Below are 57671 nucleotides of genomic sequence, written 5' to 3' on the forward strand. Positions count from 1 at the left end.
ACGCTTGGCACAACCGTTGCAAGACCGTGATGGCTAGCTGTCGCTTCCACTTGTGGATAAGCCCGATCACGCGCATCGATGTAGTAATCGGTCACACTTGGATTAACTCCTGGTAAAACCTCACCGTTGACACGAATGGTCACCTGGCTCTTTTCTTCTGCCGCAACCTTATTGGCAAATACCTGAATCTCTGAAATAGAGCTTCCACGTTTGCCTTCTGGTGTCTTCATGCGAATCCGAACGGCATAGGTGTCGACTTTATCAAAACTGAAATGATTCATCTTGCCAGCTGCTACCGGTTCTTCAACGGTTAGGTTGCTGACTTCTTTCCAGTTGGCTGGATTGTTAAATGGATGGTCTGTTTCGTCTTTGACGCGATTTGGATTGCTTGGAACAGTTGGGATTTGCTCCCCTACATAGTACTCAATCACGTATTCACTTGGAGCTCCAACGCCGTGGTCTTCATGGAAACCAACATGGAGGTTGTCCACTGCTCGCTTGGTCAAGATACCAGAATCTCCAAACAAGATACCAACCGAATCTTCCGCATTGTCACGGCCCCAGTTGGTCCAACGGTTGGCTGGAGCATCGGTAAAGGAGATGACCTTGTCATTGACCTTAACAACTGGATCCGCATCGTTAGAGTCACTTGCAAAGGCGAGTGGCAAGACAGATCCTGTCCATTGCTCTGCTACATTGGCTCCTTTGACTGTGGTGCTAGAAACACGAATATGAAGACGGGTTGGAAGGTTGGTTCCTTCTACACGGCCGGAGAGGACAACTTCTCCTTCTTGGGCCAAGAGTTGCGGATCGACCGCATCCCAGGCCACCTTGGCAGTATAGGTCTTGCCATTGGAGTGATAGGTCCGTACGCTTTCTGGAAGGGCTGGTTTTTCACCTACTGGAGTGGTAGTGCTGACTTCTTCTACAGCGATAATGCCTTCAACTGTGACTTGGGCTTGGGCTTCTTTTTCCACACCTTCTACATGACCTGTGATTGTAAAGCTATGGTAATCCTTGACTTGATCTGCTGTCACGGCATCCCAGGTCACACGTTTTTCTTTCGGGAATCCCTTGTCATACTCGACCAAGACTGTCTCTGGAAGAGCTGGCAAAACATTTCGATCCGTACTAATCCGTACAGGACGCACCTTGACAACCGTCTTTTCTTCAGGATTTGGCGTGATGGTAAAGGTGACTTCTCCCGTTTGTCCTTGGAAGCTAGCTTCTAAATGAACCAATCCTGCTTCCCGTAGTTCCAAACCTTTCTTGCTTGCGACCGCTTTTCCTTGGCTACCAGCTCTTGTCTTCACATCGATTTGATCTGCTTTGAGACTTGCCTGGCTACCATCTTGGTAATGGGCAATGACTTCAAGTGGTACCGTTTGGTCTTCCTTGAGTTCCTGTCCTTCTGGCAGACGCAATTCTAGGCGCTGGATCTGTGGACTTTCTTCTTGGAATTGGATAGCATAGGTCTGGACAGCTCCCGTATCCTGAGCAATCACAAAGATTTGAGCTTTCAAACCATTTTCACGGCTAGCTTGTAGGACCGTCACTTGGGCATTTTCTGCACTTGCTGTGACTTGACCATGCTCTTGCCCATAAGTCAATGGGCGGAAAATAGTATGGTTGCCACTACCAAATTTTGGAAGGGCTACTCCATCTAGTTGCACGGTTGGTTTCTTAGCCTTGCTGACTGTTCCACCTGCAACCACTAGAGTCGCTTGGACGGTTTCCCCATTGCCTAGGTGTCCTGTCGCTTTCAAACGAGCACCTGGTGTGGACAACTGATCTTCTTGACCAGCTTCCAAGGTCCATTGATCAACTTCATAGCCAACTGTCCGGCCATCTGTGAAGACCAATTGCACAGTCTTATCCACTGTCGCTAGATCTGCTCCCTGTGGGATTTGTTTGATAACTGGAAGGACTTGCTCCACACCGATCACATCGACCAGAGCTTCGACCGTCCGTCCTTGAACATGACCTGTCACACGGACTTGGCCAGCACGACTATAGTCTGCTGCATCCCATTCAACGGCTTCTTCTTGGGCCTTGCCATCACTATAGACTACATTGACCTTACTTGGCAAGGTTGGCTTTTCTCCTAGATAAGCACTTTGTCGAACAGGTTCCACACCTAATACAGTGCGTTCTGCTTGGTCCTTCTTACCTGTAAAGAGGCTGACTTGGTCTGACTGCAAGCGGTCTGAGTCTGCGTGCAGGGTAAAGGCACCTGCTTGCTCAGTCGATTTGACAATGACAACCCCTTTGCCGTTAAAGGCCCGACGTTGCCATGAGCCATCTTCCTGCGCTTTGTAGCGTTCCCGGCTAGCTTGTTCCCCGTTGTCGACACCGACAATTTGGCCTTGGCCATGCAAATGGAAATGCACCAAGTTATTGGCAGTTGGTACGACACGGCCTGCTTCATCGACAATCTCATAGGTAATATAAGTCAAATCCTTGCCGTCTGCCGCAATGGCGTGTTCTTCTTTCAATAGACGAACACCGGCTGGCTTTCCAGCTGTTTCGATCTGATCGCGGGCAATCACTTCTCCTGCTTCGTTGCGGGCAATAGCTTCCACCTTACCTGGCACATAAGGAACCAACCATTCTAGATAGAGTTCATCCGGATTTGCCCCTTCTTGGTAGGTCCGGTCATCTGCTGTGGTCTTCTTGGTAAAGGTCTTGACTCCTTGTGATTCCCCATTGACAATCAATTCCACACTGTGGGCATTGGAGAAGGCACGAACAGGAATCCGACCTTCTTCATCCATGACACGATTGGCTAATTCTGGATTGTCCCAGTTCCAATGTGGTAAGAGATGGACCATTGGATGTTTCTCAGCCGATACCCATTGACTTTGGTAAAGGTAAAAATCATTCTTTGGAAGTCCGGCAGTATCGACAATACCGAAATAAGAACTTTTCACAGGTGTGTCATTTTGGTTGTGCCATGGGGTTGGCTCGCCGATATAGTCCGTACCTGTCCAGATAAATTGTCCTGCATAGCCGGCATGATCGCGGTCAAAGGTCCAAGAGGCTGTCGCTGTCCGACCCCAACCAACCCGGTCATTTCCATAGTCTGATTGTTCATAATGGCGGTCTTCTTGGTTGCTTCCGACCCACTCTCTTTCAGGATGGTAGTAAGAGCCCCGAGTCCGCGTTGCAGAAGAGGTTTCAGAACCATAAATGAGCCAGTTTGGATGTTTAGCGCGTAGGCTTTCATAGTTGGCCTCTGAGTAGTTAAATCCAACCGCATCGAGCTCTGCCGCTACCTTTTCATGCCCTCCTGATCCATCACCAAAGCGGAATTTATCAGCTCCCATGGTGACATAGCGAGTTGCATCCACTTCCTTGATGGTCTTGACCAGACGACGAACGGTTGCGACAGACTTATCAGATCCATCTGCTTCACCGACTTCGTTACCGATTGACCACATCACAATAGAAGGATTGTTCTTGCCTCGCTCTACCATGGTCCGAAGGTCATAGTCAGACCACTTATCCCCTTTTCGAGCTTCTGGATGCGTTGCATCCTTTTCAAAGAATCGACCGTAATCGTATTGTTTCTTGCCACCATACCAGGTATCAAAGGCTTCTTCTTGGACCATCAAGCCCAACTCGGCCGCAATTTGCAGGGTTTGTTCACTCGCTGGGTTGTGGGTCGTCCGGATGGCATTGACCCCCATGTCCTTCATCTGTTTGAGACGGCGGTATTCAGCCTTGTAATTTTCCTCAGCTCCGAGGGCCCCATGGTCATGGTGAAGGGAAACACCGTGGAATTTCGTAGCCGCTCCGTTAAGGAAGAAGCCCCCTTCTGGTGTCCAGTTGAGATAGCGATAACCAAAACGTTCCTTTTGCACATCGACCAATTGCGAATCCCGATAAACCCGTGTATACAGAGTATAAAGAGCTGGGTTATTGGTTTTGACATCCCAGAGGGTTGGTTTTTCAACACGAAGGGTATGAGACAGGTTGATCTCTTGACCAGCCAAAACGGATTGCACTTCACTGCGCACCTTTTCACTGACCACTTGACCATTTTGATCGACGATTTCGTATTCCGCATACACACTGTGGGCTTGATCATCTTGGTTGACAATACGACTCTTCACAAGAGTATCGACTGCCCCATTCTGTTGTTCTTCTAACTTTGGACTAGTGATGGTGGTCCCATACTTAGCTACATGGACCTTATCCGTCACACTGAGTTTGACATCACGATAAATCCCACTTCCAGAATACCAACGACTACTTGGCTGTTGGTTGACCACATGAACCGCGATGGTGTTTTCACTTCCATCCGAATTCAAATAAGGGGTAATATCATAAGAAAAGGCATTGTAGCCATTTGGATAATGACCCACGAATTGTCCGTTTACATAGACTTTGGAATCCATGTAAACTCCACCAAATTCCAAGCGAACTTTCTTATCTAGATCTTTATCATCCAAACGGAAGGTCTTGCGATACCAAGCATCCCCACCGTTTAATTGTCCCCCTTCATTTTGAGCCGGAGAATTGTGATCGAAGTCAAAGAAGATTGACCAATCATGTGGCAAATCTAATTTTTTCCAGTTTTTGACATCCACCTGGCGACCTTCTGCACCAGGAGCTGCATTTAACTTGAAATACCAGTCCTTGTTAAAATCTCGTTCGCGATCTTGCACCATGTCCTCCGCTACTTGTTTTTGATCCTTCGCAGCCTCTTCAATAGCCCCAGCAGAACGTTCACTTGTTTGAGGTTCCACCTGTGGCTTTTCGATTTCGCTCTCATTTCTTTCAGGAGTAATCACAGCAGGTGCCTCTACGGTTGTTGAAGCTTTATCACTTGTCCCAACTTCTCCATTCGTCACCTCTGACGCTTCCCTTGTGGCTGTCATCTCCTCTTCTGTTACAGCTCTTCCTTCTTCTTCAGCTAAGACAGATGGAGCTCCAAAAAAAGATACACCGATTAATACAGAACAAGCTCCAACCGCGAGCTTGCGAATACTAAATACACTGCACTTTTCAAAAAAAGACTTTCCCATATTTAACCTCCATTTAAACAATTAATATAGTAAGCGCTTTCAATACTTTTGAAAATTGTACCGAATCTCACATTATAACTATACCAAATAATAAAGGTTAAACAAGGGATGTAATGGACAGTCTTTAGTTTGATCAAAAAGAACTATAATTTGTAGAGAATAGATAATATTCTTCGTTTTTTAATTCTGAAATACTAGATTTTTAACTTGAATAGTTGTGAATTTATATAAGATAAGGTAGAATGGAAAGGATGAATTGAAAGGATAACACATGAACTACATTATTACTTTTTTAATCGCCATGATTCCTCTGGTAGAACTTCGTGGAGCCGTTCCCTACGCCATATCTAGTGGAATTCCTCTTTGGCAAGCTCTCCTGATTGGGGTCATTGGCAACATGCTTCCTGTCCCTATTATCTTCTTTTTCGCTCTCCATATCCTGGAATGGGGGAAAGATAAGCCTGTTATCGGGAATTTCTTTACCTGGTGTCTCAACAAAGGCCATCGTGGAGGACAAAAACTAGAAGAAGCTGCAGGGGATAAGGGAATCTTTTGGGCCCTACTCCTATTCGTCGGTATTCCCTTACCAGGAACTGGAGCCTGGACTGGAACCCTCGCCGCCTCTATTCTAGACTGGGACTTCAAACGGAGCGTCCTTGCTGTTATGCTGGGAGTTGTCCTAGCAGGTCTCATCATGGGCTCTCTCTCGCTCCTCTTTGGACTAGATACCTTTGCGCATTAATCACAAAAAGGACTGAAACAGCTGTTTCAGTCCTTTTAGAATATAGACAAACTATTTTTTATAAAAAATAGCTAGATGACTTTATCTTGCAAAAAAGAGGTTTCCATCGAAACCTCTTATTTTTTATTCTTAGTTGTTAAGAGCTGCTGCCATTGTAGCTGCAACTTCTGCTTCAAAGTCATTTGAAGCTTTCTCAATACCTTCACCAACTTCAAAGCGAACGAATTCAGCAACTGAAGCATTTACTGATTCAAGGTAAGCTTCCACTGTCTTGCTGTCATCCATGATGTAAACTTGTGCAAGAAGAGTGTAGGCTTGGTCAACTTTCGTGTTGTCCAAGAAGAAGCGATCCATTTTACCTGGAATGATTTTATCCCAGATTTTTTCTGGTTTGCCTTCTGCTGCCAATTCTGCTTTGATATCTTCTTCAGCTTGAGCAACCACTTCGTCAGTCAATTGAGCTTTAGAACCATACTTCAAGTGTGGAAGAGCTGGTTTACCAACCATTGCACGGCTTTCGTTGTCTTGGTCGATCACGTGGTTCAATTGTGCCAACTCATCTTTCACGAATTGCTCATCCAATTCTTTGTATGAAAGAACAGTTGGTTTCATTGCAGCGATGTGCATTGAGACTTGTTTAGCAAGTGCTTCGTCTCCACCTTCGACAACAGAGATAACACCGATACGTCCACCGTTGTGTTGGTATGCACCGAAGTGTTGTGCGTCTGTTTTTTCAAGCAAAGCAAAACGACGGAATGAGATTTTTTCTCCGATTGTAGCAGTTGCAGATACGTATGCTGCTTCAAGAGTTTCACCTGAAGGCATTGTCAAAGCAAGAGCTTCTTCGTTGTTAGCTGGTTTACCTTCAGCGATGACTTTCGCTGTTGCGTTTACCAACTCAACGAATTGAGCGTTTTTCGCAACGAAGTCAGTTTCAGCATTTACTTCAACTACTGCTGCAACGTTACCGTTCACATAAACACCAGTCAAACCTTCAGCGGCAACACGGTCAGCTTTCTTAGCTGCCTTAGCCATACCTTTTTCGCGAAGCAATTCGATTGCTTTTTCGATGTCACCTTCAACCTCAACCAAGGCTTTCTTAGCGTCCATGACACCAGCACCAGATTTTTCACGCAACTCTTTAACAAGTTTAGCTGTAATTTCTGCCATTTTGATTCTCCTATATTTTTTTAAAAATAGGAGAGCCGGGCTAAGCCCCGCCCTCCTAGGTAATTACGATTATGAATTAAGCGTTGTCGCCTTCTACAACTTCAACGATTTCTTCGATTGAATCTGCTTGAGTTTCAGTTGCTGCCAATTCAGCTTCAACTGATGCAACTGCATCTTCACCTTGACGTCCTTCGATAACAGCATCAGCCATTTTCGCAGTGATCAATTTAACAGCGCGGATAGCATCATCGTTAGCTGGGATGATTACATCGATATCGTCTGGGTCAGTGTTTGTGTCGACCATCGCTACAACTGGGATACCCAATTTCTTAGCTTCTTTAACAGCGATTTGCTCTTTGTGTGGATCCACAACATACATTACGTCTGGGATACGAGGCATATCTTCGATACCACCCAAGAATTTTTCAAGACGAGCGCGTTGTTTGTTAAGAAGTGCAACTTCTTTCTTAGGAAGAACGTCGAAGATTCCTTCTTCTTCCATGCGTTTGATTTCTTTCAAACGAGCGATACGTTTTTGGATTGTTCCCCAGTTAGTAAGGGTTCCACCCAACCAACGGTGGTTGATGTAGTATTGACCTGAACGAACAGCTTCTTCAGCAACAGCTTCAGCAGCTTGTTTCTTAGTACCAACAAACAATACAACTGCGTCGTTTGCAGCAGCATCACGCATAAAGTCATATGCTTGGTCAGCGTATTTTACAGTTTGTTGCAAGTCGATAACGTGGATTCCGTTACGCTCAGTGAAGATGTACTTAGCCATCTTAGGGTTCCAGCGACGAGTTTGGTGACCAAAGTGTACACCAGCCTCAAGAAGTTGTTTCATTGAAATTACTGCCATGAGTAAATTCTCCTTTTTGTTTTTTCTCCTCTCCCAGACGTCAGCTTGCAACACGACCACAAGGGCAACGGTGCCACAATGGTTCCGGGATGAGTATTTATTGCTTTACGCAACTTTATCAGTATAGCAGATTTAGAAGCTTTTTGCAAGTCATTTGAGAGAAATTCCTAGACTTTCCTGCTTTTCTTCAGGTCTTTTTTCTCCTTTCTTTATGTTTTTCTACACGATTCTCATTCTTTCCCTTTCATAAGCCTTTTGTCCGAAATTTTTTCTTGACCTTATCTGATTTTTAAGATAAAATAGAATATGTTGTGGCGGTATAGCCAAGTGGTAAGGCACGGCTCTGCAAAAGCTTGATCGTCGGTTCAAATCCGTCTACCGCCTTCACAAACAAATATCAATGAGCCCAACAATGGGCTTTTTTTAATACCATCACTTGATTGGACTGCACCATCGCTCCTTTGCGAGCGATTCTGTTATCCACTCATGAAAGGAAAAGATGATTATGAAAAAAGTTACCCTATATGCTCTCAGCATCCTCTCTTTGGCCATGCTGGCTGCTTGCCAACCTGCTGCACCAGAGACTCACCAAAGAAAGCCCCTTGTTAGCAGTTCTAAAAAAACCTCTAAAAGTTCTAAGAGTTCTAGAAGTTCATATTCTAAAAAGTCAACCATCAAAAAGGATTTTTCATCAGGCTTCGATAAGGATGATTCTTATAGCTCTTCAGATTCTAACACGCGCGAGGATCCTAACTATACAATGAGCTTGATGGACCAAGGAGAGTCACTGGAAGCCATCGGTGATATCCCTGAAATGCCAAAATGGGCTGCCTTCAAAGAAATTAAAGTGGAAATCCTCGTTGGTAATGAAGCCCTTGCCCCTACTACAAAAGATGAAGCGATCAGCAAGTTAGGTCCTACTGATTCCTCTTCTGGTAATGATGGTTACTGGCATGGAGATGGCTCTGCTATCTTAATTGATTTTAATGAAAAAGGTCAAGCCACTAACAAAATTGCCACCTTGCCTAACTCTAAAAAGGTTACGAATCTCAAGGATATTCAACCTGGAATGACAGCTAAAGAAGTCATTGAAAAACACGGCCGTCCAGAAACTGTTTTCGTCTTTGGCTACGCGACTATCTTTACTTGGAAAGGTGAAGACGGGAAAGACTACTCTGTCGGTTTTGACAAAGAAACAGTCTTCCAAGTCTCTGAACCTGCATAAAAATCTCTTTTCAACAAACACAAATCCTCCAAGACCAGTGTCTTGGAGGATTTCTTTCTATCAAGGGGAAGGCCCCTTTTTTCCTCTATTACAATTCTGCGATTTGATTGAGGTTGACTTCTGCCACAGTGTCATTTCCAAACATGGTGATGATCATTTTCACCTTGTTGTTATCGATTTCTGTGATCTTACCAGTGTAATCTGCAAAGGCCCCATCGATAATGCGTACAGTATCTCCAACCTTCACATCAATGTTGAAATCTTGAACTGTTTGTCCCATCGAAATCAAGATGTTGCGGATTTCGTCTTCCAAAAGTGGAGTTGGTTTTGAACGGTTCCCGTGTGATCCAACAAATCCAGTTACGTTTGGTGTGTTCCGAACGACAAACCAAGCTTCATCGGTCATGACCATTTCGACCAAGACATAACCCGGGAAGCGATTTTCTTCGATTTCTTTTGTCTTCCCGTTCTTCTCGATTTGCACAGTTTGAGTAGGAATTTCTACACGCAAGATGTTTTCCAACATGTTATATGTTTGTGCGCGTTGAAGAAGGTTTTCCTTCACTTTGTTTTCATATCCTGAGTAGGTCTGTAGGACAAACCAGCCTTTGTCAAAACTATCCATTTTTATTTCCTTTCTTATATACCAAAAGGTGATCGTTTCATCACGATACTAAAAAAAGCCTTCTGGCTCTTGTTTTCCTAGCTCCATTATAACATAAAACCAGAGAAAGCAAAGAAGTTTCTCTTGTTTTTCTTCACCAAGGCAAGAAAAAAGCATCCACATGGGACGCAGATTTGTTTCTTTTTTAGAACATATCGATTAGCTTTAAAATACCTTTAGCCACTACTTGGTCAAACAAATAAATCAAAGCTACAAAAAAAGCGGTGTACTCTATCACTGAGATAAAATTTTTCCATCTTTCCTTGCGATTTGGCCAAGTCGTGTTTTTAAGCAAGACAAAAATATCTTTAAAAAATTTCACAACATTCTCCTATCTGGTTTCTTTATGAATTGTATATTTACTACAATGTTTACAAAACTTATTAACTTCTAGACGTTTTGGTTTTGGCGTCGCACTCAACTTGATTGAGTAGTTGCGTGACCCACAAACCGTACACGCTAGACTTGCTTTTTTTAATGCCATAACGCCTCCATTCACACTATTATAGCAAGTTTTCTACTATTTGACAAGCTCTTCCACTCTAAGGGAGCGCATTTATTTGGCTTTTCTCTATGATTTGGTACAATATAGAGGATAAATGAGAAATTATGAAAAGCGATCATCTGAAAGAAAGTAAAAACATTGAAGACCGTCGCGGACAAAGTGGCGGGAGCTACTCATCTGGCCGGTCTGGTGGGAATTTAGGGGGTGGTATTTTACAGATCCTCCTCTCGCCTGGAAGCTTTAAGAGCAAATTGATCTTGATCCTCGTTCTCATCTTTTTGAGCGGGGGCGCTGGATTGAGCGGGCTCTTTGACCAGGGGCAGACCACGCAGAACTACAACTCAGGACAAGTCACGCGCCAAAGCAATACCCAGGTGAGTGACGGAGATAGCAAATTCGTCAGTCAAGTCCTTGGAACCACTGAGGATTTCTGGGGGCAAACCTTCCAAAAAGACGGGCGGACCTATCACAAGCCCACCCTGGTTTTTTATACCGGCCAAACTCGTACTGGCTGTGGTGTAGGTCAAGCATCTGCCGGTCCCTTCTACTGTCCGACAGACCAAAAGATCTATTTGGATATCAGCTTCTACAAAGAGTTGACCACCAAATATAAGGCTAGCGGAGATTTTGCCATGGCTTATGTCATAGCTCACGAAGTCGGTCACCACATTCAAAACGAACTGGGGACTCTTCAAAGCTACCAGCAAGCCATCCGAGGAAAAAGCGAGACAGAAAAAAATGCCCTCAATGTCCGTTTGGAACTTCAAGCTGACTATTATGCGGGTATGTGGGCGCGCTATATTGAAGAGCAAGGGCTCATGGAGACGGGAGATATCGAAGAAGCGCTTAATGCTGCACACGCCGTGGGAGATGATACCCTTCAAGAACAAGCCTATGGTTATTCCGTCCCTGATAGCTTCACCCACGGGACGTCTGAACAACGCATGCGCTGGTTCAAACGGGGCTACCAATACGGCGACTTTGAACACGGAGATACCTTCAGCGTCTCCGATGAAGACTTGTAATGAAACTAAAAACAAAAGCCTTTCAGATTATCATCTGAAAGGCTTTTTTGTTACCCTATCGACAGCTGTCTGAGCATCGAAAAGTATTGAAAAAATTCTTTTCATTCAACATCTTCTCAGAAACTTTCCTTCGGTGAGTACGGACGTCAGCGAACTTCGAAGAAGTTCCATGACTTATTAAGATACAAAGGGCGTCTGCGGATAAAGTCAAAATAGGAAGTTTGACGCAGAATCTATCGATTCTAGGAGAACTTATCTTTTTGACACAATCCGCAGCCCGTGTTCAATTTGTTTTGAACCTAAAGTTTCAAAACTCCCGAGTGCTTGAAACGTAGTGTTTCAAGCACTTTTCTCACGGCGGAAAGTTTCGAGATAAAGTTGAATAATTTCATAAAATAGAAATTAACTTTTTTATTGAAGGATCTCCACGTTGTTTTATGTAAATATAGTTTGTCTACAATCTAAAAGATGGCAAGGAACCTTCCCATCTTTTAAGCATCTATTTTTTAGAATCCGAACCAACCTTTGAAAGTATCCCAGGCATTTTGTGCTTTTCCAGGAATATCTGCTTCATCGATGGCTTTTTTGGCATCGTCTACGATACCTGCAGCGCGTTCTTTGACAGTATCAAAGAAGCCCTTGTCCTCTTCTGGACTCTCTGTTTCTGTTTCTTGACCGACAGGGGCAATGCCATTTTCCTGGTAAGAATTTTCCTCATTGTCAAAGCTAGTTCCTTCTGTATAAGGAAGGACGCTATTGGCTACATTTCGGAAGATCACTGAGGCTGTCTCTGCACTAGTCCCTGTCAAATAGTGGGTTTCATCCGTCTTAGGGAAACCTAGCCACTGACTAATGACCACATCTGGCGTGTAGCCAATGACCCACTGGTCACCAGAGAGATCCGGGTTGAAGTCTGTTTCAGTCGTTCCTGTTTTACCAGCCATGGTATAACCATACGGTGCTGCGTTGACACCCGTTCCGTTGGTAAAGGTTCCCAACATCATATTGGTCATCTTCTTATTAGCTGAGCTGCTAAGCACCCGTTTTGATTTCTGACTGTGACTTTTCACCACTTGACCGCTGGCATTTTCAATCTTCGTAATGAGATGGGCATCGTTCATCACTCCGTCGTTGGCAAATGTTCCATAGGCCTGAGCCATCTGAAGAGGGTTGGTCGTCACACCAGATCCCAGAGCTACTCCGAGAGATTTGTCCACCTTGTCCATATTGAGACCAAATTTTTTCCCATAATCAAAGACAGTATTGAGCCCTAACTCATTGGCTGTCGCTACAGCTGGCAGGTTGAGAGATTCTGCCAAGGCTTGGTACATTGGAACGGTCGGACTACCTTGGATGCCACCATAGTTATCAACTGTATAACCGCCGTAGACCTTGGTCGCATTGTCCAATTCTTTATTGGTTGACCAGCCGTTGGCTACAGCTGGACTATAAACGACCAGGGGTTTAATGGTAGAACCAGGACTTCTAGCAGATTGAGTCGCATAGTTGTAGCTTCGGAAGCCAGCATCTTGGTCACTAGCCACGCGCCCGACGATCGCCCGCACTCCTCCTGTCTTAGGATCCAAGGCCACGCTACCAGATTCTGCCCGTGTACCATCTTCAGCAACAGGGAAGAGATCCACATTGTCATAGATGACCTGCATGCTGGCTTGGTAATTTTGGTCCATCTCTGTATAGATCCGGTAACCATTCTTGATGATATCTTCTTCTGTTAGACCATATTCATTGACAGCCTCGTTGATAACCGCATCGAAATAGGACGGGTAGCGATAATCTTCTGACTTGCCTTCATAGGCATCCACCAGTTGTCCATGAATGTCGACTGCGGCGGATTGATCTGCTGTAGCTTGGTCGATATAACCAGCTGCGACCATATTTTGTAGGACCGTATTGCGACGATTGGTTGCGTTCTCGACTGAATAAAGGGGGTTATAGATTTCTGGTCCCTTGAGCATGCCGGCAAGGACAGCCGACTGATCCAGAGTCAACTCACTAGCGGAGACACCGAAATACTTCTTTGAAGCATCTTCAATCCCCCAAACCCCATTTCCAAAATAGGCATTGTTGAGGTACATGGTCAAGATTTCTTTCTTACTATACTTTTTGTTAATCTCGAGGGCTAGGAAAAACTCCTTAGCCTTCCGCTCAACCGTCTGGTCCTGAGAAAGATAGGCATTTTTTGCCAACTGTTGGGTGATCGTCGATCCCCCACCTGAGCGACCGGCAGTCAAAATCGCCAGGAAGAAACGACCGTAGTTAATCCCACTATTTTTGTAGAAACTCCGGTCTTCTGTCGCAACAACTGCATTTTGCAAGTTTTCACTAATGGCATCTAACTCAACGTAGGTTCCTTTTTGCCCCGTTAGGCTTCCTGCTTGGTTCCCATCTTTATCATAGATGATCGTGGTCGCTTTGAGGGCATTTTGCAGATCTGCTACATTGGTCGTCTTGGCTATGTAGAAAAGATAACCTCCGACGACGAGACTAAAGGACAAGCCAATCAGTAGGAAGATCTTAGTCAAGTGATACTTGCGCCAAAAACGTCTGATCGGATGTTGGGAGTGAGATTTTCTCCGTGACTTGTCCGAGCGGCTATAGGTTGGAGCTTGCTCCTCCCCGTCCGTTGATAACTCAACCTCTTCCGCAATCTTCGTTGGTTTTTTTTCTCGTTGGAAATGACGAATCATTCCCTCCATTAATTCTTTTAATTTGTTCATAGTCCCTATTTTATCACCTTCCTAACGTCTAGACAAGAAAGACCCTCGCAAGAAAGGATGCTTTTAGCTTTCTTTAAGGTTCCCGTCAAGTCCACTCTATATAGGGCTTCAGCGTCTTGTTCCTCCCTTCCTCTTCCTCCTTCTCGCCTTTTCTTTCCTCTTGCTTTCTGATACAATAACACTATGCATTATACGATAACGATACCAAGCGCCTTGCCCGCTATGACGGTCAAAGAGGCCCTAGAAGATTATTTTCTCATCCCACGAAAGATTCGTCATTTTTTGCGAACCAAAAAACATGTCCAAGTCAATGGGGAGACTGTTCATTGGCAATCGATGCTTGAGGCTGGAGACAAACTGACCCTCACCTTTGATCCGGAAGATTATGAAGAAAAGGAGATCCTAGCAGGAGATGCTAGCCTGGTCCAAGTCCTCTATGAAGATGAGCATCTCATCATCGTAAACAAATCCGAAGGCATGAAAACGCACGCCAATCAACCAGATGAAATCGCCCTTCTCAACCATGTCTCTACTTATGTCGGGAAGACCTGTTATGTAGTCCATCGCTTAGACAAGGAGACTAGCGGGGCTCTTGTCTTTGCCAAGAATCCTTTTGTTTTACCCGTCCTGAATCGACTGCTAGAAGACAAGAAAATCCAACGAGACTATTGGGCCTTAATCCTAGGCAGCTTACCCAAAAAGAAGCTGGTTTATAAGGACAAATTGGGACGAGATCGCCACGATCGACGCAAACGCATTGTTGATCCTCGAAAGGGCCTCTATGCAGAAACCCATGTGACCAGCTTAAAGACTTTCAAACGCACCAGCTTGGTCAACTGCCAGCTCCAGACAGGTCGCACCCACCAGATCCGCGTCCACCTCTCTCACCATGGCCATCCGATTGTGGGAGATCCGCTCTACAACCCCGAAAGAGCTCCTCGCCTCATGCTCCATGCCCACCGCTTGCGGCTCACCCATCCCTTCACCTTAGAGAAAATTCAAGTCGAGGCTCCTTCTGCAAGTTTTGAAAAGGGATTAAAAGAGCAGACATCTCCATAGAGCCAAGCGACTGATGTTTCTAATCTAGTGGACTAGAAGAAGCTTTCAGTGTGAAGACAAAGTCATTTTAGAAAATCATCTAGCTATTCTATGTAAAAATAAAGATTGTCTACATCTAAAAGAGGCTGGGACAAAAGTCCTAGCCTCTCAATTGTCTTTGGATTATCGATCAAGACGCAGTGGTTGAGTGGGCTCTACTGCGCTGATTTCATCAGCTTTTACAACCCTACTCAACTGTGCGGAGGTGGGACGACGAAATCGAATTCTAACGAATTACCGATTTCTGTCCCACTCTCTTTTCTGTTATTTCTACATAGGTCCTAGTCCGTCGTTTCTTCACTTGCGACTGGGCTGACTTCTGTGTTTTCTGACTCTGGAGATGGAGTCTGAGCAGGATCTGAAGCTTCTTCCTTATTCAGGTTAGGATCACTCGTGGCAGGACTTTGAGGGGCTGGGGTTGCTTTGTCTGCTTCCGCCACTGCTGTCGATGGCGCCGCTAGCAAATCATCTCGAAGGGCTTGAATCGCCTGTAGCAAGGCTTTCTTGTCGCTCTTCGGATCAGCTAGTTGATCAAAGAGGGCTTCCAAGCGTTCAAACTGAGCATCACTGGCTCCTTTTTCGACCAATTGTTGGTGGAGAGCGATCAACTGGTTATAAATCTCTTGATAGAGGGCTACGTCTCCAAGTTGAGGTTCTTCTGTTTTCTTTTGCTTTTGTTGTTCAATCGTTTCACCAACTTCACGCAAAAGAGTTTTCCCAGTTGTCAAAGCCGTGTCAGCATCTGGCTCTTGGCGCACCTGTTCCAAACGTTCTTCAAAGGCAGGACGTTTGCTTTCTTCTACTTGTGGCAAAAGAGAGGTGATTTGTTCTACAAGTACTGTCAAGAGACTAGAGCGTTGACGAGACTCTGTCTTTTCATCCAGGTCACCATAGACCCCCTTGAGGAAGTCGTAAACAGCTAGATTATAGGATGGAGCATCTGCTCCCTTTTGATCCAGAACTGTTTTTTCAATTGGATAGGTTGGAGCATTTTCCTGAGACACTAGTTGGTCAATGGCTTGCTTGGCTTGGTAGAGTTCCATGAAATGGGCTTTTGAGTCCCAAGCTTCTTCAAAGGCCTGAGCCCGGTAAAGCTTCAAAGCAAGGTCCGCTGCTGTCGCCCGCAATTCTGGTGTCAAGCGCGCATCGCTTAAACTTTGGTAGAAATACTTGAGGTAGTCCACCGAAGTCACACCGGTCCGATCTTGCATCTCCTGAATGGCCTGCAACAATTTTCCTTCTTGCTCCAATCGTTGGCTATCCTTGGCCGTATAGGCTTCCTGCAACTGAGAAACGAGGCTTTCTTTCTTGAGTTGGAAGGCTTCGGTATCTAACAAGCGAACTTGTTCAAGCAATTCTTGGTAGCGACGGTCCAAGGCTGTTTCTTCTTTCGGTTTGACTTCCTGGGTCGCATGGATATATTCCTTGTCAACTTGCTCAAGACTGGCCAAATAGCCTGCTGTTGAATTGCTTGGGAAGTTTTTAACAGTTTCTAAGAATTGACCCAAGTTCAACTCAATCCGTCTTTGTTGCAGAGGGTCTGAAGCGTACAAAGTCCGACTTTCTGCTAGGAGTTGGTTGACCTTGTCCTCTACAGCTTTCTGATCCAAGTCACCTTTCTGGTAAGCTGCTTGGATGGTCGGCAGACGGTGAGCCAAGTAGTCCGCCAAGCCTGCTGAGCGCACCTTGATATAGTGGTTATGGTCCCCATGCGGGATGACAAACTGACCATTCTCGATTTGCATCGTATAAGGGGAAATACCAGAGCGAAGCGCTGTTGCATAAAGCTCGTTGATAAAGTCTAGCTCAGGATTTCCTGTTTCAAGTGGAATCCGGACATGTTCCTTCCGAACTGCATAAGGATGGATATGGGTTGGATCGTATTCTTGGTCTGGATTGTTAAAGACAAAGAAACCATTGGAAATCTTGATAGCTTCCCGAGGGACGCCGTAGGTCTGGCTAATGTATTGGATTTTTTCTTCATCCGAAGCATCGCGCGAATAGGTCGCCACATCATCTGTCAGTGGCTGCCCCTTGTCCTCTTCCTTCTTACCAGCTAATACTGCCTCTGCAGCTGCGATTTCTTGAGGTGAGAGATCCTTCTTGTAGAAGTAATGGGCATGGTCCCCGTGAGCGACCATATAGCCCTCGTCATCCTTGCTGATGACCTGATCTGCATGGAAACCATGATCATGTTCGCCTTCATGATGATGATCATGATCGGCTTCATGTTCCTCATGGTCATGCTTGTGATGAGGATCCTCCTTCTCGTGGTCCTGGTCATGATCAACTGGTTTTGTGTCTGGGCTTGAAGGTTGAGTTGGCTTTTCTTCTGTCGCTACAGTCCCAGTTTGAGACCTGAGGACTTGATACTGGCGTGCCAATTCCCGCTCTAAAGGCGAAAGCACACTATAAGGGATAAAATGGAAGTGATCCCCATGCGGATACACCACTCCTTGCTCTGTCCATTTGGTGATTTTGCTTGGATCAAAGACAGAACCATCCGACTCAACATGGCGCTCTGAAAGCGGGGTATGCTGCAACTCTTTCTGTAGGCTTTCCAGACTTCGCCCTTCTGTCGTCACTGTTGGATGGGGAAGAGGAGTGGAGAGCGCTGGAGTGACAGGTGCTGGAATCGGTTGATTCGGATTAACCGGTGCAGTCAACTGGATAGAAGGAGGCAATACAGGTTTTACCTCATTTTTCCCTCCTCTACCATTTAAGATAGATAAGGCAGCAGCTAATTCTCCAGCTGATAAGGCGCTCTTCGGAATAAAGTGGTAATGGCCACCATGAGGAACGATAAAGCCATCCCCGGTATCAGAAATCACATCCCCAGGATGGAAGACATAGCCATCATCTGTCCGGTAGCCACCTTGACTTGGCTTGGCACCTGCTGTTAGACTTGCTACTGTTTTCCCTTCTCGTAGGGCCTGACTTGGCTGACTAAAATCACGAGTTTGCCCAGCATTTTGGACGCTATCTTTCGAACCTGAAACCAGCTCTCCTTTTTTCTGTTTGGCAATTTCCTCCACCGAACGGACATTCAGCGTATGTTGCGGATCGGTTAGATAAAGGTAGTAGGTCCCATCCTTCTTGATAATATAGCCATCTCGTACCTGTGTGACAATGTCTGATTGTTTCAGTTGGTAAGTGGGGTCCCGTAAAATCAACTCCTCACTAAATATCGCATCGTAAGGGACCTTGCCATTGTAGTAATGGAAATGATCTCCATGGGAAGTCACAAAGCCCTCGTCAGTAATCTTAACCACAATCTGCTCTGCCTGGGTCTTTTCCTTCGAGTTGACGGATTCAATGCTCTCTTCCTGTTTGTTTGATTTGCTAGCTGACTTTTTCTTGTCTCCTTGTAAATACTGCACCTGATTCTGACTCTTTTTGTCTTCCTTGACTGGTGCTTGCTGACTTAAGGCATAGGCACATAAACCCAGACCTAATGTTGCTACTAATCCAATTGTTCCTTTTTTCTTCATTCTTTCTACTTACTCCTGTAATTCTTTCGCTAGACTAGCCATATTTTCTTCTAGGTTCTCCAAGAAATCTTTGTTATTTTCTGGATCTGCTTCGAGAGGATCCAAAACCTTCACTTTTGCTCCTGTCGCCTTGGCAATGCTATCGGCCACCTTGGACGAGGTATGCTTCTCAACAAAGATGGTTTGAACTTGATAGTCCTTGACAAACTGCTGAATCTCAGCCAATTGACGGGCTGTTGGTTCCTGCTCAGGCGAGATCCCTGCGATTCCTAATTGTTTCAAGCCAAAGCGCTTGGCTAGATAAGAGAAGGCTGTATGCTGGGTTACGAAGGTCTTTTGTGTCGCTTTTTCAAAGAGAGGCTGGTATTTAGCCACCAAAGCCTCACAGCGTTTTTCAAGCTTTTGGGCATTGGCCTCATAATAACTTCTATTTTCTGGATCGATGTCTCCCAACTCTTTGGCGATGATCTTCCCTTCTTCGGCAATTTTCAGTGGATCCATCCAGGTATGAGGGTCATACAAGTGTTTAGCATCCTTCCCTTCCGTATCCTCGATGTCTTCTAAGCCAGCGACCTTATCCAATTCCATTCCTTTGCTGGCTTCGATGACCCGCAGTTTCGAGTCTTGCAAGCTAGGATCTAGACGTCCAGCCCAAGATTCGAGTGTTTGAGAATGGTAGACGAAGACATCCGCATCATATATCTGGGCTGTCTCCTTGGCCGAAGGTTCGTAATCATGAATCCCAGCGCCAGACTGAACCATCCAGACCTCGTTGCGATCGCCTGAAATTTCCTTAACTAGAGAATAGACAGGATAAAAACTCGTCACAATTTTGAGACCCTTTTTAGTTGAGCCAGCTCCCGAACTTCTCTGGCTTCCACAAGCTACTAGCAACAAGAGACAGATGAATCCAATTCCTAAGGCTCTTAGTTTCCTCCCCAACATGTATAAATCCTTTCTTTTTCTTAATTGGTTTATTAAACAGTTAATTAACTAGTTAATGATAACGCTAATTTTTTAGTTTGTCAAGGATTTTTTGTATTTTTTATCACACAAAAAAGAGGCCCCTAGGTGCCTCTTCTATACTCTCGATTAGTTAGACAAGATTAATCAAGCCTTGCGCTTATTTTTTCTTCTTTTTAAGGAGATAAGCTCCGCCGCTTGTAGTACAAAGGCTAATACCAAGCTAATCAAGGAGATGGGGATACCAGTACTTAGCACTCTTGTCAAGTCCGCAAAGAATACAAAAAACCAGCCCTCTTTCAGAGCTGGTTATCTTTCTATTATAGAAAAGTACTTAGGCAAAAATGCCGAGATACTTGCTTGTTATCTATAACGTGGTGTAGCAAAGCCTCGGATATTCCCGTGTCCGATACGGTAAACATTGCGTTTTACGGTTCCAACATAACCGGAATTTCCTTCAATTGTATGAATCAGTCCATTTTCAACGTATTCAACAATTCCAATATGATCCGCAAATCCATTATTCGGTTGAGAGTCTTGGTCCCAGTTAAAGGTAATGATATCACCTGACTTCGGTGTAGAAGCCCCATTCTCATTCCAAATACCTAGATGTTTAAAGATTTGGATATGGCGTTCCACCCCACACTCACGACCAATCAAATGACTAAGCCCTTCGCGTTGGAAGACAGTTGTGACAAACACATCGCACCAATCATCTGTATTTTTCACAGGATAACCTACTGGCAACGGATGAACACTATTGTAATCTCTGACCAATTTAAGGTGCTCTGGAGATCCAGTCTCAACGCCAATCAAGCTTGATGCCGCCTTTAGAACTCGACCTAACTGACCATCTGCATCTTTTGCAGAAATATGCTTCAGATAGAGCTGATTTCTAGTTACAAAGTTCCGGTTCTCTACCTGCACCGTCGTGCCACCAACACCAACCTGACTACCATCACCCTGGATATAGTACAAATGGACATGGTAAGTACCTGTCGAAAACTTATGGTCAGAAGCCTTCACGCTTACCTTGTAAGTCCCATCGGATTGACGAGTCGCTTCATACCAAGTCAAATCATCCTGACCATTTACCTCAGACCAAGTTGGTACTTGAACAGTACGTACACCTTTAGGACTATAGACATTACTGATAATGACATCGAAAGTGCCATTATCCTTGTTATTATTTTGGATCGTAATCGTAGCAGTCGGAGTTGATTTCTGAACTTCTACAACAGTCTCTGTAACATAACGGCGCTTGTTTTCTTGATCAATATAATGAACGTGAACTTGGTACTGTCCAACTGAGTTCTTGTGGTCACTTGCCTTGATCGTTGCTCGATAGGAACCATCAGCTTGACGAGTGGCCTTATGCCAGATTAAATCATCCTGACCTCCTGCTACACTCCATGATGGAATTAAAACTTCTTTCAAGCCAGTCGGTGATACTACATTACGAACTACTGCATCAAAGGTGCCTGTACTTGAGTTGTTGTTCTCAATCGAAAGCATCCCTTGCGGCTTAGATTGACGAACTTCTACAACAGTCTCTGTAACATAACGGCGCTTATTTTCTTGATCAATATAATGAACGTGAACTTGGTACTGTCCAACTGAGTTCTTGTGGTCACTTGCCTTGATCGTTGCTCGATAGGAACCATCAGCTTGACGAGTGGCCTTATGCCAGATTAAATCATCCTGACCTCCTGCTACACTCCATGATGGAATTAAAACTTCTTTCAAGCCAGTCGGTGATACTACATTACGAACTACTGCATCAAAGGTGCCTGTACTTGAGTTGTTGTTCTCAATCGAAAGCATCCCTTGCGGCTTAGATTGACGAACTTCTACAACAGTCTCTGTAACATAACGGCGCTTATTTTCTTGATCAATATAATGAACGTGAACTTGGTACTGTCCAACTGAGTTCTTGTGGTCACTTGCCTTGATCGTTGCTCGATAGGAACCATCAGCTTGACGAGTGGCCTTATGCCAGATTAAATCATCCTGACCTCCTGCTACACTCCATGATGGAATTAAAACTTCTTTCAAGCCAGTCGGTGATACTACATTACGAACTACTGCATCAAAGGTGCCTGTACTTGAGTTGTTGTTCTCAATCGTTACGGTGCCACTTGGTTTTAAATCCTCTGGTCGTTTTCCAATAAAAACATTTGTCACGGTTCCACCAACACCCGTCATCTGTCCATTGTTCTGAACATAGTAAAGGTGGATATTGTAAAGACCGGTTGAGTTTTTATGGTCCGACGCTTTTACATTGACGGTATAGGTCCCATTTGCTTGACGGTTGGCTGTATACCAAACAAGATCATCTTGACCACCTATTTCTGACCAGATTGGTACAGACACTGTTCGAACTCCATTTGGCGCCTTAACATTTGAGACTACAACATTAAAGCGACCCGCCATTGTATCATTATTGACAATGCTGATCTTACCGCTTAAGGTACCTTCTGTCGGATCAGCTGCAGGTTTTGCATTCGCTGTAAAGCGACCGGTATAGTCTACACTGTGGTCAAAGAAGTGCTTTCCTGGAAGCAATTCCGCCTGAGAAGTGAACTGCCATGCGCCAGCTTTTCCATTGTAACGCAAACTTTTCGCATCATTTACAGATAGTTTCGGAGAAGGATATTGGGCAACCCAGAAATTCTGAAGACCAAAGTGAGCAGTGTTGACAGGACCTTTCTTGCGAAGGTTGTTTTCATCCAACCAGCTGGCACTAGTGTAGAACATCAAGTTGGTGTAGCCATTTTTACGCATTTCATCCACCCAAGCTTGAGTATTGCGGTTGATATTTGACTGCATCTTAGCATCTTCAAAGTCATTGACCATAAGAGTATTCTTTGGAAGATTCAAACGTTGTGCTGCCGCAATATAGAATCGTGCTTCTGCACGCGCCGCTTCTTCAGAAGTATAGCGAGAGAAGTGGTAGGTCGATACTTGCAGACCCGCAGCTTGTGCATTGCGAATTTGGTTCTCCGCATTCGGGTTCTTGTACCAAGTGTCTTCTGTCAATTTGACAACGACACCGCCTACGCCCTTATTAGCTAAGGTACGGTAGTCGCCAATACTAATCTCTCCGTTGTGGCTACTCACATCAACGAATGATTTTGGCTGAACTGCCACATCCGTAGAGCGACTAGCTGGAGCGTTTGAACCCGTATTGAAAAAAGTGGTGCTTCCTGCATCAGACTGAAGAGGAGTTTCTTCTGTCTTCTCAGTAGGCGCTACTTCTGTAGATTTTTCTACAGATGGTGTACTACTTTCCGAAACAGTAGTAGTACTCGTAGAAGCCACAGACTGTTCGGTCACATTTGCTGGTGCAACGTAGTTGCTTACGATAGGTGCTGCGGTCTTTTCAGAAACGGCTACTTCTGGTGCTTTTTCAGTTTGCACTTGCTTGCCTTCAGTAATAGCAGTTTCTTTGGAAACCAGCTCATCTGCACTTACTCCTTGAGTAGATGCAGCCATCAATATTGCTGCTCCCGCATAAAAAATAAGATCTTTCTTTTTCATTTAACCTTCTCTTGTATATAAATTTTATACTTTTACCATTTTACCATACGGCATCATTGATGAAAAGTTCTATGATGGCTTTTTTAAAATTAGTTTTATTTTTTTGGAGAATATAAAAGAAGTTCAAACGAACTTCTTTTACTCTCATTTTAAATGGGTTAAGGCTATCTTTAGGTAGTGACCATCTCGAATTTCCTCGCCAACACGCTTAGCATTGTCCACCAAGTCTTGGTAATCAGTATCTGAAAGATTGTCGATTGTATCCTTCAAATCATGGAGAGACTCTACTGCAATCCCACAGCCATTCTCTAAGACAAAATGTGAGAGGGCAGATTGTTTCCAAACAACCAGAGGAAAACCTGCTGCTAGGTAAAGAGAAGCTTTATGAGAATTGTTAAAACGCAGATAGTTGCCGTAAGTACCCTGACATGTTTCCGAACTATCCCCATCCCACACTAAGCCAAAACTACCTTCTAGAGCTGCCGGTAGATCATCAGGCATAAAGGCACCAAAGTAAGTGATGTTATTCAAAGCACGACTTTCATCGTACCCAACCCCATAGAGATTATAGGCATGATTCTCTGGCAAACTATATAGATAGCCTGATTTTGTTGGGTTTAAATTCCCAGCAACAATGATTGCTTGTTCTTTTTGAGGAAGAGACTTTTCTTGAAAATTTGGAATCAAATAATCAAAAATCTCTAAACTAACCATTTTATCAACTGGAAATCCTTGATTAGCTAAAACGCCCTTCATGATGTCATTATGAACAATAATCCCATCCACAGACATCATAGCTTTCTTCTCTTGGAAATAGTTTCTCAATTTATGTCTCAATTTCACTTCAGAGCCTGCTGCATGGCGCAAGGTTTCAATATCGTGAATCAAGAGATAGAATTTCGCTCCCCTTTTTTGTGCCTGCTTGATGAGCTGTGCAATCAAAAATGTATGATGGATAATTGGAAACTGAATGACCAATTCATCCCCTAAACCTAGTTGATCAAACACAGATTTAGTTGCACTATATTTGTGTTGTTGGGCCTTAAAGAAATTCATCTGATACCAGTTGTTAACCTTAATCTCTAATCCCTTATACCCTTCTGAAATCAGAATGGCTTCCACGTCATTTCGCGCCTTACTTCCTGCATTCTTTTCATGTTGATTATGCAGAAATGAATCTTTCAGATAATATCTCACTTTTCTCCCCTTCACTAGACCTATCTCTATATGCTTCCAAGTTCTTTCTCAACGACTTCCAAAGCACGCTCAATGACCACGTGCATGTCGTAGTATTTATAGTCTGCTAGGCGGCCACAGAAGATAACCTTGTCATTTTTAGCAGCTTCTTCTTGGTACTTGGCAAACATGGCGTTGTTCTTTTCATCATTGATTGGGTAGTAGGGCTCATCTCCACGTTTCCAGTCAGCTGGATATTCACGGGTGATGACTGTCTTCGGTTGGGTTCCATATTCGAAATGCTTGTGCTCGATAATCCGAGTATAAGGAATTTCACGCTCGGTATAGTTGACCACGGCATTGCCTTGATAGTTTTCCTCATCCAAGATTTCGTGTTCAAATCGCAGGCTGCGGTATTCCAACTCCCCATGTTTGTAGTCAAAGTACTGGTCAATCATCCCTGTAAAGACTACTTTTTCCGCTGATGCTTCCAGCTCTTCACGATTGGCAAAGAAGTCAACCCCAAGCTCTACTTCTACATCGCCCAGCATGTTTTCAATGATGACGTTGTATCCACCGATTGGAATCCCTTGGCAACGATCATTAAAGTAGTTATTATCAAAGGTCAAACGAACTGGGAGGCGTTTGATGATAAATGGTGGAAGGTCTGTTGCAGAGCGTCCCCATTGTTTTTCTGTATAGCCCTTGATCAACTTTTCATAGATATCTGGACCAATTAACTTGATGGCTTGTTCTTCCAAGTTTTTCGGTTCAACATCTTTCATGTCAGCCGTTTGCTCGGCAATCTTATCCTTGACTTCTTGAGGAGTCTTAGTGCCCCACATAGCGTAGAAGGTATTCATGTTGAAAGGAAGGTTGTAAAGACTGCCCTTGTAGTTAGCCACCGGTGAGTTGATATAGTTGTTAAACTCAGCGAACTGGTTGACATAGTCCCACACCTTTTTGTTGGACGTATGGAAAATATGGGCACCATACTTGTGAACATTGATCCCTTCAACTTCTTCACAGTAGATATTCCCACCGACGTGATCGCGCTTGTCAATCACTTTTACTTTTTTACCACGTTTTGTAGCTTCGTGTGCAAAGATTGCGCCAGACAAACCAGCTCCGACGATAAGATAATCGTACATAATCTCTCCTTATTTTTTTATGATACTTTTTAGTTCTTGAAAATCCAAGATTCTTAAGATTAAAACCAAGCCTCCGTAGACTAGGAAGCCAAGTACAGAACATATCAATACATTTACAACAGATGAGAAGTTGATAAAAGTTTTTATAAAATACAAAGCACCATACATCAGGAATGCTGCTAGGAGTATTTTTAGCATGGATGGAAGAATCTTGACTTCTTTTAGATAGTCACTTGTAAAGTATAGTTGGATAAGCCAGACTAAACCTTCTGTTACAACAGAAACGATTGAAGCTCCAATATAGCCTAAAGGCGGTATCAAGATGAGATTTAAGCCTACACTAAAAATAGCTGGAATGGTTGTTGATAGCATAAATTCACGATTTCGATTATGAGGTATCAAAATCTGGATTCCCATAATATTAGTCCATCCGATAAAAAACATCCGAAAGACCATGATGGCAATCGCATAACGAGCATCTTGGAAATCTTGTCCCAAGAAAAATTGAACAAAGTCGTTGTTGACAATCAAAATCCCTGCAATCATTGGAAAAATAACAAGGTTATAAACCAAGAAAGACATTTCATGTAATTTGTTAACTGCTTTTTTATTTCCAGATGAAAGAAGATTAGAAACTCGTGGAAGCATGACACTTCCCAGTGAAGTTACCAAAGTCAACAAAATATTTATCAGTTTAAGAGCTTGATCGTAAATCCCTACATCCTTAGTAGAAGACAAGGCTCCTAGCATAGTACGATCTAGCGTGATATAAAGTGAAATTGCTATTTGAGGTAAAAACAAGAGGACTACCGGTTTGATATGTTGCTTGGCATAGACCAAATCCAGATGAGGTTTGCGAATGTTTTCACGAGCAGGAAGCCACATACTCAGTTGACCCAATAAATCATAGACAACTATAAGAGTTATATACAAATATAAATCAGATGGTTTCTTTACAAAAAGAAAGATTGAAACAACCCCTAGAAGTTTGACCATGGTGTTTCGAGCGGTAATCTTTTTGAAGTCTTCAAGTCCTTGAAAGAGCCAAGAAATATCTAAACCACGAGATAACAAACCAAAGCCTAAAATATAAGCAATTGGATTGTTCATGGAAGGAACCAAGAGACATACTATGATATAGAGACTAATTGCTAAGCAAGTAGCCAGTACCTGCAAACTATAGATCCCCCAGAAGGTCTTAGCTACTTCCTTACGGTTCCCCGAAATTTCCTTGGTCCCATAGTTGGCCACACCCAGCGTTGCTAGCAAGATAAAATAAGTCACAATGGAATTATAGTAGCCATAAGTTCCTAAAGCATCCGACGAGAAGACCCGAGTGATGTAGGGGGTTGTAATGACTGGTAGGACGATGACTAAGAGTTGGTAGGATAGATTGTAGAGGTAGTTTTTAAGCACTTTCATAAATATAGAAAACTTTGCCTTCCTGTTAAATTATCGTTTAATCTTCTTTATTCAATTTCATTATCTGAATTCATGATAAATAAACGACTGATAAATAAGATCAATGGAGAATATCGAAGAACTAACATTTGAGGGTCAAACATGCCATGGATAATCATTACTCCTAAACAGGCAAGTACGATATCTTTTCGAATGGTTACAAAATATTTCATAACTTTAGTAAGAGTCAACAACATGAAGGCACTTACGATTAAGCCATCAATAACCAACAACTGCACAAACGAGCTATCTATGAAATTATAATTACTAGTAAAATTCCCGAAAATATCTAAGAGTGTGAACTTAATATGTTGTCCTAACCAAGATACTCCAAAATTGCGGAAGCCCTCTACACTTAACCGTAGCCGATTATGTGTAAATTGATCTACAAAATGGAATAAATTCCCAGATGAATAAAAACAGAAATATAAGGTAATGATTAAAGCCAAAATAAAACCATATTTTGCTATTGTTTTCATCCAGAAGTGTCCAATAATAAAGTCTTTTTTTATGATTTTCAGACTAAACAACGCATATGTAAGTATTAAAATACTTAAGTAAAATGGACTAGTTGTCGAAGTTTGTTGGTACATATAAATCGTGGCAAAAAGCAAGGAAAGTAATTCCATGTAAGAAATTTTTTTCCCACGAAACATCAGATAACTACACAATGCAAAAAATAATCTTTGTGAAGCAAACGAAACATAATTAAACCCTAGACTAAAACGATAGCCACCATCTGCCCTCATGAACATATTCGAAATCACGCCCATGTTGCTAGCAAAAATCGTCAAAACAAGGACTAGAAATGTGGCAAAAGAGAAAGTTCCTAATAACTTTCTGAAATCTATATCTCTAGCAGAAAAAACAAGTAAAAGAACATTTAAATCAAGTAACCCCTCTCGATTTTTTGCAACTATAAACATAGAAATAATGAACAATACTGCTATTAACAGTTGTTCCCAATGAAATCTAAAGTGATACAAGCTTCTTGGAAGATTCACCAACTCTTTTATCAGAATCATAGCAATTGTGAAATAGAGGACGATCCTGTACAATGATAAGGAGCCCTCTAATCTAATAAAATAAGTAGTTGTGACTAATGACGTGACAACAACCCATATAAATAAGGTGATTAAATAAATTTTTTCTGATATAGTACGATTGTTCATCACAATAGTCATCCAACCCTTTCAATCATATAATTAAAAATATTTAAAACTTTACAACTCTCTTTTATCAAATATCAAAGAATTGAACTTACCCTTTTGATTAAAATCTGTATTTTTTTAGAAAAATCACCGTACGATGCATTCTATAATTAAGTGAGAATCTAACGAAAAGATTGATAAAAGGAGTATTTTTTTGTCAAAATAACCATCTCTTTGTTTACACACAATTCTTCAAAATATTGCCGTTTCAAAAGAAGAGGTGTTTTTTTGAACTGAAATATTTTGAATATTACTCATTAGAATAAGAGATTTATTTGATCAACAAATTGTTCATCATGAATGCCCCATATTGACATCAGCTGGTTAACTTTCTCTAATTTTTCCAGTTGATATTTCATTCGATTAGGATTATACTATCCCATAGCAGAAGAGCCCCCTGCCCGAAATATAGACATATTAACAAGTTTGTGAGAATACGATTTTATTGAGACATTCGTATACAGTTCGATTGAAACGAACATCTTCTCCCAATTCATAGGTTTCAAAAACAATTTGATGTGTTTACGATAATAAAAGTATAGAAAAATTCCTGTTGCTGCTAGTATAGAACCTGCATTCAAACGTGCATCACAAAAATGAGTAACAAATCCTGCTAAGGCTAAACCCGAAAAAGTTCTTTGAAAGATAAACTTGTTTCTATAAAGATAGGAAATAACCATATAGATATAAAAACAATGAGAGGCAAAGTCTGTAGGATAAATAAAACCAAAAGAATTCCGAACCACGATACCAGTAGATCTGTATTGAACAAATTGTAAATTAGGAATAATATCAATAGCAGAAAGAAAAACAATCAACAGAACAAAGAATAAACCTAATCCTGCATATAATTTAAGAACACTCTCATATTCGACCTTGTAAAGAACAATAATTAGAAAAATAAACATCGAAGCATTCAGGGTTCCAGTCTTAAAGTAAATCATACATCCTACCAGAAACAAGAGAGGCGCAAAGATGAGAAAAGTCAAAGAGTACTCTTTAAAATAAAGAAAACGAACTCCTAAAAAGGGAATAACATTAGGGATACGAGGCAAGAGAGATGCTAACATCGAAGTGTTAAGCATGTCCATAGATACAACTAATATTAGAACCACTGCCACTAACAGTTTATCGCGTTCTATCTTTGACATTTTTTTCCTTTTCTAATCTCAAGCATCTCATATTTTACTGAAACTTTTTTAATTTTTTAAAACGATAATACAAACCCGGAGTCAAAGATAACATCATGTAAATTGCCTTGTTTTTCAGGCTAATCCGCTTATTTTTCATAACTCTACCTAGGTATGGATGAATTTTTCTTTGAATTCGAGTTATTTCCTCTTTAGAAGAATCAGTTATTAAAATGAAAATGTGAAGACTACCAATGAATAAACGAGCGATGACAGCATCGTCAAGGTTTATATTATCAGAATAGTCCTTCTTGACAACATCCTCCAAATGATTCATAGAATGATAAAAATCGTAGTGCTTACTGTTAAAGTTTGATAGAGTAATACTATTTGGTCTACGATAATAATGGTAGATACCTAAATCAATAATGCAAACTGATTCCACTTCTTTCAAGTAGTCACTAATTACATATAAATCTTCGTAGATTTTCCCTTTTGGATAAGGATATTTTTCTACAATATCTTTGGGAAAGAGTTTAGCCCAGGCAGAGACTGTAGCCATTTTACCATATAGCATTTCTATTAATGTTTCTTCAGAAGAAAGAAGGATAGCTTTCGATAATATTTCCTCATTTAATTGATAATTTTGGTAGGATTCATGATCGTAAGTATCATTGCCTTTCCCTGCGACAATACGAGCGCCTGTTTGTTTCTGAAGTTCCATCAAAAGCTCAAGGGCACAAGGTTCGAAATAGTCATCTGGATCTAGGAAAACGATCCACTCTCCTTTGGCTTTGGCTACACCATAGTTTCTAGCATCTGACAGACCACCATTTTCTTTATGATATGCCGATACCCAGTCATACTCACTTGCATATTGATCGCATAGTTTCCCAGAATCATCCGTGGAACCATCATCAACTAAGATAAGTTCAAAATCTTTATAGGTTTGATTGACCAAGCTTTCCATAGCATAGCGAAGATAGGCCTCCACATTGTAAATGGGTACAATTACCGAAATCATATTTTCTTTTCTTTCTCTTACTCAGTTAGATATTTAAATCTCAAATGAACTTTTTTCTGGGAAAAGTTGATTCATGGCTTTTATAAAGTCCACCATTACTTTCTCTTCGTCCTGAACATTGAAACCATCATTGATACACATAATTTTATATTTTCCAGAATTCAATAGTTTCCAAAAATCAGAATCCGCATTATCTAGAGAGAACAAACCTCCCAAGTCAGGATCTGCGACTTCATATTCTCCACTTGCAATCTGCCAGTATTTAAAAAGCCAAACGTTTGTATCAGATGGATTTCTAAACCGACTAGCCGATGTTTTCTCCAAGATGGCAGTTTCTTTCTCCCATACCAACTCCATGGTCGACTTTAAGAGGGGATGAGTCAAATGATTTTCCCAAAAACCACATATAAATTTACTATTTCTATAGAGTAGGCTCTTAACGATATTTTTTAAGCCTTGCTTGAAAGATAAAAATTTGCCATTTTTAAGAATCTCGTCCCTACTAAAATAACTGGTTACAATTTCCATATCGTTTACTTGGAAATGCCCCGTACCGTAACGTTCTGGGACAATCGGTGATAAGGCTGTATTATACTTTGGCAAACCGTCTTCTGAGAAGAAATCCGTTGGTTCAACTGGAGCTGTTAGATAAACATCATCATTAAAAAACACAAAATGTTCAGAGAGTCCAGGAATTCGATGGATATTGCTCTCGATAGGATTCGCAGAAAAAACAGGTAGATATTCCTTACGGATGATATCTGAATGATCGACTAAAACCAATTTTTCGCTAGTAATATTCAACCAAGACGGTTTTTGTTGGTCAGTAACGAGATAGACCTTATTGACCCAAGGAGCAAACTTTTCTACCCCTCTAAACCAGTATTTAAAGGTTCCCCAATCACGATAAGCCTTGATCGAATTCATACTTTTTTTTGAAGTATCTATTGACTTAGAGTATTCAGCCTTTTTAGCTTGCCAAACAGGATCCCCACCGTCTACCCAAATAACAACAAAATCTATTTTATTCATAATCTTAATTTTCTATATCTTATACAAATCTGAGAAATTCTTGATATAACTCTCCAACGAAAATAACTCTTTTTGGCGTTTGACAGATGCTTCACCAAATTGTTTTCTCTTCTCAGTATTGTCATCTAATTCTTGAATAGCCTTAGACAATTCTCCAGGCTGATTCGGTGTAGCAAGAAGACCGTTTTCGCCTTCCTTGACCATCTCACAGACACCACCATGACGGTAACCGACTACTGGTTTGCCACAAGCCATGGCTTCTAGCACGACTGTTGGTAATGGATCTGGATTGGTACTTGGCAAGACAAAGATATCAAACATATTATAGAGTTCTGTCGTCTTGCTATAATAGCCAATTCGTTTGATTTGCCCAGCTACTGGTGAGTCTGAAATAGCTTTTTCCAGCTCATCCACGCGCCACTCTTCCCCCTCAAATGCACTACCTGCTAAAAAGGCTACTGATTTGGGATTGGCTTGTAAGATTGGAGTAACAGCTTCCAGGAAGTCCCCTTGCCCTTTCCAGGCATTCACTCGACCAACCATTCCGATGACCAAAGCATCCTGCACGATCCCAAATTGGTCACGGACAGCACTGGCATCCATCATCTGATAGACAGCATTGTCAACACCATTATAGATGACTTGAACTTGATCATCTTTTACAAAACGAGACTGCTTGACGTGGTTGGCTACAGCATTTGAAACTGTCACAATCGTATCGGCATAGCGCCCCATCAAAAAGTTGATAAAGTCTGAAATGGCTTTTGGTTTGACGATAATTTCATGCACATGCCAAATCAAAGGAAGTTTCAACTTCCGCTTGAGGTAAATTCCTTCAAGAACCGCTGTGGTGTTGTTGTGAACAAGGGTAATCCCATTCTCCTTGGCATATTGAGCAATTTGTTTGGAGTAACGGTTATAAGAGCCAAAGTACTCAAGGATTCCTTTTGGATTAAAATATTTTCGGCGTAATATTGGGTAATCAATGACTTTAACCTTAGCACCGACCTCTTCTAAAGCACCCACTAAGACACCGTCATTAGGTAAGATGACATGAGCTTCAAAAGCATCTTTATCCAATCCTTTAATGAGCTCCATCAACACTTTATCAGCACCGTACATTTCGGCACCAGCATGGAGATATAATATTTTCTGCATTTCTAACCTTTAAATACTTTCTCGTAGTCTGTGACAATCTTTTCCCAAGTAAAGGCTTCCGCAATCCGTTGACTTGATTTTTGATTGAGATCTTCGATTGCTTGAGCGTCCAATTGTTCAGTCTGATCAATAACACTTGCCAATTGTTCTTTCTTCCAATAGAGTGCACCGTCTTCACCGACTTCACGGTTAAAGCCAACATCTAACAAGAGGTTGAGTTTAGTAGACTCAAGAGCCTCAAGAAGGGATGGATTAGTACCACCTACCTCATGACCATGGAAGTAAGCGAAGGCGTTCTCACGAATGTATTTGAGCAATTCTTGATCATAGACCGTCCCAACAAACTTCACTCGAGAATCTTGATCAAATCCTGTATCCTTACGCAACTGTTCATAGAACTTGTTTTGTTCTACATTGGTAATCAGAACAAAATCTTTTTGGGAGTTTGACTGCATAAAGCCACGAATCATGGCTTCATAGTTGTTTTCCGGTACAAAACGCCCCACGACAAGATAGTAGTTTCCTTCGGAGACTTGCTTATCTGCAAACCACGTCCGTACCTTCTCGTCCTCTTTGTTCAGGATAGACTTGCTTGTATCCGTTCCATAAGCGATATAGGTCGTCTGTGTCTGATACTTAGTGTAAGCCTTTTGAATATAAGCCTCGATATTCTTGCTATCGCAGATCAAAAGATCGGCGTTTTTAACCATGAGTTGTTCAGAAAACTTCCAGTATTTACGGACTGGAAGACTCCATTTCGCACGAAGCCATTCATGTCCATCCGGATTGACCATCAGAGTCCCTCCGATCGCCTTGATTTTCTTCTTGATACCAGCGATAAAAGGGCCGATCCGACATGCCAAAACATAGAAGATAGGGGCTTGATCCTTGTTTTCTTTTGCGATTTCAATAGCTTTATTGAGAGCTGCAATATCATAAGCAATAGCACGTGCAGGACCGATATTAGGGACATCAATGTTGTAGCAAATTGCGCCGTTATGTTCAAAAGTATCTGCAGTAATCCCTGATTTTGCAGAATTCTCCCGCATACATGCCACATAGTACTGAATCTCTCGATCTTGTTGGCACTCTGTCAGCTTTTCGACAAAAGTTTCAAAACCACCATATTTCGCTGGAATTCCCTTAGAACCAACGATATAAACTGACTGTTTCATTTTTCTCCTTACATGGAAAGGACGAAGCAGGAATTTCCTACTTCGCTCCATCTCGTTTAAATACAACTTTGATCGTTTTCAGCAAGATTTTAATATCTGACCAGATGGTCCAGTCATCGATATAGGACACATCTAAGCGAACCACTTCATCAAAGTCTGTAATTTCGCTACGTCCACTCACTTGCCAAAGCCCTGTAATTCCAGGTTTGAAACTCAAACGACGTTTTTGTTCTGGAGTATACTTCTCATACTCATCCACTGTTGGAGGACGGGTTCCAACTAGGCTCATATCACCTTTTAGGACATTAAAGAATTGTGGCAGCTCATCCAGACTGGTCTTGCGGATAAAGCGACCAATCGGCGTAATCCGAGGATCATTATCCATCTTGAACATACCACCGGTCATGGTGTTTTGATCCATCAATTCTTTTTTCCGTTCTTCTGCATCGACATACATGGAACGGAACTTATAAAACTTGAAATAGCGGCCATTTTTCCCGACCCGCTTTTGGGCGAAAATAGCCGGTCCTCCATCCTTGCGAATCAAGGGCACCAATACAATCGCCACCAAGCCGCATAGGAGCAAGCCCACCAAAGAACCACATATATCAATTACACGTTTCGCGGTCACATGGCTAGGTTTGTAGAAGTTGGTCGAGAAGGTGACAACATTGAGGCCAGCTACTTCGCGAATTCGTTTGTTGCCGGCAAAGTTTAAATCAAAAGCATTGAGGTTGACGGTAACGTCGATCCCCATGGTCTCAAATTGTGAAACATACTCCCCAATTTCATACTCTTCACTTGGAAGATTGAGAAATACTTCATCTACCACTTCATAGGTCGCATAGGCCAACAGGTCTTCCTTTGGAACAACCTGAACAAAGGGGTGTTGAAAGTCTGGCCGGTCTAATACAGTGACCGCAACCACTTCCCCTCCGCTATCATTGGACGAAAGAAGTCGATCCAGGACTTTATCCAGACGAGAATTCGCTGTAATCAAGAGAATCTTGTGACTTCCTTTGAGACTGTAATAGAAGCGACGCCAATACCGTTTAATGAAGTAATTCATTAAATAAAGGACAAGAGTCAGAAGAAACAGAAAATAAATCATCCCCCGGCGGGAGAGGGAGAACTTCTCCTCCAAAAAGAAGCTCGAAAAACTGATGGCTAACGCGAAGCACAAGCTGTATTTCAAAGTTTGTAAGAATTCAACTAGATGCCCACGTTTGAAGTAATCTTGGTTGTAATCACTGACGTAGAAGGCTACGAAATGCAATAAATACAGATAGAAAATTGTATTAGAGTGGATTTCTGTCTCTGTCACAAAACTAAACAAATAAGCCACAACTAAGACTGGTAAGCTTTGGACAAAGGCCAAAGCAAATTTGTGAAATCCCCTTCCTTCTGTCATAATATCCCGATCCTATTCTTTATCTTTTTTTCCCGTAATTGCCATAGTTCCCATAGTTCCCGTAATTACCATAAGAACCATATTTTTCTAATTGAATATCAAATTTATTGAGGACCACTCCTAGGAATGGTGTCCCCGTCTGCTCTAGTTGCTCTTTGGCCTTTTGAACAGCCTTGCGACTAACAGCTCCTGCTGCTGTCACAATCAAGCTACCATCACAGCGTTGAGCAATAATCGCCGCATCAATCACCATCCCAATTGGTGGGGTGTCGACAACGATATAGTCATAGTGATTGCGGAGCGCCTCAATGATGACCTCGAAGTTTTTACTTTGCAAGAGACCCGTTGGATTTGGAGAAACCTGCCCTGACAGGAGCACATCCAGTTTTGGATAATCTGTCGTCGCAATTGCTTGCGAAATCTCACTCTTCCCAGAAAGTACTTCTGTCAAACCAGCAACACGACCTTGGCTCTTGAAGACACCTGTCATGACCGAGTTACGGATATCCGCATCGATCAACAAGGTACGATAGCCCGCACGCGCAAAGGCTGTCGCCAAATTCGTAGAAATGGTTGATTTTCCTTCGTTTGGTTGCACAGATGAGATGGCAACGACCTTAATATTGGTCCCACTCAACTGAATATTGGTACTCAAGGCATTAAAATACTCTTCAGCCTGAGTCATCGCTGCTAATTTGCTTTTTACAATTTCTAAGGTTGCCATGAATTCTCCCTCTTACAGTTTCTTCACACTAGGGATCACACCTAATAGAGTGATGCCCATCACTTCTTCGACATCTTCTGGTTTCTTCACACGGTCATCCAATACCTCTGACAAGATCACCAGGATGGAAATCAAGACACCCCCAAGGACAAAGCCAATAACGACATTTCGCTTAATATTTGGTGAAGAAGGGTTTTGCGGTACGACAGCCTCATCCAAAGTCGTCACGTCAGATACCTTGGTTACAGCGATAATTTTTTCGGCCGCTACATCTTTCAATCCATTCGCGATACGAGCTGCTTCTTGTGGATCTGGGTCTGAGGCTGTGATGGACAAAATCCGAGTATCCGCTGGAACTGCCACTGAGACTTTCTTAGCAAGCTCTGCTGGAGTCATTTCCAACTTCAACTCTTCAATAGCCTGGTTCAAGACATTTTGAGAAAGAATAATCTCGCGATAGTCTTTAACCAAGTAGGATCCCGCTTGAAGATCTTGGTTGGTCAAGGCATTGTTTTCTTGGTTCTGACGGCTGACCACATAGATACGACTGGTACTTTGGTAGATTTTCTTCGCCACAAATGCGCTGTACCCTAGGGCACCAATCGCAAATAGCAAGGCCGTAATCAGAATTGAGAATTTACGACGCCATAAGGTTTTAAAGAGGGAGACCACATCCAATTCGATCTCTTTGCTCTCTTGGTTTTTCATATTCACTTTCTCCTTTTCAATCCCCGTGATGGAACTTGATTGTTAAAATAATTCGTTATCCAGTAATGCTTGTTGATTTTCAATAAAGAGGGCACGCGCTCGGTTACTTCCGTAACGTTTTTCAATCAACTGATAAGCCTTTTCCATGTATGGAGGGCGCTGATCGACATTGTGCATATCGCTCGCAACAAAATGGACCAAATCCTTGTCCAAGAAATATTGGGCACGATGTTTCATGAACTTGTAGCGATCGCCAAACAATTTAGGCTTGAGCACACTCGAACTATTGATTTGGGTATAGCATCCCATTCGGATCAATTCCCGCACCCGTTTTTCATTCTTTTCCAAACAGTGGTACCGTTCAATATGGGCAACTACCGGAGTCACTCCTAAGCGCAAGACCGCACTTAAGGCTTGATGAATCTCCTTGTAGGGCGTTGCCATACTAAACTCGATCAAGGCAAAGCTGGTTTCAGCAAGCGTTGGAATAGTCCCAGCTTCCAGTTTTTCAATAATATCTCGCGTATAATAGATTTCTGCTCCAAAATGCAAGGTCATTTCCGGTAGATAGGTCGCCACCATCTCTTTTACTGCTAAGTAGTTTTGATAGATCTTTTCTTCTGGGGTTTCAAACATCCCTTTCCGACGATGGGACGTCGAAACGATGGTTCGGACCCCTTGACGGTAGCTTTCCTCGATGAGGAGTTTGCTATCCTCAATCGTCTTTGGTCCATCATCCACATCAAAGACAATGTGTGAATGAATATCAATCATTGTTTTTTCCTTCCATGGTTTGGTTTATCTTTTCTTTGGCTTGTGCCACGCTATCAGCATTCAACTCCATCATGTAAAGAGCAGATCCTGGCATCGCATATGAAGGCAAGTCATTTCGTCCTTGTCCAGTGACAGCTTGTGAAGTCACCTTGTAGCTTCCACCAGTCTCCAACTGTGTATTGACCAAATTCATAATGGTTGGCAAGGGCATATTGGTTTGCAAGGAATCTTGTAAACCAGAAACGATTTCGTTGTAATTGCTCAATGCTTTGGTCGATGTTAATTTATGGATAATGGCTGCGATGACTTTTTCTTGGTTCTTCCCACGGTCGTTGTCTCCACCTTCGAGAGAGTAGCGTTCACGGACAAAGCCAAGAGCTTGTTCCGAATCCAAGTGGACTTTTCCTACAGGGAAGTGGTAGTTCCCGTGTAGACTTGTAAACTCTTGATCATTTTCTACATCAATCCCTCCGACGAGGTCGACAAGCTTTAAGAAAGAAGTGAAATTCAAGCGGACATAGTAGTCAATCTTGATGTCGTACAGATTTTCTAAGGTATGAATAGACGCATCTACTCCGTAAATCCCAGCGTGGGTTAATTTATCCCCTTGGTTGTTCCCACCATCTGCGATCGGTACATAGGCGTCACGCGGAGTCGTGGTCAGCAAGACTTGCTTGGTCTTTCGATTGACCGTCATGATAATATTGACATCAGATCGAGAAACCGAAGTGACTGGGCCATAGGTGTCAATCCCACTGACATAGATGTTAAAGGTATCCGCATTGGCATCCGCCTTTGCCTTGGTTTCCACTTGGCGACGGATCTTGTAAGAATAGATTTTCTTTAATTTTTTCGCGTAGTCAGCATCCACACTGGCAATGGTATCCTCAAAGGTACTATTCAAAGCAATGGCTTGTGTCTTATCTTCTTGTAGGGCCTGGTAGGCTGCCACGTAAGATTCCACATCTTCGATGGTCAAGTCATGCTGGCGCGTTTTCTTCACTTCCTCTACCAAGGCTAGAAGATCATCTGCATTATTATTCCCCGTAGGCGCTGCTACACTGCTGATTTCTTTGATATCTTGGATTGGACTATCTGCTTTGACATAGACAGCCATTTCAAATTCCGTATAGTTGGCATTTCGGTTCACATTTCCAGCGACATCGACCAATTGCTGGGTAACAAATGTCCCCACGGAGGTCCCTAGCAAGCCTAAAACCAATAAAAATAGCGTCGTCTTTTTAGCCTTGCCTGCAAGGATCAAACCCAAGGTTAAAAAAAGTCCGCCAATTAACAATACCGTCACAAGAATATTCAAATAACGGAAAGCTAGGATATTGTAGCTAAAGACATTATAAAGAAAGAGCCCAGCTACAAGTAGCGTTAAAACCCAGAGACCACTATTTACAATGCGTAGCTGATCCCAACCGCTTGTTCTATTTGAATGTTTGTTTTTTCTACTTCGATTCATTTTATCCCCCATACTATTTTCTTAAATATTATAACATAAAATTGGCCTACAGATCAGAATCTATGCCCATTTCTCCACTATTAATTTTATACTATTCCTAACTTTCTGTACAGTAACATAAGAAAAAATGAGCAAATAAAAAAGGTGAGTTTCCTCACCTTTTTTATAGGTTTATACTTTATCTTTTGAGGTTGAACTTGTATCTGAATCCTTGCTAGTCGAAGAATCACTCTTTGAAGAATTGCTTCCTTTACGAGTTTCAGCTCCATCAGCAGAGTATTCGTTTACAAAGATTTCCTTACGTAGTTCAAGGAAGCTTTCATCACTAAGGATATAACGCCCTTCTTTGGTTTTTGTCAATTCCAAAGTGTACTCACGTGGTTCGATGTACCCAAAATCTTCGTTCAAACGATCAAAGGCATAGTAGAACAAGAAGTTGTTCAATAAAGACAAACGTTTTTCCAGATCTGGATCTGTGTTGTCTTCTAATTTTTTAACATCTTCAATTCCGTTTTCAAACAGACTAGATTTTGCGCGGTTGATCAAGTTAGCCAAGTCACGTGTTGCAATTGCACGAGATTTGAAGGTAACCGTCGCAATATCTCCTTCGTCTTCAACCTTGGTGATTTCATAGTCATCACCGATCGTTGCTAACACTTTGAAACGAGCTTGGTCAAACAATTCCAAGATTTTTTCTGGAGTGAATGTTTCAGTTGTGAGCTCAAGTGTGTAGTTTTCTGCTGGTAAATATTTTGATGCATTTTCATCGACAAATTTTTCGGTAATTTGTTTTTTCCACTTGTCAACTGATGTACCCATCAAAGTTGTGAAACCAGAAGAATGATCTGTAAAGATGGCACGAAGAATAATGTCCCCATCTTTTTCAATTTGTTTTTTTGTCTTTTCTTCTTTCGATTCACTAGATTGTTCTACTTTATCCTCTTTAGTTTGAGGTTTTTCAACAACTGGTTTTGATGAACAAGCTACTAACATCAATAAACAGGCTGGTAAAACACCATATTTTACAAGCTTTTTCATAAGTTCTCCTTATTTTTTATAGATTATGTTCATTATATCAAAAATAACCCTTTGAGAATTCTCAGATAAGTGTATGTAAACAAATTGTAATATTTCATTATACACTTCGCACTAACAAGCCCTCCTTCCCCTACGAAGCGCTCAATTCGCCTATAACATTGGTGCAAACAACTGCATAATCTCTTTAATCAAATGCTGGTACCAGGTGATCCGGAAAGTGTCCAACTGAATCTGCTGAGATACAGAGAATATCTCTTCAAAATCCGCTCGTATCTTGGTCAATTCTGGGCTTCGATACATCCAGACAGCATTCTCATAGTGGTGGACTAGGCTGCGATAGTCAAAGTTGATGGTTCCGACTACTGCGACTTCATCGTCGGCCAAGACTTGCTTGCTATGGATAAAGCCTGGAGTGTACTCATAAATTTTCACCCCTGCTTCCATGAGGTCTGGATAAGCCCCTCGTGTAACGATTTGGATCAGTTTTTTATCTGGAATGAAAGGAGTCACGATGCGTACATCGACCCCTCGGAGTGCCGCATTTCGAATATCTTCTGTCAAATCATAATCAATGATTAAATAAGGGGTCGTAATATAGACATAATCCGTCGCCTGATTGATGATATTCTGATAAACAGACTTACCAACTTGGGATTTGTAGATGGGTTTAGGACCGCTACCAAAGGGAATATAGAAGCCCTCACCCTCTACCGCTTGGTTTTCCATATGGTATTTATCAAAATCTTCAATTTCCCCCTGGTTGATGTACCAGTTCATGAGAAAGAGCCGCGTCAAGGCCTTAACCGCTCGACCATCTAAGCGCACTGCACTATCCTTCCAATGACCGAAGCGCTCTATCTGATTGATATACTCATCCGCTAGGTTAACCCCACCTGTATAGCCAATCTGACCATCAATGACCAAGATCTTGCGGTGGTCTCGATTGTTATAAGCCACCGTCAATCGTGGCACCACCTTGTTGAACTTATGGGCGTCAATGCCTAATTTTCGCAAGCGTCTGGTATAGTTTCCCTTAAGGGTCGCCATACAGCCGATATCATCGTAGAGCAATTTCACCTCTACCCCTTCTTTAACCTTTTCAAGTAGGATATCTAGGATACTATTCCACATCAGGCCTTCCTCGATGATGTAGAATTCGAGAAAGATAAATTTCTTAGCTGAGCGCAAATCCTCCAACAATTGCGGAAGCATCTGATCCCCTAGTGGGAAGAAAATCGAAGCTGTCCCGTTGTACAGGTCTGCATTGTGGTCCATGGATAGAATAGACTTGACCATCCCATACACGGTCTTGCTCTCTTCTTTCAACTGGAGGCGAAGCTCGTGGCTATTATCCTCACGGAACTTCATGGACTCCATATTTTCCAACTGAACCATCTCTTTTTTGGACAAACGCCGCTCCCCAAACATGAGGTAAAGAAGGGAACCAAAAACGGGGATGACGGCAATTAAGAGCCAGGTCACCTTGCTCTCTGGAGGCATATTCCGGTTAACAATCGCCAAAATGGTCGAGATATACAAGAGGACCATGATGGTGACAGACATCCAATTGGGGAACCATTCATTTAGCCAAAAGAAGGCTGCAAAGGACAACCAGAGTTCAAACCCCATAAAAAGGATACTGAACCCATATTTGGACATTAACAATCGAATTTTTCGAAAACTCACCCTCGTTCTCCTTCTTTTCTAATCCCTACTAGTATACCAGTTCTAAGAAGGGAGCGCAAACCCGATAAAGAGAAAAAAGAGGCTGGGACAAAAGTCCTAGCCTCTCAATTGTCTTTGGATTATCGAGCAAGACGCAGTGGTTGAGTGGGCTCTACTACACTGATTTCATCAGCTTTCACAGCCCTACCCAACTGTGCGGAGGTGGGACGACGAAATTGAATTCTAACGAATTACCAATTTCTGTCCCACTCTCACTTCTGCTAGTTTATTGCTTGGTCAGAACAATTGTATCATCATCATAGAGCTCTTGGTCAAAGTCTTCCAGAGTCAATTGTTGCCCCTCTAGTCGATAGCGGTAGACATCATCTCCAATGATAATCGACTGGTTGGCAGCATCTAGTTTCACTGGCTTGATTTCTTGTTCTCCGTCAGGCTCCACAGCTGTCCAAGTTCCTGTATTTTCTGTGACAACTAAGGTAATCTGGTCCGCTTCATCTACCCCTTTGTAGGTTCCATCAATATTACCTTGAGTCACTTGAGTGTTTGTAGTATTTAAACTAGATGAATTTGAGCTTCCATCAGAAGAACTTCCTTGTGTATTTGTTGTCTTTGCTTCGGAAGCAGTCACCTGAATATTAGACTGTGAAGACGATGGTGTTTGCTGATTCGAACACGCTCCAAGTAGGAGGACTGTAGCTGTTGCTAATAAAGCAGTTACTTTCTTTGCCATAGATGGTCTCCTTTCGCGCCAACTTTTCAACAGACTTCCCCGTTCATTTGTGGCTCACCTTTAGTATACGATAGAGCCTGTTTTTGGTCAATCTTAATGACTGGCCGATGAGAGTTGTTGCCTATAAAGGATTCTTTCCCTGATCTAATAGATATGCGCGAACTTCGGAAATAAAGTAGAGAGAACCAGTGACAAAGAGCACCTCTTGACCATCTTGTCGGCTATAAAAGTCTTGCAAATAATCTCTGAAATCTGCTACATAAGGATAGCCTAAGCCATCCGTCTCTTGGACCACTTCCCCATAAGCAAAGGTCGTCACCGTCAAGTCCGCCTCCGGCAAGTCGCTGGCAAAGATCTCCAACATCCCTTTGTAATCCTTACGCTTTAAAGCACCAAAGAGGATCCTCACGCGCTTATCTGAAAAGGTTCGAGCATATTCGACCAAGCGATGGATAGCATGGGGATTATGAGCGCCATCTAGATAGACGCCCTGGTCAAAATTCTCCAGACGTCCCGGCCAGCTAGTCGCTTGCAAAGCCTCCCGAACACCGTTTTCATCGACCGCCAGACCTCTCTGCTCCATGAAGAGGAGAAAGGCTTCGAGAGCCACCGCAGCATTCTCTTCCTGATAAGCTCCTTTGAGCCCAATTTTTAGTGAGTCAAACCGATGGTGCGCATCTTGGAAGACGCCCTTCACCAGTTGGAAATCTTCTCCATAGCGAGCTAGCGAACAGCCTGTTTCCTGGGCCTTTTCTATGCAGACACGCTCAGCCTCTTCAGCCAGTGGGCCGATAACAGCTGGCTTCCCGGCTTTAAAGATTCCAGCTTTTTGCCTAGCAATGGCCTCTAGGCTTCCTCCCAAGGTCTCCTGGTGATCCAGCCCTACTGAGGTGATCACTGCCACATCTCCTGTGATGACATTGGTCGTATCAAGGAGCCCTCCGATCCCAACCTCGATCAAAGCCAAGTCAACTTCTTGCTCATGGAAATACAAAAATGCCAAGAGGGTGATGATCTCAAAGTAAGAGAGTTGGTCGTGGGTCTCGAGAAGCTGAGGCTCCATCGCTTGGATGCTCTGACCCAAGCGAATCAGGTCCTGATCCGAAATTGGTTGCCCATTGATACAGATCCGATCATGCATACTAACGATATGTGGAGAAGTAAAGGTACCCACTTTTAGGCCATGCTGTTGGAATAGTTGGCGCATAAAAGCAATGGTTGAGCCCTTCCCGTTAGTCCCCGTCACATGGATCATCGGAACAGCTTCATGAGGCTCCCCTAAGAGCTTTACAGCCTGTTGCATCCGCCCCAAGCCTGACCGAAAATTGAGCCCAATTCGACTATTCATCCATTCTTCAATTTGATTCATTTCTTTCTCCTAAAAGAAAAGAGCGATCAAGCCTTCTTACTGGCTCACGCTCTGCTATTTCTTTGTTTTCTTATTTCAATTCCAGTGTATCTGGAAGTAGGGCTAATAACATCCACTGGATGTTTCAACTCTTTCTAGTTTCTAGGAGTTGAGGTGATACAGTCTCCCAGACTTACTTGCGGTTTTCATTTCCAGCGCAGGGCTAAAAACATCCACTGGATGTTTTTACTCCTCCATAAAGCTGTTGAAGACTTCTTCAATCATGTTCCATTCATCATCTGAATCTTCTGGGATTGGTTGAAGGTCGCCTTCAGTTCCGTCTTCGTTTTCAGTAAATGAGTATGCTTGGATTTCTACTTCACCGTTTTCATCTTCTTCTGCATTTGCAGGAATCAAAAGAACATAGTTTTTACCAAATTCTTCTTTTCCATCAATGGTCAAAAGGATTTCAAACAAGGTTTCGTTTCCTTGCTCATCTACCAACGTAATCAATTCGCGTTCGTCATGGTTGTGGTCATGATCATGATTGTGTGCCATCTTATTTCCTCTTTTTTCTAAAATTTTCGATCTAAATAATTTTGCAAAATCAACTGGGCAGCCAATTTATCAATTACTTTTTTACGCTTATTTCGGCTAATATCCGCTTGCTCAATCAGCATCCGCTCTGCGGCAACAGTCGTCAAACGCTCGTCCTGATACTCAACCGGTAAGTTGAACAACTCTTCAAGGCGCTTCCCATAAGCTTGACTTGCTTCCACTCGAGGACCGCTTGTGTTGTTCATGTTTTTCGGCAAACCAACGACAAAACGATCAACCCGGTATTCCTTCACCAGTTCAGAGAGACGGTCTAAGCCAAACTCTCCTTTCTCCTCATCAATCTGAATAATCTCCAGACCTTGAGCAGTAAAACCTAATGGATCACTGATGGCTACTCCGACTGTCTTCGAGCCAACGTCTAGTCCCATAATTCTCATTAGAGATCGATCCCTTGCCCTTTCAAGTAGTAACGAACCAATTCTTCAACAATTTCATCTCGTTCGTACTTACGAATTTGGTTGCGAGCGTTGTTATAACGAGGTACATAAGCAGGATCACCACTGAGTACATAACCTACGATTTGATTGATTGGATTGTAGCCCTTCTCATCCAAAGATAAGTAGACATCCTTTAATGTATCACTAATTTCTTTACGGTTTGAATCGTCAAGATTAAAACGTACTGTTTCGTCTGTAAATCCCACAATACCACCCTCTTTCTTTATATTCATACTATTATACCATAATTTCCATACTTTCTCAAACGAAAAATATTGATTTTACGGGCTTTCTTGGACTTTTTATCACTTATTTTTGAAAGCGATCTACTGCATTTTTCAATGGCTTTATTTGACTTCTTTAAAGCCATTCTTTTCCATGTTTTTGATGAAGAGTGTTGGAGAGTAGGTTTTAATCATTTTGCAAATTTCTCCCAAGTCTTCGCTGTTTTTAATGTCATCGAAGTCTACTTTATCAGGATCAATCTCAATCTCAGAAATCATTGCTTCACCTGTCCAATCTGATGTCACGGTGATTCCATCGTAGTCTCTCAATTCATCAATGCCACCTTCACCTTCGTATCCTTCGATCAAGGCTTGTTTGGCACCTTCTTTATCATCCTCAGCATCGATCAATTTCTTGACTTCATCTTTGAATTCATCCGATACATGAGTCGCTAGTTTGATAGAAACTTTCTTGTATTTCTTTCCTTGGTAGGATACGGTCACTGTAATTTCCTGTTTGGCTACCTCGTCAGCTTCATTGACATCTCTGTTAATCTTAAAGGTCCGAGTAACGACGCTATCTTTCGATAAGGACTTGCCCCCTTTTGATTGAGAGTTCCCACAACCTGCCAAGATAAGCAATCCAGCAACGACTAGTAATAGAAATTTTTTCATGTTTTTTCTCCTTATTCTTCTTTTGCTCCATTACGGAGTAGATTATTCATATATTCTGTCGGTGTCAGTTTCAATAAATCTGCAATATTGGCTGATTTGAAGTACTCTAACTCGACCGCTTTTTTAGTATCCAACTGGGTGAAATCATAAGTGATGACCGTTTGGTATTCATTTTCATTTGGCAAAGTCAGTTCAATGGTAAATCCTTGGAGAGTCCGCGCCTGTTGAAGTTTTTCATCCTTACCCATCGACTCTACCATCAATCGTTGGGCCTCTTCAAGACCAACTTCCTGAATAGCATTTTTCAATTCATCACTGACAGGAGTGGTATTGGTCATGACCAATTTTTGAAATTGTTCCCCTTGATAAGTGATGGTCTGCTCCTGGCGAATACCACTTTCATCTTTTGGAAGGACAAAGTGTTTAGTGAAAACTTGCTGTTCTTCCGCCTTCTCTAACAGATTTCGATTTTCTTTATTAAACGATTCAATTTTAGCACTGTTGGATTTTTGGACATTGGAAGAATCAGTTTTCCCATGTTTCTTCTGTCCACAAGCTGTCAGCGTCAGGAGCAAGACACCCAAACAAATAAGCTTCTTTTTCATGTTTTCTCCTTTGATAAGCTTCTATAAAGGGATTTCCCCCACAGAAGTATTGTACCATAGAATCCTCCTCAAAAACATTCTTACAAGCATTTTTTCGTGGATTCTTTGGCCGGATACAAAAGAAAAAGTCGAGATCCTGACATCTCGACTCTTCTCAGTAGCTAAACGATTGGCTACTTGTTTCTTATAGGGCTGCTCTTAAGCGAGCCTCCGCATTTTCAACATTTCGTACAGAACGTGGTAAAAAGGCCCGAATATCATCTTCCTTATAACCAACTTGAAGTCGCTTGTTATCCACTAGTATAGGACTTTTCAAGATTCGTGGTGTTTCTAAGATGATATCGATGACTTCATTCATGCTGAGGTCTTCAATATCGACACCTAGATTCTTAGCGTACCGGTTTTTTGAAGAAACGATACTTGCAATCCCATTTTCTGTTTTGGTCAAAATATCGAGTAATTCTTCTTTTGTAATTCCTTCTTTACCAAGGTTTTGTTCTTTATAGATCAACTGATGAGCATTTAGCCAAGTTTTGGCTTTTTTACAACTCGTGCAACTTGAAACTGTGTAAATTTTAATCATGTATGCACTCCTTTCGCCACACGATAATAACATTGTAGTATATTATACCATAAAAACCATCAGTCTTTCGACCTATTTTGAAAAAAATTACTCTTCAATCTCAATGGCATCATCAAGATCTAGTGTTACTTCTTCAACAAGTGGGCTTTCAGCTACTTCATCTTGTGCAACTACAGCAGTGTCATCATCGATCAAACCGAAGCGCACGCGCACTTGGTGATCAATCTCATCAAAAATTTCTGGATGGTCTGCCAAGTACTTCTTAGCATTTTCTGAACCTTGGCCAATCTTCTCACCGTTATAAGAATACCAAGCCCCTGCTTTTTGGATCAAATCAAGGTCTGTTGCAATTTTTAGCAATTCGCCTGTACGTGAAATTCCTTCTCCATACATGATTTCAACCATAGCTTCCTTGAATGGTGGGGCCACCTTGTTCTTCACAACCTTGATCTTGGTTTCTTTACCAACGTTGGTATCTTTTTGGTCCCCAGTACCCTTGATTTGAGTATTTCCACGAACATCTAGACGAACAGAAGCGTAGAATTTAAGGGCACGACCACCAGGTGTGGTTTCAGGGTTACCAAACATAACCCCAACTTTTTCACGCAATTGGTTGATAAAGATAGCAATGGTCTTGGTCTTATTGATCGAAGCTCCAAGCTTACGCATAGCCTGGCTCATCATCCGTGCTTGCAAACCAACGTGGCTATCCCCAATATCTCCATCGATTTCCGCACGAGGTACCAAGGCAGCAACAGAGTCGATAACGACCAAGTCAACGGCACCAGAGTCAATCAATTTACCAGCAATTTCAAGTCCTTGCTCTCCTGAGTCTGGTTGAGACAAGAGGAGTTCGTCAATGTTAACACCAAGAGCTGCTGCATAAGATGGATCCAAGGCATGCTCGGCATCGATAAAGGCAGCAATGCCTCCTTCTTTCTGTGCTTGCGCTACTGCATGAAGAGCAACGGTTGTTTTACCTGATGATTCTGGACCATAGATTTCGATGATCCGACCTTTTGGATAACCACCAGCACCCAAGGCAATATCAAGCGCCAAGGAACCAGAGCTCATGACTTGAACTTTTTGCTCTGCGCGTTCGCCCAGACGCATAATCGATCCTTTACCAAAGTCTTTTTCGATCAACTTTAGGGCATCATTAAGCGCTTTTTCACGCTCATCTCCAAATTTCTTAGAGATATCATCTAATTTTTTCTGTTTTTTCGCCATTCTTTTCTCCTATATTCAAAGCGTAATGCTATACAAGCTTCTTATCATTATAGCAAATTTTCATCTAATAATACAGTCCGGCGTACCAGATTAAAGGCATGGAGGACTGCAACTTTCCGAACATCCATACGACTCCGGCCAGCGATATTGACCTTGATTGATTGGACTCCTTTAGGACCCGCAATTCCAATAAAAACGGTCCCTGCTAGGTGGCCTTCTAGACTGTCTGGACCAGCAACACCTGTCAGACTGACTCCATAGTCAGCCCCTGTTAAGAGACGGGCTTGCGCTGCCATCCGCTCAGCTGTATGGGCAGAGACCACTCCATGTTCTTGCAACTCAGCTAGGGGGATTTGGAGCATTTTGCTCTTTTCCTCTATGCTGTAGGTGACGAAACCTCCTGGTAAGACTGCTGAGGCTCCTGAGAAATTAGCCAGAGTCGACTGGAACATCCCGGCCGTCAAGCTCTCTGCTGCGGTCAAAGTCAAGCCTCTCTCGCGCAAGAGTTCAAAAGCAACCTTGGCTAGGGAATTGTCATCACCATAGCCATAGAAGAGCTGGCTCAAGGCTTGACCATCTAAAGTCTCATGACGAAGGATCACTTGCTCCAACTGATCCAATTTCTGATCAGCCTGCTCTTGTGACGCAGCCTTGGTCGACAAGCGCAAGGTGACTTCTCCGGTCTTGGCATAAGGAGCCACCGTCGGGTCAGTCTGGCCATCAATCACATCGGCTAGAACAGTTACCAGCTGGCTTTCCCCAATCCCAAAGAAGCGCAAGACACGTGAGTATAGCTTCTCGTCTGTGGCTAGCAAGGGCACTAACTCATCAGTAACCATGGGTTTCAATTCACTAGGGGGACCAGGCAAGACCACATAGCTAACACCCTCTACTTCAATCAGCCCTCCCACTGCCAAACCAGTCAAATTTTGGAGCGGTGTTGAGCCTGTCACTATTTGCGCTTGTCTCAGATTGTTGGGAGTTCGGACATGGTCTGGCCGACTGGCAAAGAAGCGGTCCAACTTAGCCATTGCTTCGGAATCAAAGGTCAGGTCTTTACTTAAAAACTGGGCTAGGGTCTGCTTGGTCAGGTCGTCTTCGGTCGGTCCGAGGCCTCCCGTGAGGATGACAAGATCACTTCGATCACGCGCAATCGCAAGAACAGATAAGAGACGATCGGCATTATCTCCAACTGCAGTTTGGAAATAAACGTCGATTCCTAGACCGGCCAACTTTTCTGATAAGAATTGCGCATTGGTATTGACAATCTGTCCTGTGAGAATTTCGGTTCCCACTGCAATGATCTCTGCTTTCATAACGCCTCCACTTATACTATTCGTAATTTTTCTTCATTGTAACACAAAAATAGAAAAATCGTAGAAAAATTTTCTACGATGGATTAGCTATTCGGATTTTTCCAGTCACAATCATTCTCATGATCATTGACTAGGCCTGCTGCTTGTAGAAAGGATAAAACCGCGACTGGTCCGGTGAACTTAAAACCCCGCTTTTTGAGATCCTTGGATAATTTCTCAGATAAAGGCGTCTTAGCTGGTACTTGACTGTAATCTGGGACATCATTTACGATGGTTTCCCCATTGACAAAAGACCAAAGATAGGCATCAAATGATCCAAATTCTTCCTGGACTTGCAAAAAGGCTTGAGCATTGGCCCGTGTCGCAAAGATCTTGGCTCGATTGCGGATAATTGCTGGATTATCTAACAGAGCTTCCAGCTTCTCATCCGTCATCTCCGCGACACTTTGAAGGTGATAGCCATGAAAAGACTCTCGGAAAGCCTGCCGCTTATTGAGTACCGTTTCCCAAGATAATCCAGCCTGATAGGTCTCCATACAGAGCAACTCAAAAAGTGCTTGGTCTTCATGGAGAGGCTGTCCCCATTCCTCATCATGGTAGGCTACATAAAGCGGGTTGTTCATTTTAACCCAGCCACAACGTTTTGGCATCTTATTCTCCTATCTTTGAAACGTAGTCAGGCAAAGGAACAGTAGACTTATCCAATAAATTAATCCAACGATTAATATCTGGTGGCAGAGGGTTAAATCTCTCGTCCGTTTGATACCTTACACCATCATCTGTTTCTATTCCAGTTAATGTTTCAATCTGTTCTCGCAGCTGGTCTACAGACACCCAATTAGTCCAACCTTCAAATAAGCTTTCTGGAGCCATTGTTATCCCATACCATTCTTCAAACCATTCAATATAGTCTGCACCTAACAGGTAGAGTTTCTCGAAAGAACAAGATTCATCATTCACCTTTATACTTTCTACTATATTGTCATGATCTACTATGGCAATACTCGCACCACAAAATTCACAAGGAAGTGAGCCAACTTGACCATAGCGAGAACCGCTATGCAAGAATAATCCTGTTTGGCTCTGTTGACAATTTTTACAAAACAATGGAAAAACGGTGCAGTGTAGCCATAGTGTATCAATCTTCCCATTTTTAAACTTTATCTTGACATGGTTGCTACTGTTCTTTGCTTCAACTAGATTGATTCGGGCAATCCCCATTATTTCACCAACATCTTAAGAGCAGACTTGATATAGTTCTCTGCTGTATCGGTCGTTCCTTCGAAGAATTTCTTGATTTTCTTGAGTTCCGTTGCCTTGTAGCCCAAGGCTAACATGGCTTCCATAGCTTCTTCCAAGGCTTGGTTTTCTTCTGTTACTTTGGATTTGGACTGAGCCGGTACATCTTCTAGATCAAGATTGATCTTACCTTCCAAGTCCAGCACCATCTGTTGGGCTGTTTTCTTGCCAATCTTCGGAAACTTGGTCAAGTAGGTGATGTTCTTGCTTTCGATGGCTTGGACAAGGCCTGCATTGTCATCTGCAGCAATGATGGCCAGAGCTGAGACTGGGCCAATTCCAGAGACCGAGATCAAGTTCAGAAAGAGCTGTTTCTCTTCTTCTGTCGCAAAGCCATAGAGCAGGTGAGCATCTTCCCGAACCACCTGGTGCAGATAGACGTGCACCTCTTGGTTCATTTTGCCAGAGTAGGCATAGGGATTGGCCACATGCAAGAGATAGCCGATCCCAGCTGTCTCCACCACGATGTATTTGGCGGTAATTTTCGTTAAGATTCCTTTAATGTATTCGTACATAATCTTCCTTTATTGTTTTTTTAATACTTGCCCAATTCCCGCAAACTGGTGTGATTTTCCTGAATGCGTCGGAACATCTTTTCCATATCCGACTTGGTAAAGTTAACCAAGACGGGACGGCCATGAGGGCAGTTATAAGGGTTATCACATTGGGACAGTTGGTAGATCAGGTCACGTGCGGAGTAATCGTCCAGCGTGTGATTGGCCTTGATGGAGCGTTTGCAGGACATCATGATGGCCAACTCAGCCCGGTATTTCTTGATGGACACTTCCTTAGTCAAAAGGAGCATGTCACACATTTCGTAGATACCCGACTCGATCTCTTCTTCCTTCATCCAGATCGGATGCTCCCGCAAGATCAACTGGTTGGCTCCGTACTCTTCAAGATAAACTCCCACTTCCTCTAGGAGGTGTTTGCGCTGTTGCAGGCGGATCAGATCGTCTGCAGGGAATTCAAAGATATAAGGCACCAGCAGTTGTTGCTGACTGCCGTCTACGTTCCCGATGCTCTCCCGATATTCTTCATATTTGACCCGCTCTTGGGCCGCATGCTGGTCAATGATGTAAAGGCCCCCATTGCCTTGGGCAAAGAGATAGGTTCCATGCATCTGACCGAAATATTCCAACTCTGGGAAGGTCGAATGTTCCTCCCCGTTCAACTTATCATAGGCCTTGTCTAGACTAGCTAGATCCAACTCTGGGTGGTCAAGTTGATCATACTGAGGCGACTTTCGCTCCGCAAATTTGATGGCTGGTGATTTAGCCTCCTGATTTCTCTCTTCTGGGGCAAAGAGAACCGCTTGCTCTGAGGTCAATTCACCACTTGGCTGGGATTCCCCAACCTCTGGACGGACAAAGAAGTCTCCCTTGTCTCGATCGTAATAGAGGCTATTTTCTTTTAGAGGAAGGCTGGTCTGGACTGGCTTTTCTGTTCGACGAAGCGTTGACTTGGCTAGATTTTCTAGGGCATCTGGAATCAGATCCTGCTCTTTCAAAGCGGAGACAATAGCCTGGGAGATCAAGGCCATTAGTTCTCGTTCTTTAGAAATACGCACCTCTTGCTTGGTCGGGTGGACATTGACATCGGCTAGATAGGGGTCAATCTGGATATTAATCACTGCTATCGGGAAGCGTCCGACCATAAGTTTACTGCCGTAGCCGTCCAAGATGGCCCGATTGAGCAAGAAATTCTTGATGTAACGACCGTTGATAAAGAGACTAATGTAATTGCGATTGGCCCGGGTCAATTCTGGCAAAGAGACGAAGCCCGACACTTCAAAGTCCAAATCACCTGTCTCGATGGCAACCATTTTCTTAGCGGTAGCGAGCCCGTAGACTCCTGCGATGGCTTGGCGGAGATTTCCCGTTCCTGCCGTCCGTGTCATTTCATGGCCGTCATTGATCAAGGTAAAGGCAATCTCTGGATGAGCCAGACTCAGGCGGTTGAGAATGTCGACGATATGGGACAACTCTGCCTGTTGGCTCTTCATATATTTGAGGCGGGCTGGTGTATTGAAAAAGAGGTCCTCAACTGTGATTTTAGTCCCCACAGGGCTAGTCGCTGGCTCAAGAGAAGTGATTTCCCCCCCTTTAGCCTCTAGCTTGGTCCCATGACTAGCTCCTTCCTGAGCTGTCAGGATGGTCATGACACTGACAGAGGCAATAGACGGCAAGGCCTCGCCACGGAAGCCTAGTGTCCGAATGCGAAAGAGGTCGGCTTGACTCTTGATCTTACTAGTGGCATGGCGACGAAGAGCTAATTCCACTTCCTCATGGGCAATCCCTTGTCCATTATCCGTGATTTGAATGCTCTTTAAGCCAGCTTCTTCGATCTCTACGACAATCTGACTAGCTCCCGCATCGATGGAGTTTTCAATCAGTTCCTTGACCACACTAGCAGGGCGCTCAATGACCTCACCGGCAGCGATCTGATTGGCTAGAATTTCTGGTAATTCGATAATCTGTGACATAGCTTCCCCTCTTATGTTTTATACGCGCATAGGTAGAACTATTATACCATATCTACAAGGAAGCCCTCCCTTTATAAAACCTTGTGCTCCAGCTCTATTAAAGATACCGTCTTCTACCAGATAAACAGACAAACTGACCGAATATGCGAAAAGCCTTGTCTTGATGCCTGAAAAAGTGTTTAATAGACTTGTAAGCAAGAAGTCCTGCTAGCGGATCGCTTACTTGACGTCAATATGTTAGAAGGGATTTGTATGAAAGTAACAGTTACCATTGACCCCCATTTTCAAGAAGAAGGCGTAGTCATCACAGGGCCACAACCTAGCGAACGCATCCAGAAAGTCCAACAATTCATTGAGGGATTGGACCAGAAGGAACGATTGAGAGCGAAGAAGGAGGGGGAAACCTATCTTGTAGAGACTCACTTGTTTCATCGGTTCTATATTGAAAACCGTCAAGTCGTTGGGGAAACAAAGGATGACCACTTCATCCTCACCGGCCCCCTCTACCAACTCTCTGAAGACTTACCCATCTACTTTTTAAAAATTTCCCAATCTGAAATTATCAATACCAAAGAAATCGATCAGCTGTATTTTACCAGCAGCGGATCGGTCCAAATCAATCTGAAAAACGGGACCATCACCTATTCGTCTCGTCGCTATTTAAAAGCTATTAAGGAGAAATTATCATGTTAAAGACTCATCTATCGAATGCCTCTAAAGGCATCTTCGTCGGCCTTACCCTCTCTATCGTCTTTTCTTTCCTAAACTCACCTTCCACTTACATGCCTCTCAGTCCAAGTTCAGGCGTTGGACAATGGATGCAAGCCCACGACGTGCATGGATCCCTTGTCATGCTCTATTGTATCCTTATATGGGCTGGCATCGGCTTGCTCTTCAGCTTAGGAAAAAACCTGTTCAACAAAGACTGGAGCCTCCTCCGTGCGACCCTCAGCCACTACCTTTTGATGCTCTTTGGTTTTCTACCTTTGGCAACCTTGGGAGGCTGGTTCCCAATCCAAATCAGCTTCTACATCTCCGTCATTATAGAGTTTAGCCTTGTGTACTTGGTTATCTGGGCGGTTTCTTATCGCATTTACAAGAAAAAAGTAGAAGAGATCAACCAACAGTTGCAAGGAAAAGCCTGAGGAATTCAAAAAAATGACTTTTATTTTTTAGTCATTCAAGAAGATGAAAAACTTTCCGCTGTGAGAAAAGTGCCTGAAACAACTGTGTTTCAGGCACTCGGAATCATTGAGACCTTAGGCTCAATGATTAGTCATGGAACTTCTACGAAGTTCGCTGACGTCCGTACTCACCTAAGGAAAGTTTTTAAAATTACTTTGTCTTCAATCTGAAACAGTTCGAATGAACTGTCTTTTAAATTCTCTTTTTCATCTCGGCAACTGCCATCATGACTTCCATCGGGGTCATGTTGTAAATATCGAGAGTTTTTAATTCTTCTAGTACTGGATGAGCTGCATCTGCTGCAAACAGAGATAACTGTTCTCCAAGCTCTGGAGAGGATTGCTGTGTTGGATTCGCCATCGGCACTTCGTGGCTTTGGCCTTCTAATTGACTCAAGATAGTATCTGCCCGCTTCAAGAGATCGCTTGGCAGGCCTGCAATCTTGGCCACATGGATTCCATAGGATTTATCCGCCGGTCCCTCTTCAATCCTGTGCAAGAAGGTCACTTGGCCATCCTTCTCCAAGGTGGCGACGTGGACATTGCGCAAGCGAGATAGGGTCTGCTCCAAGTCGGTCAACTCATGGTAGTGGGTGGCAAAGAGCGTTTTGGACCCTGTCCGGTCATGGATGTATTCGATGATGGCTTGAGCCAGAGCCATCCCATCATAGGTCGCCGTCCCCCGTCCCAACTCATCAAACAAGATAAGAGAAGCCGAAGTCGCTTGGCGAATGGCATTGTTGGCCTCCATCATCTCAACCATAAAGGTCGATTGGCCGGATACCAAGTCATCTGCAGCCCCAATCCGGGTATAAATGGCATCAAAGAGAGGGAGGGTCGCCGCTTGAGCCGGTACAAAGGAACCAATCTGAGCCATAATGACAATGATGGCCAACTGGCGCATATAGGTGGACTTCCCGCTCATATTAGGTCCCGTAATTAGCTGGATATCACAGGTCTCATCCATAGAAATGCTGTTGGGGATGTAGCTTTGAGCTCCCATCACCTTTTCAACAACTGGGTGACGACCCTTCTCAATCCGGATATCACGCGCCTCTTGGAAGACTGGCCGGGTCAGTTGTTGTCTTTCAGCCACACAGGCCAAGCCTTGCAAGACGTCCACCGTTGCTAGGGCTTGGGCTAGGGACTGCAGGCGCTGGATGTACTTGCCGACTTCCTCTCTGATCCGTAGGAAAATCGCATACTCTAGACTAGTCGACTGTTCCCGAGCTTCTAGCATCTCCCCTTCGATCCGAGCCAGTTCTTCTGTCCCAAAGCGCTCAGAATTTTTCAAGGTTGCCTTGCGGAAGAAATGAGCTGGCACACGGGATAATTGGGAATTGGTCACATGGAAATAGTAGCCATCTTTTTTGTTGTAGTCAATTTTAAGTCCGGTAATGCCACTGGCTTCCCGTTCTTTGGCTTCGATCTCTGCAATCCAGCCAGTCCCTTCTCGGAGGACGACACGGTACTGGTCCAGAGTCGGGTCGAAGCCGGTACGGATGATATTGCCTTCTGTCAGAACGATCGGAGCATCCGGATCAATGGCTGCTTCGATGAGACGGCAAAGCTCTGGTAGCTCATCTAACTGGGCGATGAGGAGGTCTAGCACCGGCTCGCCCATCTCGACCAAAAGCGATTTGATCAAGGGAACATGGCGCAGGGTTTCTCCCAACTGCAAGAGGTCCTTGGGAGTGGTCTTTCCAAAAGAGACCCGACTGGCCAAGCGCTCGATATCATACACACCCTTGAGACGATCTGCCAGATCGCTTCGCTCAAAGAAATGGTCCAAGAAGACTTGGATAATCTCTTGACGCTCTTCGATCCGATGGCGGTCCATCAAAGGCTTCTGGATCCATGCCCGCAAGAGACGGCCTCCCATGGCTGTCTTGCTTTCATCTAGGAGCCAGTAGAGGCTGCCATGTTTTTTGCCAGTCCGAGCATTTTCTGTCAAGTCCAAACTCGCCTTGGTCGCATAATCCATCTGCAAGAAATCACGGACTTCATAGTGATGGGCAGGCTTGATATGATGGAGTTCCCGCTTCTGGGTTTCCTGGACATATTGGAGCAGGCCTCCTGCCGCTATTCTCTCCAAATGAGTCAACTCAACCCCTAAAAGTTGGACATCCTCCGCCACTTCTGAGATAGGGGAGAGCAAGAGATTCATTTGGCCAAGAAGGACTCTTTCTTCCATTTCTGACAAGGAGTAGGTCAGGACAATTTCCCGTGCCCGTAGGTTGCGGATCTCCCCACAGACCATGGCAAAATCATTTAGACTGGTAACCTGAAACTCCCCGGTCACTAGGTCCATATAGGCAAGGCCATAATCCGTCTCATCATGAGACAAGGCTACCAGGAAGTTGTTAGCGCTGTCTGGCTTGGTCGAATCGACAACGGTCCCCGGAGTAATGACTTGGACCACTTCCCGTTTGACTACACCGACGGCTTGCTTGGGATCTTCCATCTGCTCTGCAATAGCTACCTTGTAACCTTTTTCGATCAAGACATCGATGTACTGCTGGGCTGAATGATAGGGAACTCCAGCCATGGGAATCGGATTTTCTGCATTTTTATTCCGAGAGGTCAAAGAAATCTCTAAAATCTGAGCTGCATTGACGGCATCTTCATAAAAGAGCTCGTAAAAATCCCCCATCCGAAAGAGCAAAAAAGCATCCGGATAGTCTTTTTTGATATCTAGGTATTGCTGCATGCCAGGTGATATTTTTTCTGCTGCCATATCGTTCCTTTTCTATATCATTGCATTCATTCTGAGTGCTTACTCCAACTCTAAACTGACATAAAAGGAGGGCCGATCCCTTTCTGGACTGGTCCCTCGCCCTTGACTAGTGACTAGAATGTTGGAGAATGTTCTGCTGGACTGTTTGTGCTACTTCTTGGTCCTTGCAAACAATTAAGAGGGTATTGGCCCCTGCTACGGTACCAAGGATTTGATCATCCAAAATCTCATCGACTGCGTTGGCTAAAATAGCCGCTTCTCCCAGCTCCGTCCGAACAACCAATGTGAACTCCGCTCTCGAGACCACTTGTGCATATTGAGCAATCAGTCTAAAAATATCTGTTCGATCTGGTTCGTCTGCTAATTTATAATAGAGGCCACCCTTTTCCTTTACCTTGATCAGACCGATTTCTCGTAGGTCTCTAGATAAGGTGGTCTGGGTCACTCCCGCCCCTCTTTGATCTAGGCGGTCTTGAATGTCTTTTTGCGTCGATAACTTCTCATGTTGAATAATTTCTCGAATCAAAAGCTGACGTTCATCTTTTTTCATTTTTGCTCCACTTTTGAATAATTATACTTTGATTATACCAAAAAGTTTGAAGAAAGGCCGAATTTTGTGATAGAATAGTAACAAAAGACCAAAGGAGCTACTATGAATCATAAAGAACTTATTGCAAGTGAATTGGCAAAAGTCATTGAAGGCTTAGACCAAGAAACTATCTTAAATTTACTAGAGCAACCAAAATCTTCAGACCTTGGAGACATCGCTTTTCCTGCCTTTTCTTTGGCTAAAATCGAACGCAAAGCTCCTCAAGCGATT

The 57671-nt window shown here is 43.1% G+C and carries 48 protein-coding genes, 1 tRNA gene and 1 pseudogene (2 of these 50 only partly in view); 8 read left to right on the forward strand and 42 right to left on the reverse strand.

Going from position 1 to position 57671, the window contains the following annotated elements; all coding sequences use genetic code 11:
• Nucleotides 1–5030, reverse strand: the 5' portion of a protein-coding gene (locus FJR71_RS06660) for an Ig-like domain-containing protein (protein WP_140814376.1). The gene continues 1801 nt to the left of window position 1, outside the view; only the first 5030 of its 6831 coding nucleotides appear in the window; its start codon is at nucleotides 5028–5030; the stop codon falls past the left edge of the window.
• A 271-nt stretch (nucleotides 5031–5301) separates the two neighbouring features.
• On the opposite strand from FJR71_RS06660, the gene FJR71_RS06665 reads away from it, so the two are divergent.
• On the forward strand, nucleotides 5302–5772 hold the full coding sequence (locus FJR71_RS06665; protein WP_140814377.1) for a COG2426 family protein: 471 nt from the start codon (nucleotides 5302–5304) through the stop codon (nucleotides 5770–5772).
• Nucleotides 5773–5901: 129 nt separating this feature from the next.
• Here FJR71_RS06665 and tsf read toward each other — a convergent pair whose 3' ends face one another.
• Nucleotides 5902–6942: a translation elongation factor Ts gene (gene tsf, locus FJR71_RS06670; RefSeq protein ID WP_048690763.1), complete on the reverse strand. Its 1041-nt coding sequence runs from the start codon at nucleotides 6940–6942 to the stop codon at nucleotides 5902–5904.
• Nucleotides 6943–7018: 76 nt separating this feature from the next.
• Complete coding sequence (gene rpsB, locus FJR71_RS06675; protein ID WP_042507486.1) at nucleotides 7019–7801, reverse strand: 30S ribosomal protein S2; 783 nt, start codon at nucleotides 7799–7801, stop codon at nucleotides 7019–7021.
• A gap of 313 nt (nucleotides 7802–8114) precedes the next feature.
• Here rpsB and FJR71_RS06680 point away from each other — a divergent pair.
• Nucleotides 8115–8185 (forward strand) — tRNA-Cys (locus FJR71_RS06680).
• Nucleotides 8186–8306: 121 nt separating this feature from the next.
• Nucleotides 8307–9026: a hypothetical protein gene (locus FJR71_RS06685; RefSeq protein WP_048690765.1), complete on the forward strand. Its 720-nt coding sequence runs from the start codon at nucleotides 8307–8309 to the stop codon at nucleotides 9024–9026.
• Nucleotides 9027–9114: 88 nt separating this feature from the next.
• On the opposite strand, the gene nusG is transcribed toward FJR71_RS06685, so the two are convergent.
• From nusG to rpmG, 3 genes are all read right to left on the reverse strand, one after another.
• Nucleotides 9115–9651: a transcription termination/antitermination protein NusG gene (nusG, locus tag FJR71_RS06690; RefSeq protein ID WP_006595435.1), complete on the reverse strand. Its 537-nt coding sequence runs from the start codon at nucleotides 9649–9651 to the stop codon at nucleotides 9115–9117.
• A gap of 184 nt (nucleotides 9652–9835) precedes the next feature.
• Nucleotides 9836–10012, reverse strand: coding sequence for a preprotein translocase subunit SecE (gene secE / locus FJR71_RS06695; protein WP_006595434.1), 177 nt, complete (start codon nucleotides 10010–10012; stop codon nucleotides 9836–9838).
• Between the two features lie 9 nt (nucleotides 10013–10021).
• Nucleotides 10022–10174, reverse strand: coding sequence for a 50S ribosomal protein L33 (gene rpmG / locus FJR71_RS06700; protein WP_006595433.1), 153 nt, complete (start codon nucleotides 10172–10174; stop codon nucleotides 10022–10024).
• A 125-nt stretch (nucleotides 10175–10299) separates the two neighbouring features.
• On the opposite strand from rpmG, the gene ypfJ reads away from it, so the two are divergent.
• On the forward strand, nucleotides 10300–11220 hold the full coding sequence (ypfJ, locus tag FJR71_RS06705; RefSeq protein WP_125329277.1) for a KPN_02809 family neutral zinc metallopeptidase: 921 nt from the start codon (nucleotides 10300–10302) through the stop codon (nucleotides 11218–11220).
• Between the two features lie 506 nt (nucleotides 11221–11726).
• Here ypfJ and pbp2a read toward each other — a convergent pair.
• Nucleotides 11727–13958, reverse strand: coding sequence for a penicillin-binding protein PBP2A (gene pbp2a, locus FJR71_RS06710; protein ID WP_140814378.1), 2232 nt, complete (start codon nucleotides 13956–13958; stop codon nucleotides 11727–11729).
• Between the two features lie 183 nt (nucleotides 13959–14141).
• On the opposite strand from pbp2a, the gene FJR71_RS06715 reads away from it, so the two are divergent.
• A complete protein-coding gene (locus FJR71_RS06715; RefSeq protein ID WP_172605105.1) occupies nucleotides 14142–15017 on the forward strand; it encodes an RluA family pseudouridine synthase in 876 nt (291 codons plus the stop codon).
• A gap of 460 nt (nucleotides 15018–15477) precedes the next feature.
• On the opposite strand, the pseudogene FJR71_RS06725 reads toward FJR71_RS06715, so the two are convergent.
• The 33 genes and pseudogenes from FJR71_RS06725 to mutL all read right to left on the reverse strand — a co-directional run.
• Nucleotides 15478–18547 (reverse strand): annotated as a pseudogene (locus tag FJR71_RS06725) (pneumococcal-type histidine triad protein); the annotation flags it as partial.
• Between the two features lie 9 nt (nucleotides 18548–18556).
• Nucleotides 18557–19492, reverse strand: coding sequence for a metal ABC transporter solute-binding protein, Zn/Mn family (locus FJR71_RS06730; RefSeq protein WP_048689092.1), 936 nt, complete (start codon nucleotides 19490–19492; stop codon nucleotides 18557–18559).
• A gap of 381 nt (nucleotides 19493–19873) precedes the next feature.
• Nucleotides 19874–23050, reverse strand: coding sequence for a GBS Bsp-like repeat-containing protein (locus FJR71_RS06735; protein ID WP_140814379.1), 3177 nt, complete (start codon nucleotides 23048–23050; stop codon nucleotides 19874–19876).
• Between the two features lie 144 nt (nucleotides 23051–23194).
• Nucleotides 23195–24247: a glycosyltransferase gene (locus FJR71_RS06740; RefSeq protein ID WP_140814380.1), complete on the reverse strand. Its 1053-nt coding sequence runs from the start codon at nucleotides 24245–24247 to the stop codon at nucleotides 23195–23197.
• Nucleotides 24248–24273: 26 nt separating this feature from the next.
• Entirely contained in the window at nucleotides 24274–25377 is a 1104-nt protein-coding gene (gene glf, locus FJR71_RS06745; RefSeq protein ID WP_048690202.1) for a UDP-galactopyranose mutase, read from the reverse strand.
• A gap of 9 nt (nucleotides 25378–25386) precedes the next feature.
• Nucleotides 25387–26799: a flippase gene (locus FJR71_RS06750; protein WP_061564477.1), complete on the reverse strand. Its 1413-nt coding sequence runs from the start codon at nucleotides 26797–26799 to the stop codon at nucleotides 25387–25389.
• A gap of 47 nt (nucleotides 26800–26846) precedes the next feature.
• Nucleotides 26847–28022 carry a polymerase gene (locus FJR71_RS06755; RefSeq protein ID WP_172605106.1) on the reverse strand — a complete coding sequence of 392 codons (1176 nt, stop codon included), beginning with the start codon at nucleotides 28020–28022 and terminating at the stop codon, nucleotides 26847–26849.
• Nucleotides 28023–28423: 401 nt separating this feature from the next.
• Complete coding sequence (locus FJR71_RS09985) at nucleotides 28424–29200, reverse strand: hypothetical protein (protein ID WP_061564478.1); 777 nt, start codon at nucleotides 29198–29200, stop codon at nucleotides 28424–28426.
• Between the two features lie 34 nt (nucleotides 29201–29234).
• Nucleotides 29235–30203, reverse strand: a complete 969-nt coding sequence (locus tag FJR71_RS06760) for a glycosyltransferase family 2 protein (RefSeq protein WP_140814381.1) — start codon at nucleotides 30201–30203, stop codon at nucleotides 29235–29237.
• Between the two features lie 33 nt (nucleotides 30204–30236).
• Nucleotides 30237–31235, reverse strand: a complete 999-nt coding sequence (locus tag FJR71_RS06765; RefSeq protein ID WP_061564480.1) for a Stealth CR1 domain-containing protein — start codon at nucleotides 31233–31235, stop codon at nucleotides 30237–30239.
• A 12-nt stretch (nucleotides 31236–31247) separates the two neighbouring features.
• A complete protein-coding gene (locus FJR71_RS06770) occupies nucleotides 31248–32393 on the reverse strand; it encodes a glycosyltransferase family 4 protein (protein ID WP_061564481.1) in 1146 nt (381 codons plus the stop codon).
• A 2-nt stretch (nucleotides 32394–32395) separates the two neighbouring features.
• The gene (gene cps2T, locus FJR71_RS06775; protein WP_140814382.1) at nucleotides 32396–33568 is read right to left on the reverse strand and encodes a beta 1-4 rhamnosyltransferase Cps2T; all 1173 of its coding nucleotides are present in this window, start codon (nucleotides 33566–33568) and stop codon (nucleotides 32396–32398) included.
• 37 nt (nucleotides 33569–33605) lie between these two features.
• On the reverse strand, nucleotides 33606–34979 hold the full coding sequence (locus FJR71_RS06780) for a sugar transferase (protein ID WP_048690217.1): 1374 nt from the start codon (nucleotides 34977–34979) through the stop codon (nucleotides 33606–33608).
• 19 nt (nucleotides 34980–34998) lie between these two features.
• A complete protein-coding gene (locus tag FJR71_RS06785) occupies nucleotides 34999–35703 on the reverse strand; it encodes a tyrosine-protein kinase (protein WP_048690219.1) in 705 nt (234 codons plus the stop codon).
• A 12-nt stretch (nucleotides 35704–35715) separates the two neighbouring features.
• Nucleotides 35716–36411, reverse strand: coding sequence for a Wzz/FepE/Etk N-terminal domain-containing protein (locus FJR71_RS06790; protein WP_048690221.1), 696 nt, complete (start codon nucleotides 36409–36411; stop codon nucleotides 35716–35718).
• A 42-nt stretch (nucleotides 36412–36453) separates the two neighbouring features.
• On the reverse strand, nucleotides 36454–37185 hold the full coding sequence (gene cps4B / locus FJR71_RS06795) for a capsular polysaccharide biosynthesis protein Cps4B (protein ID WP_140814383.1): 732 nt from the start codon (nucleotides 37183–37185) through the stop codon (nucleotides 36454–36456).
• Nucleotides 37178–38668: an LCP family glycopolymer transferase CpsA gene (gene cpsA, locus FJR71_RS06800; RefSeq protein ID WP_125329282.1), complete on the reverse strand. Its 1491-nt coding sequence runs from the start codon at nucleotides 38666–38668 to the stop codon at nucleotides 37178–37180. The genes cps4B and cpsA overlap by 8 nt, the downstream gene beginning before the upstream one ends.
• A 159-nt stretch (nucleotides 38669–38827) precedes the next feature.
• Nucleotides 38828–39694 (reverse strand): hypothetical protein, encoded by an 867-nt coding sequence (locus FJR71_RS06805; protein WP_061564486.1) that lies wholly within the window; start codon nucleotides 39692–39694, stop codon nucleotides 38828–38830.
• Between the two features lie 150 nt (nucleotides 39695–39844).
• Entirely contained in the window at nucleotides 39845–41380 is a 1536-nt protein-coding gene (gene cls / locus FJR71_RS06810; protein ID WP_140814384.1) for a cardiolipin synthase, read from the reverse strand.
• Nucleotides 41381–41645: 265 nt separating this feature from the next.
• Nucleotides 41646–42110: an SP_0198 family lipoprotein gene (locus FJR71_RS06815; RefSeq protein ID WP_140814385.1), complete on the reverse strand. Its 465-nt coding sequence runs from the start codon at nucleotides 42108–42110 to the stop codon at nucleotides 41646–41648.
• A 121-nt stretch (nucleotides 42111–42231) separates the two neighbouring features.
• Nucleotides 42232–43479, reverse strand: a complete 1248-nt coding sequence (locus FJR71_RS06820; protein ID WP_140814386.1) for a bifunctional folylpolyglutamate synthase/dihydrofolate synthase — start codon at nucleotides 43477–43479, stop codon at nucleotides 42232–42234.
• Nucleotides 43480–43704: 225 nt separating this feature from the next.
• On the reverse strand, nucleotides 43705–44016 hold the full coding sequence (locus FJR71_RS06825) for a DUF1292 domain-containing protein (protein ID WP_006595405.1): 312 nt from the start codon (nucleotides 44014–44016) through the stop codon (nucleotides 43705–43707).
• A gap of 17 nt (nucleotides 44017–44033) precedes the next feature.
• Nucleotides 44034–44453, reverse strand: coding sequence for a Holliday junction resolvase RuvX (gene ruvX / locus FJR71_RS06830; RefSeq protein ID WP_006595404.1), 420 nt, complete (start codon nucleotides 44451–44453; stop codon nucleotides 44034–44036).
• The gene (locus FJR71_RS06835; RefSeq protein WP_006597020.1) at nucleotides 44453–44719 is read right to left on the reverse strand and encodes an IreB family regulatory phosphoprotein; all 267 of its coding nucleotides are present in this window, start codon (nucleotides 44717–44719) and stop codon (nucleotides 44453–44455) included. Before FJR71_RS06835 ends, ruvX begins: the two co-directional genes overlap by 1 nt.
• A gap of 141 nt (nucleotides 44720–44860) precedes the next feature.
• Nucleotides 44861–45412 (reverse strand): hypothetical protein, encoded by a 552-nt coding sequence (locus tag FJR71_RS06840; protein ID WP_048715629.1) that lies wholly within the window; start codon nucleotides 45410–45412, stop codon nucleotides 44861–44863.
• Nucleotides 45413–45423: 11 nt separating this feature from the next.
• The gene (locus FJR71_RS06845; RefSeq protein ID WP_061564488.1) at nucleotides 45424–46017 is read right to left on the reverse strand and encodes an SP0191 family lipoprotein; all 594 of its coding nucleotides are present in this window, start codon (nucleotides 46015–46017) and stop codon (nucleotides 45424–45426) included.
• Nucleotides 46018–46201: 184 nt separating this feature from the next.
• Nucleotides 46202–46600: a transcriptional regulator Spx gene (gene spx, locus FJR71_RS06850; protein WP_006595399.1), complete on the reverse strand. Its 399-nt coding sequence runs from the start codon at nucleotides 46598–46600 to the stop codon at nucleotides 46202–46204.
• An 87-nt stretch (nucleotides 46601–46687) separates the two neighbouring features.
• Nucleotides 46688–47830: a recombinase RecA gene (recA, locus tag FJR71_RS06855; RefSeq protein WP_006595398.1), complete on the reverse strand. Its 1143-nt coding sequence runs from the start codon at nucleotides 47828–47830 to the stop codon at nucleotides 46688–46690.
• A 47-nt stretch (nucleotides 47831–47877) separates the two neighbouring features.
• Nucleotides 47878–49146, reverse strand: a complete 1269-nt coding sequence (locus FJR71_RS06860; protein ID WP_140814387.1) for a competence/damage-inducible protein A — start codon at nucleotides 49144–49146, stop codon at nucleotides 47878–47880.
• An 83-nt stretch (nucleotides 49147–49229) separates the two neighbouring features.
• Entirely contained in the window at nucleotides 49230–49796 is a 567-nt protein-coding gene (locus FJR71_RS06865; protein WP_140814388.1) for a DNA-3-methyladenine glycosylase I, read from the reverse strand.
• Nucleotide 49797: 1 nt separating this feature from the next.
• The gene (locus FJR71_RS06870; protein WP_140814389.1) at nucleotides 49798–50367 is read right to left on the reverse strand and encodes a hypothetical protein; all 570 of its coding nucleotides are present in this window, start codon (nucleotides 50365–50367) and stop codon (nucleotides 49798–49800) included.
• On the reverse strand, nucleotides 50367–50960 hold the full coding sequence (ruvA, locus tag FJR71_RS06875; RefSeq protein WP_140814390.1) for a Holliday junction branch migration protein RuvA: 594 nt from the start codon (nucleotides 50958–50960) through the stop codon (nucleotides 50367–50369). The genes FJR71_RS06870 and ruvA overlap by 1 nt, the downstream gene beginning before the upstream one ends.
• Before the next feature lie 20 nt (nucleotides 50961–50980).
• Nucleotides 50981–52930, reverse strand: coding sequence for a DNA mismatch repair endonuclease MutL (gene mutL / locus FJR71_RS06880; RefSeq protein ID WP_140814391.1), 1950 nt, complete (start codon nucleotides 52928–52930; stop codon nucleotides 50981–50983).
• A gap of 252 nt (nucleotides 52931–53182) precedes the next feature.
• On the opposite strand from mutL, the gene FJR71_RS06885 reads away from it, so the two are divergent.
• On the forward strand, nucleotides 53183–53623 hold the full coding sequence (locus tag FJR71_RS06885) for a LytTR family DNA-binding domain-containing protein (protein WP_172605107.1): 441 nt from the start codon (nucleotides 53183–53185) through the stop codon (nucleotides 53621–53623).
• The gene (locus FJR71_RS06890; protein WP_140814393.1) at nucleotides 53617–54075 is read left to right on the forward strand and encodes a DUF3021 domain-containing protein; all 459 of its coding nucleotides are present in this window, start codon (nucleotides 53617–53619) and stop codon (nucleotides 54073–54075) included. Before FJR71_RS06885 ends, FJR71_RS06890 begins: the two co-directional genes overlap by 7 nt.
• Before the next feature lie 232 nt (nucleotides 54076–54307).
• Here FJR71_RS06890 and mutS read toward each other — a convergent pair whose 3' ends face one another.
• Both mutS and argR read right to left on the reverse strand, forming a co-directional pair.
• Nucleotides 54308–56851, reverse strand: coding sequence for a DNA mismatch repair protein MutS (gene mutS, locus FJR71_RS06895; protein WP_140814394.1), 2544 nt, complete (start codon nucleotides 56849–56851; stop codon nucleotides 54308–54310).
• A 106-nt stretch (nucleotides 56852–56957) separates the two neighbouring features.
• Nucleotides 56958–57401 (reverse strand): arginine repressor, encoded by a 444-nt coding sequence (gene argR, locus FJR71_RS06900; protein ID WP_140814395.1) that lies wholly within the window; start codon nucleotides 57399–57401, stop codon nucleotides 56958–56960.
• Between the two features lie 102 nt (nucleotides 57402–57503).
• Here argR and argS point away from each other — a divergent pair, with 102 nt between their 5' ends.
• Nucleotides 57504–57671 carry the beginning of an arginine--tRNA ligase gene (gene argS, locus FJR71_RS06905; protein WP_140814396.1) on the forward strand. It continues 1521 nt past the right edge of the window, so 168 of the gene's 1689 nt are visible here — the first part of the coding sequence; its start codon is at nucleotides 57504–57506; the stop codon falls past the right edge of the window.

The organism is Streptococcus xiaochunlingii, from assembly GCF_006385805.1.
GTDB lineage: Bacteria > Bacillota > Bacilli > Lactobacillales > Streptococcaceae > Streptococcus > Streptococcus xiaochunlingii.

Excerpts from the sequence above, each read along its gene's own strand:
- FJR71_RS06885 (WP_172605107.1), top strand. The coding sequence starts at position 53,183 with ATGAAAGTAACAGTTACCATTGACCCCCATTTTCAAGAAGAAGGCGTA.
- mutS (WP_140814394.1), bottom strand. The coding sequence starts at position 56,851 with ATGGCAGCAGAAAAAATATCACCTGGCATGCAGCAATACCTAGATATC.
- argR (WP_140814395.1), bottom strand. The coding sequence starts at position 57,401 with ATGAAAAAAGATGAACGTCAGCTTTTGATTCGAGAAATTATTCAACAT.
- pbp2a (WP_140814378.1), bottom strand. The coding sequence starts at position 13,958 with ATGAACAAATTAAAAGAATTAATGGAGGGAATGATTCGTCATTTCCAA.
- rpsB (WP_042507486.1), bottom strand. The coding sequence starts at position 7,801 with ATGGCAGTAATTTCAATGAAACAACTTCTTGAGGCTGGTGTACACTTT.
- FJR71_RS06815 (WP_140814385.1), bottom strand. The coding sequence starts at position 42,110 with ATGGCAAAGAAAGTAACTGCTTTATTAGCAACAGCTACAGTCCTCCTA.
- FJR71_RS06685 (WP_048690765.1), top strand. The coding sequence starts at position 8,307 with ATGAAAAAAGTTACCCTATATGCTCTCAGCATCCTCTCTTTGGCCATG.
- rpmG (WP_006595433.1), bottom strand. The coding sequence starts at position 10,174 with ATGGCATTAAAAAAAGCAAGTCTAGCGTGTACGGTTTGTGGGTCACGC.
- FJR71_RS06890 (WP_140814393.1), top strand. The coding sequence starts at position 53,617 with ATGTTAAAGACTCATCTATCGAATGCCTCTAAAGGCATCTTCGTCGGC.
- cps2T (WP_140814382.1), bottom strand. The coding sequence starts at position 33,568 with ATGAAACAGTCAGTTTATATCGTTGGTTCTAAGGGAATTCCAGCGAAA.
- FJR71_RS09985 (WP_061564478.1), bottom strand. The coding sequence starts at position 29,200 with ATGTCAAAGATAGAACGCGATAAACTGTTAGTGGCAGTGGTTCTAATA.
- FJR71_RS06750 (WP_061564477.1), bottom strand. The coding sequence starts at position 26,799 with ATGAAAGTGCTTAAAAACTACCTCTACAATCTATCCTACCAACTCTTA.
- mutL (WP_140814391.1), bottom strand. The coding sequence starts at position 52,930 with ATGTCACAGATTATCGAATTACCAGAAATTCTAGCCAATCAGATCGCT.
- FJR71_RS06760 (WP_140814381.1), bottom strand. The coding sequence starts at position 30,203 with ATGATTTCGGTAATTGTACCCATTTACAATGTGGAGGCCTATCTTCGC.
- ruvA (WP_140814390.1), bottom strand. The coding sequence starts at position 50,960 with ATGTACGAATACATTAAAGGAATCTTAACGAAAATTACCGCCAAATAC.
- FJR71_RS06730 (WP_048689092.1), bottom strand. The coding sequence starts at position 19,492 with ATGTTGGGGAGGAAACTAAGAGCCTTAGGAATTGGATTCATCTGTCTC.
- ypfJ (WP_125329277.1), top strand. The coding sequence starts at position 10,300 with ATGAAAAGCGATCATCTGAAAGAAAGTAAAAACATTGAAGACCGTCGC.
- cps4B (WP_140814383.1), bottom strand. The coding sequence starts at position 37,185 with ATGATTGATATTCATTCACACATTGTCTTTGATGTGGATGATGGACCA.
- FJR71_RS06665 (WP_140814377.1), top strand. The coding sequence starts at position 5,302 with ATGAACTACATTATTACTTTTTTAATCGCCATGATTCCTCTGGTAGAA.
- FJR71_RS06860 (WP_140814387.1), bottom strand. The coding sequence starts at position 49,146 with ATGAAAGCAGAGATCATTGCAGTGGGAACCGAAATTCTCACAGGACAG.
- nusG (WP_006595435.1), bottom strand. The coding sequence starts at position 9,651 with ATGGATAGTTTTGACAAAGGCTGGTTTGTCCTACAGACCTACTCAGGA.
- FJR71_RS06770 (WP_061564481.1), bottom strand. The coding sequence starts at position 32,393 with ATGCAGAAAATATTATATCTCCATGCTGGTGCCGAAATGTACGGTGCT.
- FJR71_RS06825 (WP_006595405.1), bottom strand. The coding sequence starts at position 44,016 with ATGGCACACAATCATGATCATGACCACAACCATGACGAACGCGAATTG.
- FJR71_RS06870 (WP_140814389.1), bottom strand. The coding sequence starts at position 50,367 with ATGGGGATTGCCCGAATCAATCTAGTTGAAGCAAAGAACAGTAGCAAC.
- FJR71_RS06780 (WP_048690217.1), bottom strand. The coding sequence starts at position 34,979 with ATGACAGAAGGAAGGGGATTTCACAAATTTGCTTTGGCCTTTGTCCAA.
- FJR71_RS06865 (WP_140814388.1), bottom strand. The coding sequence starts at position 49,796 with ATGCCAAAACGTTGTGGCTGGGTTAAAATGAACAACCCGCTTTATGTA.
- FJR71_RS06765 (WP_061564480.1), bottom strand. The coding sequence starts at position 31,235 with ATGAATAAAATAGATTTTGTTGTTATTTGGGTAGACGGTGGGGATCCT.
- spx (WP_006595399.1), bottom strand. The coding sequence starts at position 46,600 with ATGATTAAAATTTACACAGTTTCAAGTTGCACGAGTTGTAAAAAAGCC.
- glf (WP_048690202.1), bottom strand. The coding sequence starts at position 25,377 with ATGTACGATTATCTTATCGTCGGAGCTGGTTTGTCTGGCGCAATCTTT.
- FJR71_RS06735 (WP_140814379.1), bottom strand. The coding sequence starts at position 23,050 with ATGAAAAAGAAAGATCTTATTTTTTATGCGGGAGCAGCAATATTGATG.
- FJR71_RS06785 (WP_048690219.1), bottom strand. The coding sequence starts at position 35,703 with ATGGCAACCTTAGAAATTGTAAAAAGCAAATTAGCAGCGATGACTCAG.
- ruvX (WP_006595404.1), bottom strand. The coding sequence starts at position 44,453 with ATGAGAATTATGGGACTAGACGTTGGCTCGAAGACAGTCGGAGTAGCC.
- FJR71_RS06715 (WP_172605105.1), top strand. The coding sequence starts at position 14,142 with ATGCATTATACGATAACGATACCAAGCGCCTTGCCCGCTATGACGGTC.
- FJR71_RS06845 (WP_061564488.1), bottom strand. The coding sequence starts at position 46,017 with ATGAAAAAGAAGCTTATTTGTTTGGGTGTCTTGCTCCTGACGCTGACA.
- FJR71_RS06840 (WP_048715629.1), bottom strand. The coding sequence starts at position 45,412 with ATGAAAAAATTTCTATTACTAGTCGTTGCTGGATTGCTTATCTTGGCA.
- cpsA (WP_125329282.1), bottom strand. The coding sequence starts at position 38,668 with ATGGGGGATAAAATGAATCGAAGTAGAAAAAACAAACATTCAAATAGA.
- FJR71_RS06820 (WP_140814386.1), bottom strand. The coding sequence starts at position 43,479 with ATGAATCAAATTGAAGAATGGATGAATAGTCGAATTGGGCTCAATTTT.
- FJR71_RS06805 (WP_061564486.1), bottom strand. The coding sequence starts at position 39,694 with ATGAAAAAGCTTGTAAAATATGGTGTTTTACCAGCCTGTTTATTGATG.
- FJR71_RS06790 (WP_048690221.1), bottom strand. The coding sequence starts at position 36,411 with ATGAAAAACCAAGAGAGCAAAGAGATCGAATTGGATGTGGTCTCCCTC.
- recA (WP_006595398.1), bottom strand. The coding sequence starts at position 47,830 with ATGGCGAAAAAACAGAAAAAATTAGATGATATCTCTAAGAAATTTGGA.
- tsf (WP_048690763.1), bottom strand. The coding sequence starts at position 6,942 with ATGGCAGAAATTACAGCTAAACTTGTTAAAGAGTTGCGTGAAAAATCT.
- FJR71_RS06755 (WP_172605106.1), bottom strand. The coding sequence starts at position 28,022 with ATGACTATTGTGATGAACAATCGTACTATATCAGAAAAAATTTATTTA.